The 57671-nt window shown below is 62.5% G+C and carries 45 protein-coding genes and 1 tRNA gene (1 of these 46 cut by a window edge); 20 read left to right on the top strand and 26 right to left on the bottom strand.

The annotated features are described in order from the left end of the window. Positions 1–295: 295 nt before the first annotated feature. The 3 genes from D0Y96_RS05180 to alaC all read left to right on the top strand — a co-directional run bounded on the left by D0Y96_RS05180 (position 296) and on the right by alaC (position 3530). Complete coding sequence (locus D0Y96_RS05180) at positions 296–901, top strand: HD domain-containing protein (protein WP_117298289.1); 606 nt, start codon at positions 296–298, stop codon at positions 899–901. 71 nt (positions 902–972) lie between these two features. Next, a complete protein-coding gene (locus D0Y96_RS05175; protein WP_117298288.1) occupies positions 973–2319 on the top strand; it encodes a nucleotide sugar dehydrogenase in 1347 nt (448 codons plus the stop codon). Positions 2320–2330: 11 nt separating this feature from the next. Further along, entirely contained in the window at positions 2331–3530 is a 1200-nt protein-coding gene (gene alaC, locus D0Y96_RS05170) for an alanine transaminase (protein WP_117298287.1), read from the top strand. Positions 3531–3540: 10 nt separating this feature from the next. Here alaC and hldE read toward each other — a convergent pair whose 3' ends face one another. Both hldE and D0Y96_RS05160 read right to left on the bottom strand, forming a co-directional pair. Next, positions 3541–5010: a bifunctional D-glycero-beta-D-manno-heptose-7-phosphate kinase/D-glycero-beta-D-manno-heptose 1-phosphate adenylyltransferase HldE gene (hldE, locus tag D0Y96_RS05165; protein WP_117298286.1), complete on the bottom strand. Its 1470-nt coding sequence runs from the start codon at positions 5008–5010 to the stop codon at positions 3541–3543. Beyond that, complete coding sequence (locus tag D0Y96_RS05160) at positions 5010–5624, bottom strand: D-sedoheptulose-7-phosphate isomerase (protein WP_252263498.1); 615 nt, start codon at positions 5622–5624, stop codon at positions 5010–5012. The genes hldE and D0Y96_RS05160 overlap by 1 nt, the downstream gene beginning before the upstream one ends. Before the next feature lie 94 nt (positions 5625–5718). Between D0Y96_RS05160 and D0Y96_RS05155 the strand changes: the two genes are divergently transcribed. Beyond that, the gene (locus tag D0Y96_RS05155) at positions 5719–6288 is read left to right on the top strand and encodes a D-glycero-alpha-D-manno-heptose-1,7-bisphosphate 7-phosphatase (RefSeq protein WP_350448973.1); all 570 of its coding nucleotides are present in this window, start codon (positions 5719–5721) and stop codon (positions 6286–6288) included. 1 nt (position 6289) lies between these two features. On the opposite strand, the gene D0Y96_RS05150 is transcribed toward D0Y96_RS05155, so the two are convergent. Continuing rightward, on the bottom strand, positions 6290–7447 hold the full coding sequence (locus D0Y96_RS05150) for a glycosyltransferase family 9 protein (RefSeq protein WP_350448972.1): 1158 nt from the start codon (positions 7445–7447) through the stop codon (positions 6290–6292). 37 nt (positions 7448–7484) lie between these two features. Next, on the bottom strand, positions 7485–8900 hold the full coding sequence (locus D0Y96_RS05145; RefSeq protein WP_117298283.1) for a UDP-glucose dehydrogenase family protein: 1416 nt from the start codon (positions 8898–8900) through the stop codon (positions 7485–7487). Positions 8901–9301: 401 nt separating this feature from the next. Between D0Y96_RS05145 and D0Y96_RS05140 the strand changes: the two genes are divergently transcribed. Together D0Y96_RS05140 and D0Y96_RS05135 are read left to right on the top strand one after the other, a co-directional pair. Then, on the top strand, positions 9302–10564 hold the full coding sequence (locus D0Y96_RS05140; protein WP_117298697.1) for a glycosyltransferase family 4 protein: 1263 nt from the start codon (positions 9302–9304) through the stop codon (positions 10562–10564). Beyond that, positions 10561–11628, top strand: coding sequence for a CgeB family protein (locus D0Y96_RS05135; RefSeq protein WP_117298282.1), 1068 nt, complete (start codon positions 10561–10563; stop codon positions 11626–11628). Before D0Y96_RS05140 ends, D0Y96_RS05135 begins: the two co-directional genes overlap by 4 nt. A 9-nt stretch (positions 11629–11637) precedes the next feature. Here the strand turns inward: D0Y96_RS05135 and D0Y96_RS05130 are convergent, their stop codons facing one another. The 8 genes from D0Y96_RS05130 to D0Y96_RS05095 all read right to left on the bottom strand — a co-directional run bounded on the left by D0Y96_RS05130 (position 11638) and on the right by D0Y96_RS05095 (position 25416). After that, positions 11638–12837: a glycosyltransferase gene (locus D0Y96_RS05130; RefSeq protein ID WP_117298281.1), complete on the bottom strand. Its 1200-nt coding sequence runs from the start codon at positions 12835–12837 to the stop codon at positions 11638–11640. 61 nt (positions 12838–12898) lie between these two features. After that, a complete protein-coding gene (locus tag D0Y96_RS05125) occupies positions 12899–13849 on the bottom strand; it encodes a hypothetical protein (protein WP_147324916.1) in 951 nt (316 codons plus the stop codon). Between the two features lies 1 nt (position 13850). Then, complete coding sequence (locus D0Y96_RS05120) at positions 13851–15344, bottom strand: hypothetical protein (RefSeq protein ID WP_147324915.1); 1494 nt, start codon at positions 15342–15344, stop codon at positions 13851–13853. Between the two features lie 59 nt (positions 15345–15403). After that, a complete protein-coding gene (locus tag D0Y96_RS05115; protein ID WP_158562224.1) occupies positions 15404–16357 on the bottom strand; it encodes a polysaccharide biosynthesis/export family protein in 954 nt (317 codons plus the stop codon). Beyond that, on the bottom strand, positions 16344–18611 hold the full coding sequence (locus tag D0Y96_RS05110; protein WP_117298277.1) for a GumC family protein: 2268 nt from the start codon (positions 18609–18611) through the stop codon (positions 16344–16346). The genes D0Y96_RS05115 and D0Y96_RS05110 overlap by 14 nt, the downstream gene beginning before the upstream one ends. Positions 18612–19285: 674 nt before the next feature. Next, positions 19286–22576: an alpha-mannosidase gene (locus tag D0Y96_RS05105; protein ID WP_350448971.1), complete on the bottom strand. Its 3291-nt coding sequence runs from the start codon at positions 22574–22576 to the stop codon at positions 19286–19288. Between the two features lie 169 nt (positions 22577–22745). After that, a complete protein-coding gene (locus tag D0Y96_RS05100; RefSeq protein WP_117298276.1) occupies positions 22746–25199 on the bottom strand; it encodes a putative bifunctional diguanylate cyclase/phosphodiesterase in 2454 nt (817 codons plus the stop codon). Positions 25200–25339: 140 nt separating this feature from the next. Then, positions 25340–25416, bottom strand: a tRNA-Val gene (locus tag D0Y96_RS05095). Positions 25417–25708: 292 nt separating this feature from the next. Between D0Y96_RS05095 and D0Y96_RS05090 the strand changes: the two genes are divergently transcribed. Both D0Y96_RS05090 and bshA read left to right on the top strand, forming a co-directional pair. After that, entirely contained in the window at positions 25709–26692 is a 984-nt protein-coding gene (locus tag D0Y96_RS05090; RefSeq protein WP_117298275.1) for a ChbG/HpnK family deacetylase, read from the top strand. Positions 26693–26849: 157 nt separating this feature from the next. After that, positions 26850–28004, top strand: a complete 1155-nt coding sequence (gene bshA, locus D0Y96_RS05085; RefSeq protein WP_117298274.1) for an N-acetyl-alpha-D-glucosaminyl L-malate synthase BshA — start codon at positions 26850–26852, stop codon at positions 28002–28004. Here the strand turns inward: bshA and D0Y96_RS05080 are convergent. Further along, the gene (locus tag D0Y96_RS05080; RefSeq protein WP_117298273.1) at positions 27962–29308 is read right to left on the bottom strand and encodes a sensor histidine kinase; all 1347 of its coding nucleotides are present in this window, start codon (positions 29306–29308) and stop codon (positions 27962–27964) included. The genes bshA and D0Y96_RS05080 overlap by 43 nt on opposite strands. A 169-nt stretch (positions 29309–29477) precedes the next feature. Here D0Y96_RS05080 and D0Y96_RS05075 point away from each other — a divergent pair, with 169 nt between their 5' ends. The 3 genes from D0Y96_RS05075 to ribA all read left to right on the top strand — a co-directional run bounded on the left by D0Y96_RS05075 (position 29478) and on the right by ribA (position 31594). Further along, positions 29478–30047 (top strand): TetR/AcrR family transcriptional regulator, encoded by a 570-nt coding sequence (locus D0Y96_RS05075; RefSeq protein ID WP_158562222.1) that lies wholly within the window; start codon positions 29478–29480, stop codon positions 30045–30047. A gap of 88 nt (positions 30048–30135) precedes the next feature. Continuing rightward, positions 30136–30822, top strand: coding sequence for an O-methyltransferase (locus D0Y96_RS05070; protein WP_117298271.1), 687 nt, complete (start codon positions 30136–30138; stop codon positions 30820–30822). A 112-nt stretch (positions 30823–30934) separates the two neighbouring features. Next, the gene (gene ribA / locus D0Y96_RS05065) at positions 30935–31594 is read left to right on the top strand and encodes a GTP cyclohydrolase II (RefSeq protein ID WP_117298270.1); all 660 of its coding nucleotides are present in this window, start codon (positions 30935–30937) and stop codon (positions 31592–31594) included. 11 nt (positions 31595–31605) lie between these two features. Here ribA and D0Y96_RS05060 read toward each other — a convergent pair whose 3' ends face one another. Together D0Y96_RS05060 and D0Y96_RS05055 are read right to left on the bottom strand one after the other, a co-directional pair. Further along, positions 31606–32100 carry a hypothetical protein gene (locus tag D0Y96_RS05060; RefSeq protein WP_158562220.1) on the bottom strand — a complete coding sequence of 165 codons (495 nt, stop codon included), beginning with the start codon at positions 32098–32100 and terminating at the stop codon, positions 31606–31608. A gap of 231 nt (positions 32101–32331) precedes the next feature. Further along, entirely contained in the window at positions 32332–32511 is a 180-nt protein-coding gene (locus D0Y96_RS05055; protein ID WP_117298267.1) for an Rcat domain-containing protein, read from the bottom strand. A gap of 320 nt (positions 32512–32831) precedes the next feature. Between D0Y96_RS05055 and D0Y96_RS05050 the strand changes: the two genes are divergently transcribed. Continuing rightward, a complete protein-coding gene (locus tag D0Y96_RS05050; protein WP_117298266.1) occupies positions 32832–35000 on the top strand; it encodes a C1 family peptidase in 2169 nt (722 codons plus the stop codon). A gap of 15 nt (positions 35001–35015) precedes the next feature. Next, entirely contained in the window at positions 35016–35327 is a 312-nt protein-coding gene (locus tag D0Y96_RS05045; RefSeq protein ID WP_117298265.1) for a protease inhibitor I42 family protein, read from the top strand. On the opposite strand, the gene D0Y96_RS05040 is transcribed toward D0Y96_RS05045, so the two are convergent. The 5 genes from D0Y96_RS05040 to D0Y96_RS05020 all read right to left on the bottom strand — a co-directional run bounded on the left by D0Y96_RS05040 (position 35324) and on the right by D0Y96_RS05020 (position 43494). Further along, positions 35324–36634, bottom strand: coding sequence for a hypothetical protein (locus tag D0Y96_RS05040; protein WP_117298264.1), 1311 nt, complete (start codon positions 36632–36634; stop codon positions 35324–35326). The genes D0Y96_RS05045 and D0Y96_RS05040 overlap by 4 nt on opposite strands. A gap of 139 nt (positions 36635–36773) precedes the next feature. Then, the gene (locus tag D0Y96_RS05035) at positions 36774–37862 is read right to left on the bottom strand and encodes a CPBP family intramembrane glutamic endopeptidase (protein WP_117298263.1); all 1089 of its coding nucleotides are present in this window, start codon (positions 37860–37862) and stop codon (positions 36774–36776) included. A gap of 58 nt (positions 37863–37920) precedes the next feature. After that, positions 37921–38772, bottom strand: a complete 852-nt coding sequence (locus tag D0Y96_RS05030; protein ID WP_117298695.1) for an acetyl-CoA carboxylase carboxyltransferase subunit alpha — start codon at positions 38770–38772, stop codon at positions 37921–37923. A 201-nt stretch (positions 38773–38973) separates the two neighbouring features. Beyond that, on the bottom strand, positions 38974–42495 hold the full coding sequence (gene dnaE, locus D0Y96_RS05025; protein WP_117298262.1) for a DNA polymerase III subunit alpha: 3522 nt from the start codon (positions 42493–42495) through the stop codon (positions 38974–38976). Between the two features lie 147 nt (positions 42496–42642). Then, positions 42643–43494 (bottom strand): sugar phosphate isomerase/epimerase family protein, encoded by an 852-nt coding sequence (locus D0Y96_RS05020; protein ID WP_117298261.1) that lies wholly within the window; start codon positions 43492–43494, stop codon positions 42643–42645. Between the two features lie 215 nt (positions 43495–43709). Here D0Y96_RS05020 and D0Y96_RS05015 point away from each other — a divergent pair, with 215 nt between their 5' ends. Both D0Y96_RS05015 and D0Y96_RS05010 read left to right on the top strand, forming a co-directional pair. Then, the gene (locus D0Y96_RS05015; protein WP_117298694.1) at positions 43710–44561 is read left to right on the top strand and encodes a tryptophan 2,3-dioxygenase; all 852 of its coding nucleotides are present in this window, start codon (positions 43710–43712) and stop codon (positions 44559–44561) included. Beyond that, positions 44558–45823, top strand: a complete 1266-nt coding sequence (locus tag D0Y96_RS05010; protein ID WP_117298260.1) for an aminotransferase class V-fold PLP-dependent enzyme — start codon at positions 44558–44560, stop codon at positions 45821–45823. The genes D0Y96_RS05015 and D0Y96_RS05010 overlap by 4 nt, the downstream gene beginning before the upstream one ends. A gap of 63 nt (positions 45824–45886) precedes the next feature. Here the strand turns inward: D0Y96_RS05010 and D0Y96_RS05005 are convergent, their stop codons facing one another. The 5 genes from D0Y96_RS05005 to D0Y96_RS04985 form a co-directional block, all read right to left on the bottom strand. Further along, complete coding sequence (locus D0Y96_RS05005) at positions 45887–47317, bottom strand: glycoside hydrolase family 125 protein (protein ID WP_117298259.1); 1431 nt, start codon at positions 47315–47317, stop codon at positions 45887–45889. A gap of 267 nt (positions 47318–47584) precedes the next feature. After that, positions 47585–48562, bottom strand: coding sequence for a hypothetical protein (locus D0Y96_RS05000; RefSeq protein ID WP_147324911.1), 978 nt, complete (start codon positions 48560–48562; stop codon positions 47585–47587). Positions 48563–48806: 244 nt separating this feature from the next. Beyond that, positions 48807–49319: a hypothetical protein gene (locus tag D0Y96_RS04995; RefSeq protein ID WP_117298257.1), complete on the bottom strand. Its 513-nt coding sequence runs from the start codon at positions 49317–49319 to the stop codon at positions 48807–48809. 106 nt (positions 49320–49425) lie between these two features. Continuing rightward, positions 49426–50877: a sigma-54-dependent transcriptional regulator gene (locus D0Y96_RS04990; RefSeq protein ID WP_252263497.1), complete on the bottom strand. Its 1452-nt coding sequence runs from the start codon at positions 50875–50877 to the stop codon at positions 49426–49428. After that, positions 50874–51827 (bottom strand): sensor histidine kinase, encoded by a 954-nt coding sequence (locus D0Y96_RS04985; RefSeq protein ID WP_117298255.1) that lies wholly within the window; start codon positions 51825–51827, stop codon positions 50874–50876. The genes D0Y96_RS04990 and D0Y96_RS04985 overlap by 4 nt, the downstream gene beginning before the upstream one ends. Positions 51828–52178: 351 nt before the next feature. Between D0Y96_RS04985 and rph the strand changes: the two genes are divergently transcribed. From rph to D0Y96_RS04960, 5 genes are all read left to right on the top strand, one after another. After that, complete coding sequence (rph, locus tag D0Y96_RS04980; protein ID WP_117298254.1) at positions 52179–52952, top strand: ribonuclease PH; 774 nt, start codon at positions 52179–52181, stop codon at positions 52950–52952. 53 nt (positions 52953–53005) lie between these two features. Next, positions 53006–54022, top strand: a complete 1017-nt coding sequence (locus tag D0Y96_RS04975) for a tagatose 1,6-diphosphate aldolase (RefSeq protein WP_117298253.1) — start codon at positions 53006–53008, stop codon at positions 54020–54022. 112 nt (positions 54023–54134) lie between these two features. Then, a complete protein-coding gene (locus tag D0Y96_RS04970; RefSeq protein WP_350448970.1) occupies positions 54135–54872 on the top strand; it encodes an HAD family hydrolase in 738 nt (245 codons plus the stop codon). 24 nt (positions 54873–54896) lie between these two features. Then, entirely contained in the window at positions 54897–55763 is an 867-nt protein-coding gene (locus D0Y96_RS04965) for an ABC transporter substrate-binding protein (protein ID WP_117298252.1), read from the top strand. A gap of 114 nt (positions 55764–55877) precedes the next feature. After that, complete coding sequence (locus D0Y96_RS04960) at positions 55878–56318, top strand: (deoxy)nucleoside triphosphate pyrophosphohydrolase (protein ID WP_117298251.1); 441 nt, start codon at positions 55878–55880, stop codon at positions 56316–56318. Positions 56319–56512: 194 nt separating this feature from the next. On the opposite strand, the gene D0Y96_RS04955 is transcribed toward D0Y96_RS04960, so the two are convergent. After that, positions 56513–57671, bottom strand: the 3' portion of a protein-coding gene (locus tag D0Y96_RS04955; protein ID WP_117298250.1) for an Nramp family divalent metal transporter. The gene runs 86 nt beyond the window's last position; the window shows 1159 of its 1245 coding nt (coding positions 87–1245); its start codon lies off the right edge, out of view — the gene reads right to left on this strand; the stop codon is at positions 56513–56515.

Here is a 57671-nt window from a genome sequence, read left to right as displayed (position 1 = left end):
CCATTACTTTGGTTTTCTCTCTATCACAATCTTTATGCATCCTTCATGCATCGTGCAGCCGCTTCGCTTTATACACACAGTTTGCTGCCTTCACCTGAAGCTCAGGCGACAGTGAATCATCCTGGTATCGTCACAGTGACGGTGTCAAATGTACATGGTGATGGTGTCAAAATCATGACATTCGTTTCATCCATGATCTGTCAGCAGTTCTGCAGGTAAATCATTTCCGCCGGATACCGGCGTTGACGTTGAAGAGACAGGTGCAATTCTTTCCGCGCTCCTGTTAGATGAATCTATGACTGCTGACTTTCGCACTGCGCTCCCCGCATTCATCGCCCAGGAAGCCCGCCCTGTGGATAAGTTTGGCCATCAGCCGCGTCTTGAAGCATTGACCCGGGAAGTGGCCGCAGGTTGCGCGCATGATGCCGATATCGTCTTTGCCGCAGCGTGGCTTCACGATCTCGGCGTGTTCGTGGGACACCGGCCGGAAGATCCGGAGAAGCTGAGCCGCTGGGATCATGTGGCGTATGCCTGCCAGCATGCTCCGCGGATTCTGCGCGATGCCGGCTTCCCGGAAGAAAAGATTCCGGCTGTGCTCGACGTGATCCGGCAGCACCAGCCGAAGGATGAGCCGCTGACCATCGAAGCCGTGATTCTGCGCGATGCCGACATTCTTGAGCAGCTCGGAGCTGTGGGCATCTTCAGAACCGTTTCCAAGGTCGGCCGCGATACGCGATTCGCACACTTCAGCGATGCTGCCGCAGCGCTCCGGCGCGCTCTCGACGATCTGCCGAAGCATATCCGGCTCGATTCCACACGCCGTCTTGCCGAGCCGCGTATCCGGATTCTGCAGGCCTTTCTTGACGCCGCCGATGACGAGGCGGGTACCAGGCTGCTCTGACCCGGCCGCTGCTCTGGCAACGCGCCCTTCGGCCTTTTATAGTGGATAGAAGGACACTGTTGCGCATTTCCATGAGTAAAACCATCCTCCAGCCTGTTGCGGAAATCCGGTCCCGCATTGCCGGCCGCGCCGCCCGCGTGGGCATTATCGGTCTCGGCTATGTCGGCCTGCCGCTGGCGCTGCTCTTCAGCGAAGAGGGCTTCCCGGTCACCGGCTTCGATATCGACGCAGTAAAGGTCGCCGCGCTGAACAGCGGCGGATCGTACATCGTGCGCATTCCCGGCACGGAGATCCAGCTGGCGCAGAAGCGCGGCTTTAAAGCCACGGACGACTACTCGGCGATCCGCGAGATGGACGCCGTCATCATCTGCGTTCCGACTCCGCTGAACGAGTTTCACGAGCCCGATCTGAGCTACATCACCGGTACGGCAAGGTCCATTGCGCCGCACCTGCGCGAAGGCCAGCTGATCGTGCTCGAAAGCACGACGTACCCCGGCACCACGGAAGAGGTGCTGATCCCGCTGCTCGAAGCCGGCAATGCCGCCGGGCTTCGCGCTGCCCGCGAGGAGCAGGAGGCGGGCTTCCACGTCGCCTTCTCGCCGGAGCGCGAAGACCCAGGCAACGATACGGTCGCGCGCCGCAATATTCCCAAAGTGATCGGCGGCTTCGGAGCCGTCGCAGGCGATCTGGCCTCCGCGCTCTACGGCAGCATCTTCAACCGCACGGTTCCGGTCTCGTCGCCGGCCGCGGCGGAGATGACCAAGCTGCTCGAGAATATCTACCGCTGCGTCAATATCGCTCTGGTAAACGAGCTGAAGCAGCTCTCGCACCGCATGGGCATCGATATCTTCGAGGTCATCGACGCGGCAAAGACCAAGCCCTTCGGCTTCCAGGCCTTTTATCCCGGCCCCGGGCTGGGCGGGCACTGCATTCCGATCGATCCGTTCTATCTCTCGTGGAAGGCGAAGCAGTTCGACTTCCGCACACGCTTCATCGAGCTGGCCGGCGAGGTCAACATCGCCATGCCTTACTACGTGATCGAGAAGACGACCGAGGCGCTGAATGCGCAGCGCAAGCCGCTCAACGGGTCGAAGGTGCTGGTGCTGGGCCTGGCCTACAAGCGCGACATCGACGACCTGCGCGAGTCGCCCTCGCTGACCATCATCGAACTGTTGCGCCAGCGCGGCGCCGAGGTATCGTACAACGATCCGTACTTCCCTTCCGTGGGACGCGGCCGCCAGTACGACCTGAACATGACCTGCACGCCGCTCGACAACCTTGCGCAGTACGACTGCGTGCTCATCGTCACCGATCACTCCGCTTACCATTACCCGCAAATCGTCACTGAATCGCAACTGGTGGTCGACACGCGCAACGCAACGCGCGGCATCGACTCGCCCAAAATCGTCCGCTGCTAAGGAAAACGACCGTGGAAGACTTTTCGAGAATCAAACGCCTGCCCGCCTACGTATTCAACATCACCGGCGAGCTGAAGGCGGCGGCGCGGCGGCGTGGCGAAGACATCATCGACTTCGGGATGGGCAATCCCGATGGCGCAACGCCGCAGCACATCGTCGACAAGATGATCGAGGCTGCGCGCAAGCCGGAGACGCACCGCTACTCGCTCTCGAAGGGCATTCCGCGCCTGCGCAAGGCCATCTGCAACTGGTACGGCTCGCGCTATAACATCGATCTCGATCCGAACTCCGAAGCCATTGTCACCATCGGCTCGAAGGAAGGCATCGCGCACCTTTGCCTGGCCACGCTCGATCAGGGCGATGTGGTGATGGTGCCGAACCCCAGCTATCCGATCCACATTTATGGTCCGGTCATCGCCGGGGCGAATATCCGCAGCGTCGCCATTCACAGCACGGACGAATTCCTCGCCGAGCTGGAGCACACGATCCCGCTGATGTATCCGCGCCCGAAGATGCTGATCCTCAATTTTCCGGCGAATCCCACCACACAGTGCGTCGATCTCGCCTTCTTCGAGCGCGTCGTCGATCTCTGCCGCCAGCACGGCATCTGGCTGGTGCACGATCTGGCCTACGCCGACATCGTCTTCGACGGCTACCGTGCGCCGTCCATCCTTGAAGTTCCCGGCGCAAAAGAGATCGCCGTCGAGTTCTTTACCCTCTCGAAGAGCTACAACATGCCGGGCTGGCGCGTCGGCTTCATGGTCGGAAACAAGACGCTGGTCGCCGCGCTCGCCCGCCTCAAGAGCTACTTCGACTACGGCACCTTCACGCCCATTCAGGTTGCGTCCATTCTCGCGCTCGAAGGTCCGCAGGAGTGCGTCGGCGAGATTCGCGACAACTACCAGCGCCGCCGCGACTGCCTCGTCTCCGGCCTGAACAAGCTGGGATGGGAGGTCGCGCTGCCGAAGGCCTCGATGTTCGTCTGGGCGCCGATCCCCGAGCCTTACCGGCATCTCGGCTCGCTCGAGTTCTCGACGCGGCTGCTGCAGGAGGCGAAGGTCGCCGTCAGCCCCGGCATCGGCTTCGGCGAATACGGCGATGGCCACGTGCGCTTCTCTCTGATCGAGAACGAGGAGCGCACCCGTCAGGCGCTGCGCGGCGTTCGCCACATGCTGCAGAAAGATGGAGTGGAGCTGCTGGCGGCGCGCTGATCCGGCGCCGCTATGCCGGTGCTGTGGCTTTGGCGATGAGCTTCGTCGTGCTGAAGCCTTCCACGATGGGAATGATCTTCACACGTCCGCCCCACGAGCGCACCTCTTTCGCGCCGACGATCGTGCTCTCGTCGTAGTCTCCACCCTTCACGATCACATCCGGCTGCAGCGCCTCGATCAGCCGCAGCGGTGTCGGGTCGTCGAAGACGACCACCGCATCCACCGCCGCCAGAGCCGCCAGAATCCGTCCCCGCTCGCGCTCGCCGACGATTGGCCGCGTCGGTCCCTTCAATCCGCTGACGGAGGCATCGCTGTTGATCGCCACAACCAGCCTGTCGCCCTCGCGCCGCGCGTCTTCGAGCAGCGTCACATGTCCGATGTGCAGCAGGTCGAAGCAGCCGTTGGTAAACACTACCTGCTCTCCTGCCGACCGCCATGCTGAGACGCGTGTCTTCAGCCGCTCCAGCGGCAGGACCTTCTCTTCTGCATGCAATCCAATCTCGGGAGTCAGGCTGGTCAGCAGCTCATCGCGATCCACCGGCACCGTACCCACCTTGCTGACGACGATCCCGGCGGCCACATTGGCCAGCTGCGCCGCCGTCTCGACTTCGAGACCGCTGGCCAGCGCCAGTGCCAGTGTCGCAATCACCGTATCGCCCGCGCCTGAAACATCAAAGACCTGCCGCGCCTGCGCCGGAAAGACCTGCTGCTCATCGCTGCGCAGCACGGCAATCCCTTTTTCGCTCAGCGTTACCGTCAGGTATGCGAGATCGAGCTGCGATACCATGCCCTGCCCGGCTCGCAGAATCTCCTGAAGCTGCCTGGCCGCCACGCCGGTCGCAACAGAAAGCTCACTCAGATTGGGGCAGACCGTCGTTGCGCCGAGATACCGCGAAAAGTCCCTCTGCTTCGGATCGACCAGCACCGGAATGCCCTGACGCCGCGCCATGGCAATCACCCGCCGGCACACATCTTCCGTAAGCACGCCCTTCGCGTAATCCGAAAGCACCACCGCTCCGGCGCCGGGCAGCGCGCGCTCGATCCCGTCCAGCATCCTCTCATAGGCTTCCGCCGGATAGCCATCCGTCTTCTCCGTATCCAGACGCAGCATCTGCTGTTTGCCGCCCACTATGCGCAGCTTGGTCGTTGTCGGATGGCTGGCCACCGGCGTCAGCTCCGCATCGATTCCAGCGGTCTGCAGGCGGTTCATCAGCAGATCGCGATTCGAATCCTCTCCACAAAAGCCGAAGAGCGAAGCCCTGGCGCCCAGCCCGGTCAGGTTCATGGCGACATTCGCCGCGCCGCCCGGCTGCTCCGTGCGATGAATCGAGCGCACCACCGGTACCGGGGCTTCCGGTGAAACCCTCTCCACATCGCCCCAGATGTAGCAGTCGAGCATAATGTCGCCGACGATGAGCACGCGGACTTTGCTCCATTCGCCTTCGATCAGAGAAATAACACGATGCAGCTCCTGGATCATCAGCGGGCAGCCCCGCTCTCCGCCGTCTGCGAACGGCAGATGGCCAGCTCGATCCAGTCGCACAGCACATGGCCGCAGAGAATATGCCCTTCCTGAACCCGTGCCGTATTCTTCGACGGCACACACAGCGCCGCATCGGCAAGACCGGCCATCGCGCCGCCTTCCGCACCGGTAAAGGCCACGGTAAACGCACCCAGGCTACGCGCCTCTTCCAGAGCAGCCAGCACATTACGGCTGTTGCCGGAGGTCGAGATGCCCACGACCACATCTCCTGCCACGCAAAGCGCCTCTACCTGACGGCGAAAGACATGGTCGTACCCGTAGTCATTCGCCACCGCGGTCAGAATCGATGTGTCGGTGGTCAGCGCGATCGAAGGCATCCCGCGCCGCTCGCGACGGAAGCGTCCCACCAGCTCAGCGGCCAGATGCTGCGAATCGGCAGCGCTGCCGCCGTTGCCGCACCATAACACTTTTTTCCCGGCCAGCAGAGCCCGCGTCATCGCTTCGGCAATCGCTTCCAGCACTTCATGCTGTGACGACAGAGCGTCGATCACAGCGGCGTGCTCGGCAGCGGCCTCAGCAAAAAAATCCGGCATATTCAGGGGAGATGGCATAGAGTCAGTCAGAGTAACTGGAAATCCCAGGCATCATCGGGCGTTGACTTCTTCGTTATCATACTATCGAGTGACCCATCAAACGATGAACGCCGTGTCCGCAAAGAGTCCCTTTCACAACATTGATTACGTCTTTCTCGACCGCGATGGTGTCATCAATCAGAAGCCGCCGGAGGGTGAATACATTTCCTGCTGGGACCGTTTCCACTTCCTTCCTCTCGCGGAAGCGGCCATTGCCGGCCTGAACCGCTCCGGAAGACGAATCATCGTCGTCACCAACCAGCGTGGCGTGGCCCTGGGTCTCTACTCCGAAGCCGGCGTGCAGTCGGTGCACATCGCCATGCGCCATCACCTTGCTGCACACGGCGCTCGTATCGATGCTGTGTACTACTGCCCTCACGATAAAAATCAGTGCGACTGCCGCAAGCCCGGGACCGCCATGTTCGAGCAGGCCTTTCACGACTTTCCCGGCGCCTCTGCCGCCAACAGCGTGATGATCGGTGATTCCCTTTCAGACATCGAAGCGGCGCGCAGGCTGCACATGCCCAGCATCTTCATCGAGGGCGACCCGGAGAAACAAAAACCGGGAGCAGAGAAAGCCGCTCTCCTGGCCGATGCCACCGCATCTTCGCTCGCCGAGGCCGTTCGCCGGTATCTGATCTGAATCAGACGGCCCTTTCAGCCCGCCGCGTCTGCCCATACTCCCACGCCTTCACAGAGCCTTCCAGCATCTCTTCGACAGAGATCGAAGTAATGCACTGCTTTTTGTTCTCAATGCAGACTTCGAGATTGCACAACGAGCACGGCAGCGTATGGTAAGCCACCTCATGCCCGTCTCCAATGGGAAACCAGTGCCCCTTTCGGCTGCGCGAGGCATACACGATCGCGCATGGAATGCCCAGACCCGCGGCCATGTGCATCGGACCGCTGTCCGGTCCCAGAAACAGCTCCGCTCCTTCATCAAGCACCGCGCCGGTCTCGCGCGGCGTCAGCGCGCCGCAAAGGTTCAGCTTCGGACCGGCCCAGTCCGTCGCGGCATAGTCGCTCACCTGCGCATCTTCACGCGCGCCCACCATCACCATCGCATGCTCCGGCCAGATCGTGCTCAGCCTCGCAAGCAGAGCGCGCCAGTTCTCTCCGCCCCAGTCCTTGGCCTGCATCTTGGTGCCTGGGCCGCAGGCGATGAACCGGCGCCCGGCCAGCGGCGCGAGCCCTTCCTTCGCCTTTCGCCGCTCAGCCTCCGTCAGATGCAGATCCCAGTTCCGCAGATCGAGCGCATCGGCCTCTCCCAGCGGACGAATTGTCCGCAGAAGACGCGCAGATTCGTGTTCGAAGATTCCTGTCGCCGCGTCCTGCTTTGGGCGCGCCAGATCACCCGTGGGAATTCCGACCATGCGCGAAACGCCGCAGAGCCGGAAGAAGCGCCGGTCTCGCTCGAGCGCCTGCTCACCACGCGACGGTGCCAGGTATATAAGAATATCCGGGCGGAAGCGCCGGATCTTCCACCAGATACTGAACAGCTTCGCCGGACTCCTTGTTCCCACCGGATAGCCAATATATCCGTGCACCAGCCCCGACTCACCAATCACCGCCGAAGAGGCCGGAGCCTTCACATGCACGGGAAGGTTCGTCAGCATCAGCCGCTTCGCGTTTGGAAAGGTATGGGCCACCCGATGCAGCGCGGGCAGCGCGACGACCGTGTCGCCCAGGCTGCCCAGGCGATAGATCAGCACGCGCTTCACCCTCTCGGGATCAACGCCCGCCAGTTCATATCCGGCTTCTCTCTGCAGATCGGTTTTCAGCGTTCCTGCTCCGGGGTTCACGATTGGGTCGAACGATCAGAGAGCGGCACACAAACAACTACGGCAGCCGATGTCCGACGGCCGCATCCCGCGTCTGCTGTGCAGGCGGACGGCCCACGCTCAGATAGGTGAATCCGCGCTCGGCCATGGCAGAAGGCTCGAAGAGGTTCCTGCCGTCGATGATGATCGGATACCGCAGCGTGTAATGCAGCCGCGCCAGGTCCAGCTCCCTGAACTCCTGCCAGTCGGTCAGGATGAGCAGCGCATCCGCTTCGTTCGCGGCAGCGTAGGCGTCGCCGACATAACGCATCTGTGCGCTCTCCGGGATCACCTCTCTGGTGCGGTCCATGGCCGCGGGATCGAAGGCCGAGACCGTGCTGCCTTCGTGCAGAAGCTGCTTCACGATATCCAGCGCCGGCGATTCGCGAATGTCGTCCGTGCCGCCCTTGAAGGCCAGCCCCAGAACGCCGATCCGCTTGCCGCGGAAGGTCCAGAGCGCCGAGCGAACCTTGCGGAAGAATCGCGCCTTCTGCTCGGTGTTGATCTTTTCCACCTCGCTCAGCAGTTCAAACTCCATGCCAAGCTGCTCGCTGACATAGCGAAACGCCGCAACATCCTTGGGAAAGCAGGAGCCGCCGTAACCGATGCCGGCGCTGAGGAAGCGTGGGCCGATGCGCGTATCCGTGCCGATGCCCTTTGCCACCTCTTCGATATCCGCGCCGACCGCTTCGCAGATATTCGCCACCACGTTGATGAACGAAATCTTCATCGCGAGGAAGGCGTTCGACGCATGCTTGATGAGCTCCGCGGCTTTGGTCGAGGTCAGCAGCACCGGCGGAGGATCGCTCTCGCCGCGCATGCCCGGCACTGCAGTCGAAGAGCGATAGTAGCTGCCGGAGCTGAGCGGCGCATACACCTCCTGCAGCAGCGCGGCAGCCTTTTCGCTGTCCGTGCCCAGCACGATGCGGTCTGCATGCAGAAAGTCGATGACGGCCGTTCCCTCGCGCAGAAACTCTGGATTCGAGGCGACATCGAAGAGCTCCTTCGAAACCCCGTTGCGCTCGATGACGCGCCGCACCCACTCGTTCGTGTAGACCGGAACCGTGCTCTTTTCGACGATGACTTTATAGCTGTCGATCGAACGCGCGATCTCGCTCGCCACCGCGTCCACATAAGAGAGATCGGCGCTGCCGGTCTGGCTCTGCGGCGTTCCCACCGCGATAAAAATTACCTGCGCCTCTTTGGCGGCCGTGCTCAGGTCCGTGGTGAACTCCACGCCCTGATTTCTGTAACGGCCCAGCAGCTCCGGCAGGTAATCTTCATGGATCGGCACGCCGCCTTCGCGCAGCATCTTTACCTTCGATTCATCGTTGTCGACACAGACCACACGATGTCCCATTTCCGCAAAACATGCTGCGGCTACAAGTCCCACATACCCCGAACCGACCACTGCGATGGAAACCGGCTTGCTCATAGCTCCTCAAAAAAGGTGAGATGTGCCCATCTTCAGAAATTTTGACTCAGACCGCGATCTGCTCACGATGAACATATCTGAAAATTATCGATATTCCCTGTCTCCCAAAAGATATTCGGAGACACCAACCGCGGAGAGAATGAGGTGCGAAACTGCGGCTACGGATCTGAATCCTGAATCTGCAACCTGTACGCCGCCTCTGTTTCAAACAATCTTCACGCCCGTGGCGTGTGGGCAAACAATTCAGATCAAAGACACGTACAGAAGACTACATCCAGAATCTCCAAAGCGGAGCGCATTGTCAATACAGTTACGGGCCGGAAGTACCGGTCATAGTACCGTGTTATCATTCAGCTACGCACCGTCCGCTTCTTCCCTTGATGGGTGTGTACTTTGCAGGCATGGCTCAGATACCAGGCAGCGCTAAACTTCAGGCGCCGCGCGGCACTCAGGAGCCGCGCCGGACCGCACGGCTGGCTTATTTTGTCAGCCATCCCATTCAGTATCAGGTACCTCTGCTGCGGCGCATTGCCGCAGAGGCCGATATCGATCTGCAGGTTTTTTACTTCAGCGATCTGTCGGTGCGCGGCTACAACGATGCCGGCTTCGGCGGCGTGCGCGTCGAATGGGATATTCCGCTCCTCGATGGTTACAAATCCGAATTTCTGCCCGGCTTTCGCCACAGAGACTCATTCAGCTTTGCATCTCCTGTAAATCACGGTATCTTCAGCCGCCTGCGCCGCGGCCATTTCGATGCGGTCTGGCTGCACGGCTATCACACCATGAGCTGCCTTCAGGTACTGTTTGCGGCAAAGCTGCTTGGGCTGCCGCTGTTTCTGCGCACCGACTCGAGCCTGAACGATCGCGTGCGCTCGACGAAGACGCTACTGGCAAAGAAGCTCTTCTTCGGCATCATCGGCAGCGCGGTCTCCGGCATTCTGAGCGTGGGCAAAGCCAACGACGATTACTGGCAAGAGGCTCTGGGGGCGAATGTCCGCATCTTTCCCATGCCTTACGCAGTCGATAACGATTTCTTTCATTGCCAGGCAGTGAAGGCCTCTGCTGGCCGCGAAGCATTTCGCAGTGAGCTTGGCCTCGAGCCGGGCAGGCCGGTCCTTCTCTTCGCTTCGAAGCTGCAGGGCCGCAAGCGCTGCATCGATCTGGTGGAGGCTTATCTGCGCCTCTCCTCTGCTCCCGGCAGGCCGCGGCCGTATCTGCTGATCGTCGGCAACGGTGAAGAGCGCCAGGCAGTGGAAGCGCGCGCCGCAGCCGCGGCTGATGGCGATATCCGGTTCCTCGGCTTCCGCAATCAGACGGAGCTGCCGCGCTTCTTCGATCTCTGCGACATCTTCGTTCTTCCCTCGATCCATGAACCGTACGGACTGGTGATCAACGAAGTGATGAACGCATCGCGGACGGTCGTCGTCTCCGATCAGGTGGGCTGTCATCCCGATCTGGTTCACGATGGTCTGAACGGGCGCGTCTTTCCTGCAGAAAATATCGATGCTCTCGCGGAGTGCCTGCAGCAGTTACTCGATCAGCCGGATCTTCGCGAGTCGATGGGGAGAAACAGTCTGCGTCTGATTCAGCATTTTACCTTTGAGCAGGATGTCGCCGGCCTTCGCCAGGCGCTTGCCTTCGCGGTTCCAGGATTTCACGCATGATGGAAAAGACACTGGCTGCGCTGCCTCGCCGGCGGCGCGTTCTGTACGTGACCGGCATGGCGCCCTTCGGCACCACGACGTTTCGATACGCGGCCCTGCAGCGCCTTGGACAGGACGTGCAGCCCTTCGACTGGCGTCCCTATGCCTTCCGATTCTCCCTGCTGAACTCGATACGCAATCGCTACCCTCTCGGCCCGCTGGTCTCGCGCGTCAATCGCGATCTGCGCCGCGCGGTTCAGTCCTTTCGCCCGGATGTCGTCTGGTTCGATAAGCCGATCTACTTCACGCCCGCCACCATGCGCGCCATTCATCAGGCCGGCGCGCGCATTGTTTTCTATGTTCAGGACGGTCCCTTCGGCCCCCGAAAAGACGGCTACTGGAGACAGTTCTATCGCGTCTTCCGCATGGCCGATCTTCACTGCCTTGTGCGTGAGGCCGATGTTGCCCGCTATCGCGCATGGGATCTGCCCTGGATCAAAACTATGTTCAGCTTCGATCCGGTGATGCAGTTCCCTCCTCCTGCAGGATGGTCCGATGCCGACCGCGATCGCGAGCTCTCCTACATCGGCCATCCGCATGAAGAGCGTCCGAAGTTTCTGCTGGGGCTCGCGGAACAGCATGGCCTGCCGCTTTCGATTGACGGCAACGGCTGGCAGTCGGTCTTTAGTCCGGAACAGCTTGCCAGCTATGTCAGGCATGGGCATCTTCTCGGCGATGCGTACCGCGAGCATATCTGGAAGTCGAAGATCAACCTGAGCTTCGTGACTCACGATAACGAAGACGACATTGCGCACAAGAGCGTGGAGATCGCCGCATGCGGAAGCTTTCTGCTCGCGCTGCGCACCCCGGGACATCTGTCGATCTTTGAAGAGGATCGTGAAGCCGTCTTCTTCTCGTCCGTCGAAGAGTGCGCAGACAAGGCACGTTTCTATCTTGGCCGATCCGATCTGCGCGAGCAGATCGGACGGAAGGCACACGAACGCGCCCTGCGCTCGGGATACGACAACGACAGCCAGTTATCGCGGATTCTCAACCGGCTGGACGGAAAGCAGGAGAGCGGTTAAGACACGTCTTCAGCGTGCATCCGCGGCGCGCCACGAAGAAGGCTTGCCGGTAGTCTGCGCCTCGGCCTTTCCGGAAGAGAAAAGAGCGCGCAGCGCGATCGCCGTATTTTTTGTGGAATAGCGCCGATGAAAGGCCGGCATGGCGCGCCCGGCCATGGCCTCGCGCTCCTGCGGCGCAAGCGCAATCCACTTCTCCAGCAGGCGCAGCGTGCCTTCCGCGGTATCATCTTCGACAAAGCCGGTCTGATCGGCAACCACATCCTTCCAGATATTGACCTGGCTGGAGATCAGCACCGGGACGCCGCAGGCCAGCGCCTCTGCCACGGCGATGCCGAAGTTCTCCTGATGCGAGGGCAGAACAAAGGCTTCCGCTCCGCGAAACGCGCCCCACTTGGCATCGTTCTGCAACAGGCCGGGCCAGTGAACACGCTGCGTAATGCCGAGAGAGGTAGCCGTCTGCTGCAGCTTTGCCTGCAGCCCCACCTGATCGGGGCCGGCCATCACCAGATGCAGCTCCGAATCACGATCGGCGACGCGGGCAAATGCATCGATCAGCAGATCGCAGCCCTTTTTCTCGTGAATGCGCGCCATGAACAGCAGATATCTGCGGCCGCGCACCGCCGGACAGATTGCAAAGAATGCCTGCCGCTGGCTTTCCGGATCGCCCGAGGGCGGATTGGTGCCGTAGGGTACAACAACGCTGTTCCAGGTATGAGGCCAGAAGCTCTGCCGCGCCAGCTCCGCCTCGGTCCGGCTGGTAAACAGAACCGCCGAGGCCGAGCGCAGAGCCGCATACTGCATCGGCCAGTAAAGACACTTCTTCAGATGCTTGAGGGGATATTGCTTCTTAAACCAGGGATCGAGCGCGCCATGCGTAAAGACGGCATAGGGCAGACGGCCGCGCGCCGCGCGCATCACCGTAACATTCGACCATTGCCAGACTCCATGCACCACGACTCCGTCGAAGCGGCTGAGATGCTGCCGCAGCCACGGAAACAGCCGCGGAGAATACAGCAGGCCGTTGTTCACTGCGCCCAGCGGATGCACCGGGCAGGAGACGTGCCGCAGATATTCCGCATCGGCGTCATCGAGGCAAACTACTTCGGCGTCGACACCGATCTCAGGATAGGCGCGCAGAATCTGCTTCAGGCCCTCCGGAGGACCTCCAATAGCCGGTGAAAGCGAATGAATGACGTGCAGGATCTTCATGAAATGACGGGCCCGGCCTGCATGCTGAACGGCGGTCTGTCAGACGGCTTTTCCAGGGCGATCAATGCAGCTGCTCCTGCTCGGAGAGATGCTGCGCGATAGCTGCGCCGTAAATGCCGTAATTCTTACGGATATTCCGCTGCTGCTGAAACTGCTGCAGCGGACTCATCTGCACCAGCCCATTGCTGCTCAGCTTTGAACTTGCTCCGATTCCGAACTCATAGCGCTTCCATAATGCGGCAATCTTCTGATCCAGATCCGCACCGCGGGCCCCTCCTGAGATTCTGCGGGCATGCAGAGTGGGGTTCAGAAATGTGCTGTTGGCAAAATCAGTCATACCACCGGTGGCCACCCCTGGATCGAAGCCGAAGAGCGGCTGGCTTCCGGCAGAGAGAGAAGGACTCGCGGAGACAACCATGCGTGTGCTGTCGGGAAATCCCAGCAGAGCCTCAGAAGATCCGCTGGCGCCTGCACCCGATGACGGCAGGCTTTCCCCCGCTGAAGTCGCGCCGGATATTCCACTCGTATCAGGAATGTCCAAAGCAGCTCCACTGAATTCCCGCATGCCGGCAATCCCGCTCTGCCGCCCACCGGCCGCGAAGGCCGTGGTGGAAAATCCGGAGATCTCTTCTCCGGCCGCTCCCTGCATCTTCGAGGGCTGCCATCCATGCTCCGCGCCATGAGAGCCTCTTCTACCGTGACCGGAGGAAACCGTGCCCGCATCCACAGCTTCCGAGACCGCTCCGCCTACCGATACCGAAATATGACCCGATATGGAAGAATCTGCCTGCGCGGAAATGCCGGACGATACAGGCGAACCGCCGCCTGCAGCAGCTCCGGAGGAAGCCGCCATCGATGTCGTCGCTACGGCAGATCCGGCCGGAGCGAGGGAGGCTACCTGGCTTTGCGCTGCCGGGGAGAATGATATGGCTGCAAACAGCAAAACCCCCAGGCACATCGAATGAACGGAAGCGGCGATTCGCTTTTCGGGAAGACGCGGCAGTGTAGCCATCTCAGGCGCGGCTCCGAAAACGCGAAGCGAACAACGAGCTGAAGAGAATCAGCACAACCGTCAGGATGATACTGTCACGCATCATGATAACCAGGGAGAGCGGTCCGTCTTCTGTCTGCAGAGACAGAAACAGCGCGTTCAGCGCGATAAAGAGAACCGCCAGCCGGTTCGGGATAAAGCGCCCTGCGATCTCCACAAAGCGGCGCAGCAGATAGATAAGCAGCAAAGGATAAAAGACCGCTCCCAAAAGCCCGAAATCAAGCGCACCTGCAGTGATAAGAGAGTTCGGCTGATCGTTATTGTTCATGCCAAACTGCTGATTGGCAAGAAGCTCTTCCACAAGGAATGTTTTCTCAGGAAATAATGCGTGGGGCAGTGCCTCTTCAAACTGGCTGATGAGATCGGCTCCATGAGCCGGTGTGTTGTGCGTGCTGGCTTCGAGAAGATCGGCATAGAACGTCAGCACAAAGGTTCTCTTCGTGACGTTACGGCGAGTCATATCGAGAGCTGTGCTGAGTGCCGTACCTTCCTCGATCATCTTTCCCGCCTCGGAGAGGCGCTCTCCGATAGAGGCTTCCTGCACCAGACCATATCCGCCGATCGATCGCAGCAGCTCGAAGCTCAGTGTTCCCATCACCACAATGAACATCAGCATAAACAGCAGCACGGTCTTTTTCAGAAGGCTGCCGCGTACTCTGTAGCCGCTGAGGCGCACGGCAAAGACAATCAGAAACCCTGTATAAATCTGGTCGCGCCGTGTCTGCGTGGTAAGCAGCAGAAGCAGCAGTATCGAAATGGCTCCGAGGACTATTTTTTTTAATCCCCGGGGCGTTGCCAGGAATGCTGAGACTGCGAAGGCAACAAGCGGGAAAAAAAGCCAGAGCAGCAGTTCACTGATGGGAGAAACCCGGCCGGAAACCGACGCGCTGATGCCGCCGATCGTGAGCCTTTTAGTGAGAAAGCCGGCGAAGATAAGCATCGTCGCCACAAGGATGAAGCAGTACACTTCGCCGTCTATGGTGATCCGAAAATCCTCACCGAAGACAGGATGCTCATACAGTTCGCCGACGGCAAGGAGAATCCCCGCGGCCAGCAGTACGGAGGATACTCCCCGGCTCAGAACAGCCGGATCACGGTTATAGAGCTCGGCGAGCGTGAAGCTGCCACGAGGCACCGTGAGCCACGTGTTCATCGTTCCCAGGCAATAGCCGAAAAGCAGAGCCAAGGTATAAGCCATCGAGAGGCGAAGCGGCCCGCGCCGAAGCAGCCAGTCAGCGGCGATATAGATGCTGATGGCTGAGCCTACCACGCAGGCAAAGACCATCATCGGCTCGACCGGCATGATCCAGGACAGAATCGCAGCCAGGAAAAGACAGAGCGGGAGGTGCAGAATATACCGCTGGCGCCGCGGCGGAAAGACTTCTCCGAGTGCGCGCGGAGGCTGAAGCCGTGCCTCCATCGAATACGCCGGACGTGCGATCTGCATACTGCTCATCGAATGGTCATCCGTAAATCAGTGTCCGCTCTGTCCGGAGAACAGCGGAATACTCATATCTACTGTGCCGCTTTATAGGCGCTTATCTGCTGCGCGGCTGTTACTGTCGCCTCGATGCCGCGATAAGCCAGAGTCTTGCCGAAACTGGACGGAACAAACAATATGTCTCCGTCGTCTACCTTCAGATCGGCCTGTGTCCCGAAATAGACATGTTTCAGGTCGAGCTTGATCTCTTCCCGTCCCGAAGGAACCTTCCGGATGAGCATGGTCCGGCTCAGAGCGGACGTATTGGTTGTACCACCGGCAAGAGAAAGTACCTGCATCAGCGTCAGATGCTCATTGTTGTCGACCAGAAATCCGCCCGGATGTTCCACATCGCCGAGGATATAAATGATCCCGGCCTTGTTCACCACAACCGTATCGCCGGGAAGAATGATCGGGTTTTTCTGCGAGGAGAGACCGGACGCCTTCTCCGCCAGATCTACATCCTCAGGATGCTGGGGATCGTTGCGATGGATGATCGTGACCAGCTTTCCCGCGGTAGGACTCAGACCGCCGGCCAGCGAAATCATATCCAGCAGCCGGCGCGAGCCGAGTGTCGGATAGATGCCGGGCGAATGAATCTCACCGGTCATCGTGGCTCCCTGCGAGGCATATTCCGCAATCGACACCGTGACGTGTGGATCGAGCACCAGGCCATGCTGCTTCAGCTGTGTCTCGATCTCCAGCGCGGCCTCGCTCGTATTCAGTCCCGAAATATTCACCAGCCCCAGCACCGGCAGATTGATCACGCCGTTCTGGCTCACCCGGGAGGTTCCGGATAATTCGGGGATATCGAAGACCATGACGTTCAGCAGGTCGCCCGGACCGATCGAAATCGCCGGCGCGGTCTGTTCGGAAGCCGCCGGTGCGGGGGCTGCCTGTTGATCCTGCGCAACGGCTGATACGGCAAGCCCGGTAATCAGAAGGGCCAGTGCGGCCAGCGTCAGAGGATGCCGCTTATTCCTCACCATCTTTTCCTCCTGCGTATCCTGCTCCATATGCCGAGCCGTACCCTTTGTATCCCTTGTAGCCGTAGTCATATCTCCTGGAGTACGTATAGTAATTTTCGAGCCGCAGATCCACGTCGTTGATGATGGTGCCCAGTACGCGCGCGCCACTGCGCCGCAACTGCTCGCGCACGCGGGAGAGCGCCTTCTTTCTGGTGATGCCCGAGCGCAGCACGATCAGCACAGCGTCGGCCTGCGGCGCGAGGCTCAGGGTGTCGGATACGGCCAGGATCGGAGACGAGTCGAGAATGACATGATCGAACTCCTGCCTCCAGCGCGCCAGCGTATCTTCCATCATGCGCGAGGCCAGCATCTCGCCCGGGTTGGGAGCGATCGGCCCGCGCGTCATCACCGCCAGATTCGGCAGCCCCGGAATCGGATATTCGAAGGACTCCTCTTTCGACTCACGAGAGAGATAGGTGGATAGGCCGGTCCGGTTCGAAAGCCGGAACTTCATATGCAGCGTTCCCTTGCGCAGATCGGTATCGACCAGCAGCACACGCGCATTGCGCTGCGCGAAGGAGACGGCGAGGTTGGAAGAACAGGTCGACTTGCCTTCTGCAGCAAAGCCGCTGGTCAGCAGTAGCAGCTTCGGCTCGCGATCCACCGCAGAGAGAAGAATGGAAGAGCGCAGCGAGCGGAAGCCTTCCGCCACGATCGACTGCGGCTCGTTATAGGCCAGCAGGTCGGGTGAGACCTTTGCCAGCGAGCCGTTCCTGTCTGCGGCCTCATCCTTCGCGTTGATCGCCTTCTTGGAAAAGGGCTGGAAGTGCGGAATGACAGCCAGCGCAGGCAGCAGCGAGACCGCTTCGGCATCGTCCGAAGTCCGCAGCGTATCGTCCATCGACTCAAGGAAGACCGCCAGAATCAGACCCACGATCAGTCCGCCCAGAAAGCCGAAAGTGGCATCCTGACGCTTCTGCGGCAGGACCGGGTAAGGCGGAATCATGGCCGTATCGATCACGTCGATATTGTTCGAATTCAGCCCGGCCGTAATGCCGGCCTCTTTCAGCTTCATCTGTAGAGCGTCATACAGCTCTGAGGCCGACTCCGCGCCGTGCTGCAGGATCTCGAACTGCGCCGCCGACTCATTCTCATGGAAGGCCTGCTGCTTGGTGTCGTCGAGACGCTGCTGGAGCAGCCCTTCTGTCTTGACCGCTGCGTCGTACTCGGTCTGGAAGCGCTGCGTAAGATTTGTGATCTCGGTCTGAATGTCGCTGCGGACCGAGCCGAGCTGCCGGTCGATCTCGCGCAGCTTCGGATATTCCGGCCCGAACTTCGACTGCAGCTGCGCCTTCTGTACCATCAGGTCTGCTTCCTGGCTGCGCAGCGATCCGAGCACGCCGCCGGAGACGGAGACCAGCAGATCCGGATTGCGCGTCTGCGCCATGCGGTAGCGAGCCTCCTTGACGATGCGGTCGGCGCGCGCTTCGGCGAGCTGATCATTGATTGTCCGCAGATCATCCGTTACCAGGCTGGTTCCGGTCGGCCCCAGTCCGACCAGGTTGTTCTTTTTCTGGTAATCGCTCAGCTCCTGCTGCGAGCTCTGCACCTGCGACTTCAGCGTACTCAGCTGCTGCGAAAGCCAGTTCGATACCCGGGTCGTGCCCTCAAAGCGCGAGCGCAGATCGCGTTCCATGTACGCCTGCACGATGGCGTTGACGACCTTGGCCGCGACTTCAGGGTCCGGATTCTGAAAGTGAATCTCAACGATCTGCGTTCCGGTCTCGACGATCACCTTCTCCGAGCTCTGAAATGCGCGGATGAGCTGGTAGCGCTGCAGCGGCGTCAGATGACCGGTATACGGCTGCTTCGCGAACATGTCCGAGAACGGCTTCCTGTGGTAGAGGTCGAGGGAGTTGATGACATCCATCACCACCGAGTCGCTCTGCATGATGCGCAGTTCCGTCTGCAGCTTCTGATCCGACTCTTCTCCGCCGGAGAGCTTCGACTCGATAATGTCCTCAATGCCGATGTTGGTCGAGCGGCTGAAGTCGATGCTCATGCGCGAGATCGCTTCGTATTGCGGAATCGTCGTGAAAATATGATAAAAAGCGATCCCGACCCCTACAAGAACGCAGAACAGGATAACCCACTTCCGCTTGATGATGATCTTGCGGAAGTCGGCTGGCGTGAATGCCGGACTCTCGTGGGGCGGAACTCCGCCCGGCGGATGTAGCTCTTGCTGTCCCTGTGGCGCGATCGCCGACCCTTGCATCCTCTGCGCTCCTTATTTAGCCCGTGTGCTTACTGCTCTCTTGCCGAATCTGCAGCCGCCGGCAATCTCTGCCCGAACCCGTCCCGGACCCTCCGGCATTCTCGGTCGGGATCGGGCAAACACTCTCCGGCATGGATGGAAAGAGTATGTCTCCCGATTATACGAAATCATCACAAGCACAAATTCTCATTTCCGCCGTTTGAATCATGACTTTACGGCTCATCAGAGCCACCGCGGCAGAACAGGGATCGCCATGCCGCTGCCCGAAAACCATATCCATAACCTGACACTCAGCCCTGAGCGCCGGCCTGGGGAAAAACACATCTCATTCCTGAATGGAATCTGTCAGTCTGGTAAACCTTCATCCTTGTCAGATGAACCGCACAGAAGATTTGAGAATAACGGGAACTGCGGAGTTGCACTGCGGGCACAATCAGGCCGGTGTACGCCAGTGACTCGGTCTTCCCTGGCGCCTGAGATGGGGCTGGTTGACGTCTGGTTACCAATCGTAACTAAAGTCTACCTGGGGATGAGTCGCCGGTCAAACTCTTTTCCCACAGTTATTCAGACTGTAACTTACCGTCCTTTAATGATTTCCGGCACTTATCGCTCATTACCCCGCAAAGAAAAGACCGGCGCATAGCTGCGCCGGCCTCTCTGTTACGTCACCACCTTCAGTCGTGAGCCGCTTTGGAAGGGTAGTCCACCCGTACCGCCAGAATCTCGTACGGATGAATGGGAAGGGTCACCACATTTCCGGTTACCGGCAGTGCCGATCCCTCCGGGTTCTCCATCAGGTTCGTCTCCGTCGCCGAAGTCGCACCCGGCGGCACATGCAGCGCTACGTTCCCTGCCCTGCCTGCCCACTCGTACATGTGGAACTCCAGACCATCGCTGTCCTCGGCCTTCTTCATCGCCGTCAGCACCACATCATCCGGCGTCACCGAGACAAAGGAGTGTTCGGTTCCCATCTCTCCGGTGTGCGCTTCGACCTGTATGGCCTTCAGGCGATAGTTGAATTCGTAACCGTGACGGACCGTAAGCGCCTGCTTCCAGTCCCCGGCATGCGGATAGAGCGCGTAGTTGAAGTGCTGATGGCCGCGGTCGGCATTCGGGTCAGGCCAGATGGGCGAGCGCAGCAGCGTCAGACGAAGCTGATTGCCCACACCGTCGTAACCGAACTTCGATTCGTTGATCAGGCTGAAGCCGTGCTGGCCGTCGCCCAGATCGGCCCAGCGCTGCGCCGGAACCTCGAACCGTGCCTTCTCGAAGCTGTTGTTGCGCGTCGTCGGCCGTTCGATGCTGCCGTACGGAATCTCGTACGTCGCAAACGGACTGGTCGCCGCCAGCGGGAAGGACGCCTTCAGCAGCACGTGCGTCTCGTGCCAGTCGATGTCGTTCACCACTTCCACTTCATCGCTCCCGGCATCGAGAATGATGTCCTGCACGAACTTCGAGTTCTGCCAGTGCCGCGTGACGCGAATCTCACCGCGCATCGGCCCCTTTTTGATCACCTCCACCGATTCCGCTTCGGTCAGAAGCGTCGGCGCCTGATCGAGCGTTCCCGGATCGATGTTCCACGCGTCGTAATCCTTCGGCGTGTCCTTAAACGCCTGCAGCTCGTTGCCGCATGCGCCGGCGGCCAGCGTCTCAAAGCCGGCCTTCCTGTCGTAGAGGCTCGTGATGCATCCGGTCTTCGGATCGACGGTCACCCTCAGCAGCGCATTCTCGAGCGTGGTGCCCGAGACATGCAGATCGCTGGTAAAGGGCCGCTTCTCCGGAACCGCATGCACGACTTCATAACCGAGCGACGGCACATCCTTCGCATCGACCAGCAGATGGAAGATATGCGTCGCCGCGTCGCTCGAGAGCACTTCAGAGGGCAGCACGCGTCCCTTCGCATCGAGGATCGAGACATTCTCCGCCGCCGCCGGCATCTGCACGTCGACCTTCACTACGCCGGAGCGCTCCCAGCCCACCGGATTGAAGATCATCACCGGCACCTCGCCCGCAGCGCGCGTATTCACGTGCGCTGCCAGCGTCTTGAGCGACTTTGCAGAGATCTCGTCCGTTGCCCAGCGAACCTGGTCGTAATCCTTCTGTGCTTCCTTGTAGATAATGCCGATGCCCGATCCCGCCGCCAGATCGTGGAAGTCATTGAACGTGATCTTCTTCCACGCCTCGGTCAGCTCATCACCCGGATACGGATTGCCGTCGAGCCACGCCAGCGACGCATATTTCTCCGCATTCAGAGCCCACTCCGAGCTCTCGCGCAGGTTCTGCTTCATCTTTGCCTGGGTGGTGAAGACGCCGCGGTGATATTCGAGATACAGCTCATCCTTCCACGTCGGAATGGAGACCTTTCCCTCTACCGCCTGCGGATACTGGTATCCATCGGCGATCGTGCGGTAATCCCATGTCCGCGACTCCGGAGCGATCTCCTTGTCCACAGTGTTGAAGTAGGTCTGCGCAATGCCGAACTGCATCTTCGGCGCGATCTTTCCCGGCTGCATCCAGTGCACGCCCTCGTCGAGCACCGTACGCGTCGGGCCACCGCCGTGATCGCCGATGCCGTAGAGGTCCATCATCTGGTCCATGCCCGGCGAATCTTTGCGCGCCGCGGCCAGATCGGCCGACAGACGCACGGGGCTGAGGTCGTTGTTGCCGTATCCGTGCGGGAAGTAGGTCAGCACTTTGCTGCCGTCCGGCGACTCCCACCAGAAGAGCTTGAACGGAAGCTGGTTGGTGTCGTTCCACGACATCTTCTGCGTCACGAAGTAGTCGACGCCCGACTTTTTGTAGATCTGCGGAAGCTGCCAGTTGTATCCGAACGAATCCGGGTTCCAGCCAATCTTCACATCCACGCCGTAATGCTGCAGATACCAGCGCTTGCCGATCAGCAGCGAGCGCGCCGTCGATTCCCCGTCCGGCATATTCAGATCGGGCTCGACCCACATGCCGCCGACCACCTCCCAGCGGCCTTCCTTGATCCGCTGTTTGATCTCGTCGTTCATGGCCGGATACTTGTCCGCCATCCACTCGTTGTACTGCGCCGCCGACTGCGTGTAGGTGTAGTCGGGATACTCGTTCATCAGCTGCAGCGCGGTGGAGAAGGTCCGCTTCACGGTGTCCACCGTCTCCGTCCACGGCCACAGCCACGCCGCGTCGATGTGCGAGTTGCCGGTCAGGTGCGCCGTCACCGACTGCAGCTCCGGCCGCAGCGTGTCGAGCGTGGCCTGCGCCTGGCGCAGCGACGCATCGAACCCGCTCTGGTCGCCGGCGTCGAGCGCCTTCAGATCGACCGACTCGATGGCCTTGTCGAGCGTGGCCTCATCGGCCGAGACGTTCTTCGAAACGCTCGGCAGCAGCGCCGTCGCGGAGAGAAACTCCTCACGCGCATCGTTCGGGCTGGGACGGTTCTCGGGAAAATCGATCTTCATCACTGCGCCGTCGAAGTGCTTCTCCTCGACCGTCGCCAGCAGCTTCACCGCGACAAGAATGCGGTCGCCCGGCTTCGCTCTGTCGAAGAGCACGATGGGGCCGAGGTCTTCGCCGAGCGCCACGCGCCGGCCGTCGAAGTAGATGATCTGCGGCATCGGTCCGTGCGCCCGTCCGCCGAAGTGGAACCAGATGCGCGCGCCGGTCAGGTCGTAGCCGCGATACGTCTTCGGCACCTCGATCCAGCGGCGGTACCAGACCGATCCGGCGGGCGCGTCGCTCTTTGCCTGCACCTGCTGCCAGCTCGAATCGTCAAGGTCGGTATTTTCTCCGTGCGGCACGTCGCCGGCGTGCATGCGCCATGCTCCGTCGGGCAGATAGTTCAGCTGCCCCAGGCGCTCAACGACGTTCTGCGCGGCCTCCGGCAGAGTCTTCGTAATCGCCGCCGCCTCTCGCGCCGATTGTGCCCAGGCAATACTTCCGGCAGAAACTGCTGCCGCAAGACAGACCAGCAACGCTTTTTTCACTGCATCTCACCTCAGATTCGTAAAAGTGATTCGCCGCGGATTATAGCTGAGATGAGCACAAAAGTGGAAACGTTCCCACTTTTACCCCGAATCGGGCTGCCGCCATAGCATTGAGAATGAAGAGGATTGGCGCGGGAGCGTCACGCGCCAGGAAAGAGGGGCAGGCCGGTTACGACGCGTTGCCGCACAGATTGCGGCTGGCCGCCAGGTCGCTGACCAGCAGCTCCGGGATCGACGCGGCGCGCTGCGGACGCGCGTAGAGATACCCCTGATAGATATCGCATTCGAGGCTGCGCAGAGCCTCCTGCTGCTCGACCGTCTCGACCCCTTCAGCCACTACCTGCATCTCGAGGCTGTGCGCCAGCGAGATCACGCCCTGCACAATCGACCAGGTTCCACTGGGCACGCACATGCGCTCGATGAATGAACGGTCGATCTTCAGCCGGTTGATGGGAAGCTGGTGCAGATGCCGCAGCGAGGAGTAGCCGGTGCCGAAGTCATCGACCGACAGCAGCACGCCCATCTTCGACAGCGTCTGCATCTGGCGAGCCGCATCTTCGAGGTTCCGCATCACGGTCGTCTCCGTCATCTCGAGCTCGATAAAGCGCGGATCGATCGAGTATCCGTTGAGCAGGTCCTGCATGTTGGAGGAGAAATCCGTCCGCATGAACTGCAGCGGCGAGACGTTCACGGCGATGCGCACCGGAGGCAGCCCCTTCGCCTTCCAGGAAGCGCTCTGGCGGCAGACCTCCTGCAGTACCCAGCTGCCTATGGGAACGATCAGGCCGCTCTCTTCCGCAATGGGAATGAAGCGGTCGGGCGCGAGCAGGCCCAGGCGCGGATGCGGCAGGCGCAGCAGCGCCTCGAGGCCGGCCAGCTCGCCATGCCGCGTGAACTGCGGCTGATAATAAATCTCGAATGCGCCGTCCTTCAGCGCGCGGCGCAGTAACGCCTCAATCTCGCTGGCCTCCGTGGCCGCGCTGCTGATCTCGTTCGACACCAGCAGGAACTGATTTCCTCCCGAGCGCTTGGCCCGGTACATTGCCGCGTCGGCGCTCTTCCACAGCTCCGACGAATCCGTGCCGTGATCGGGAAAGAGCGCGATGCCCACACTGGCCGAAAGCTCGATCTGATATCCATCCGTGGCAAAGGCACGGCTCACCACGGCCACAATGTCCTGCCCTACCTTTTCGGCGTCGCGCTGGGTGCGCAGATCGCCGAGCAGAATCAGAAACTCCTCGCCGCCGGAGCGCGCGATCGTATCCACGCTGCGCAGACGGCCCTTCAGCTGCTCCGCCACATGCCGCAGGCAGCTGTCCCCGACCGCATGCCCGTAGGTGTCGTTGATCTGCTTGAAGCGGTCGAGATCGATGCACACGATGGCGGCCTTGCTGCCGTGACGCATGGCCGCGGCCATGGTCTGCGCCATGCGGTCGCGCAGCAGCACGCGATTGGGCAGACCGGTCAGCATGTCATGGTGCGCATGGTGAACGAGCTGCTGATGCAGCTCCTGCCGCTCCGTAATGTCCTGGGCCATTACAAAGCGCGCCTGCCTGCCCTGGAAAGGAATGGTGTGCGCGGCAATCTCCACCTGGATCAGGCTTCCGTCGCTGCACACGTGCGTCCACGGCCCGGAGAACTGTTCCGGCGAGCCTGCCGTATTGATCTCCCAGCGCAGATCGAGCGCATCGCCTGTGGGTCGCAGATCGCGGATCGTCATCTTCAGAAACTCGGCTTCACCGTAGCCGTACTGCTGCACCGCGGCTTCGTTCACCTTCAGAAAGCGCAGCGTGTCGGGGTCGAAGATCCACATCGGGTGCGGATTGCTCTCGAACAGAAGGCGGTATCCCTCACTCTGCCTGCCCGTCGCCACCAGCTCATCTTCGAGCAGCGTGAGAATCATGCCGAACTCGACGAAGTACTTCGGAATATTCCACAGCTCGCTGTACACGTGAATGTGCGGCAGCAGCGCATAGACCGCCAGGGCGCAGGGAAAGACCGCCGACCACGCCAGCAGTCCCAGAACCGAAGTCACCACTCCCGTCGACAATCTTTGGAAGTCGCTCCAGTAGATGACGGCGTTCATGAAGAAGATCTGCGAAAGGATCGCGTAAATGCCGATCGCCGGCTGGTTATGCCACAGGCCGTAACCGGTCCACAGCGTTGCCGCGATAGCCGCGCCGAAGTGCGGCCAGATGATCAGCGGGTTCCTGCGGTAGAAGCGATAGCCGATCGCCAGCGCAAAGAGCTCGCCCGCCGGAAAATCAACGGCCAGCAGAGGCCGGCTGGTGACGCCGAAGACCACGAGATTGGTGTAAAGCAGAATCGGCACCGCGATCAGCGATACCCAGACAAAGAGCTGCTTCGGCCCGCGGGTCACCAGAGAGCTCGACAGCAGGAAACACATGCCGGAGAGGCACAGCGCGCTGAGGCTTACGCTTGTGACCAGGGCCGCGCCGAGCTGTCCTGCAGGATGCAGCAGCTCCACGCCGAAGTGGGTCAGCACGAACAGCCATCCGAGTACCCAGTAGCGCAGACGATCGGAGGAGCGTTTGCGGTAGATCGACCCGAATACCAGAACGAGCAGCCCGAGAATCAGTATGTCAGGCAGAGTCTCCTGCATGAAAACACACGCTCCAATTCACTTTTTGGATGTTCTGGAAACCACACTGCCAGGAAGACATGGCTGGGCCAAATCACAAGGACAGAAAAAAAACCGGCAAACCAGCACCCAAACGGATGCCGATTCAATTATTAAGTACCTGGTGGGCAGTGCAGGATTCGAACCTGCGACCCCCTGCTTGTAAGGCAGGTGCTCTAACCAGCTGAGCTAACCGCCCCGGGACTTTGCGGCCTCATCTTACCGGTGGCCGCTGCGACAGAATCGCCATTTCTATGATTGGTTCGATTCTATCAGTCCCGTGCAATACACACGACTCTGGATTTCCGCACTTCCGCTCTTTGCAGCTGTCGCCGCCCCCGCATCGTGCTTCGCGCCTCACCGGCCACGAAAAGCAGTGTGAAGAGGACAATGGCCATCCCATTGACCAGAAGCCATGCAGCTCCCGCTGCCAGTGCGATTTCGCTTGAGCTCCATCCCATCGGTTGATCCAGCCTGTTTCTAAAATATGAATGAGTGTAGGAAAGCAGCACGCCCACTGCCCATACCACCTCGGTGCTATCGCATCGCACAAAGGCATCACCCGGCGCTTCGCCGTCCACTCTTTCGCCCGCTCCCGGACTCGATCTAGACTCGATCTGGTGACGCGGCTCATTCTCAACGCAGACGACTTCGGCCTCACAACCGGCGTCAATCGCTCCATCGTCGAGCTCCACCGCGCCGGCGCGCTTACCTCCGCCACGCTCATGGCCACCGCGGCCTCCTTTACCGAGGCCGCCGCGCAGTCCGCAGCGCTGAAGACTCTCGGCACCGGCTGCCACGTCGTCCTCGTCGACGGATTCCCTGCCCTGCCCGCTTCAGAGATTCCCACGCTCGCTCCCGGCGGCTCGCTGCGCCCCACTCTTGGCGGCTTCGTCCGCGATCTCTTCCTCGGCCGCATCCGCGAAGCGGAGATCGAGCACGAAGCCGTTGCGCAGATCCGGCGGCTCCAGCAGTCCGGCGTGCAGGTTACACACCTCGACACCCACAAGCACACCCACATGTTCCCCCGCGTGCTGCGCCCCCTGCTGCGCGCCGCTCTGCAGTGCGGCGTCCATGCGGTGCGCAACCCCTTCGAGCCGGAATGGGCGCTCGCCGCAACACCGGGAGCCCCGTTCGTGCGCCGCATGGAAGTCCGCGCGCTGCGCACGCAGCAAAAGACCTTCCGTCGGCTGGTTCGTGAGGCAGGGCTCGCCACACCCGACGGCGCCATCGGCGTGCTCGCTACCGGAACCCTCGACGCGACGACGCTGCGCAGCCTGCTCCGCGCGCTGCCCTCCGGCGATCAGGTCTGGGAGCTGGTCTGCCATCCCGGCTATACCGACGCCGAGCTCGACCGCGTCCGCACCCGCCTGCGCGCCTCTCGCAACACGGAGCATGCCGCGCTGCTCGAAGTGATTCCCGGCGCTGCGAAGATCGAGCTCATCCACTTCGGTCATCTGCATCCGGCTCTCTGAAAATAGGCTCGTTGAAATCTGCTTTAATTGAGGGGCCGGAACATCCCCCGTCTGAATCCTTCCCTGCGTGCGGGCATCCCAGTGTATGTCCGTCTTCACCTCAGCGTGTCCGGCGAAGCAGCCCGGCCCATCGATTCTGTCTTCAGCGAGTTGGCGAATGAAAATTGGTATCACCTGCTATCCCACCTACGGCGGCAGCGGCGTTGTGGCGACGGAGCTCGGCATCGAGCTTGCCGCCTCCGGACACGAGGTCCACTTCATCACCTACTCGCAGCCCTTCCGTCTCGACGGCCGCGATCAGAACATCCACTTCCATGAGGTCTCGGTCTCGAACTATCCGCTCTTCGAGTACCCGCCCTACGACCTGGCGCTGGCCACGCGCATGTCCGACGTGGCGACGTACTATCAGCTCGATCTGCTGCACGTGCACTACGCCATCCCGCACTCTATCTCGGCGTATCTGGCCCGGCAGATGCTGCTGCCGCATCACCGCCACCTGCCCTTCGTCACCACGCTGCACGGAACCGATATCACGCTGGTCGGCATCGATCACTCCTACCTGCCCATCACCCGCTTCGGTATCGATCAGAGCGACGGCGTCACGGCGATCTCCAGCTACCTGCGCGAAAAGACGATCGAGGAGTTCCACACCTCGCGCGAGATCGAAGTCATCCCCAACTTCGTCAACTGCGACGTCTACACCCCGCTCAGCGAAGCCGCCCGCGCCGAAGGCCGCGCACGCTACGCCGCGCCCGGCGAAAAGATTCTGGTGCACCTGTCGAACTTCCGCCCGGTCAAGCGGGCCGTCGATGTCGTACGTACCTTCTCGCGCATTGCGAAGGAGGTGCCCGCGCAGCTGCTGCTGATCGGCGACGGCCCGGACCGCTCCGCCGCCGAATGGCTCGCGCAGCGCCGCCACATCCGCGACCGCGTCCACTTCCTCGGCAAGCAGAGCAGCGTCTCGGAGATTCTGCCCCTTGCCGACCTGATGCTCATGCCCAGCGAGATGGAGTCCTTCGGCCTGGCCGCGCTCGAAGCGATGGCCTGCCGCGTGCCGACCATCGCCACCCGCGTCGGCGGCGTGCCGGAGCTGGTCGAGGACGGCGTCAACGGACGCCTCTTACCAGTCGGCGATGTCGACGGCATGGCGCGCGCCGCCATCGAGATCCTCAGCGATCCCGCACAGCATGAAGCACTGGCCGCAGCCGCCCGCCATACCGCACAGCAGCGCTTCTGCGCCTCGAAGATCATTCCGCAGTACGAGAAGTTCTACGAGCGGATACTTGAGCGCGCCGCTGCGCCGCTGCCCTGAGCTTCGTCCGAGTCGATGCCCATCGGCATCGCCATCACCACCTTGGTGCCCCGGCCCGGACGGCTCGTGATGTCGAACTCCGCCGCATCGCCGTACAGCACCTCCAGCCGCTCGCGCACGTTCTTCATGCCGATGCCCGAGCCGCGCAGCACGCCGCTGGTGTGCTCGCGTCCGGGCGCGATGCCGACGCCGTCGTCCTCCACCTCGATCATCAGCCGTCCATCCTTCAGCCGGCTGCGCAGCGTGATCGTTCCGCCGCTGATGCGCGGCTCCAGCCCATGCTTGATGCTGTTCTCGACCAGCGGCTGCAGCAGCATGCTCGGCACCGGCAGCTCCAGCGTCTCCGGATCGATCTCCTTCACCACTTTCAGCTTGCCCGCGCCGAAGCGCACCACTTCGATGCCCAGATAATCGTCGGTAAAGCCCAGCTCCTCGCGGAACGGCACCCACGCGTCGCGCTCCTTCAGCAGCGCCCGCAGAATATTCGCGAGCTTCACGATCAGCTCTCTTGCCTGCTCCGGGCGAAAGCGCACCAGCGATGCGATGGAGTTGAGCGTATTGAAAAGAAAATGCGGATTGATCTGCCGCTGCAGCGCCTCGAGACGCGCCTCCAGCAGCAGCCGCTTCTGCTCTTCGAGCGTCTGCTCGATGCGGATCGCGTTCCAGATCTTCAGCGGAATGCCGACCACCATCGCCGCGCAGGCCCACACCGCGACACGGATCAGCCAGCTCTCGCTGCGCAGAGCGAAGAGCCGGTGCGGATAGATCTTCGCCATCCACTCCCGCGCAATCTCCATCGAGACGATCAGCACCAGCAGCAGAATCTGCCGGTCGAAACGCGGCTTGCGCAGATTGCGCCGCACCCAGCGATAGATGCTGAGATCGACGAAGGGCGAAAACGACCAGACCTCTTCCTTTTCGACGAAGCGTCCGAAGATGCCCGCCGTCAGCGCTACTGCAACATCGAAGGGCAGCGCCAGGTATTCGTGATGCAGCACCGCGGGCAGCGACAGCAGCAGCGCGCCGACCAGCGCCGACAGCGGCCCGACCAGAATGCCGAGAATGATCGTGGCCTCGAAGGAGATATCGGCCGCCAGAAAGTTCGGCACCGTCGTGCGCACCCACACACCCAGACCCAGCGGAATGCAGATGAACAGCAGCAGCCCCAGCGCCTGCCGCGGTGTGCGCTTCTCGGTAAACAGCAGCCGCTGAAAGACCCGCGACCGCGCCAGCGCGCTCGATACCGCCGCCGCCACGCCCAGCTTCACCAGCAGCGTAATCAGAATCAGCTTCTGCTCGTACACGTCTCTATTTAACGGCAGAAAGGCACACCGCGAAAGCCTTCCTCTCTCGCGGCCGTCCCGCTCATCGAAGAAAATGAGCGCCGGAAGCGGCTGTTAGAATGTTCGTTTTGCACGCCCCGCAATGGTCCGTCAGGGGCCGCGTAGAGAATCAAGGAGACGAAACCCGGCGATGCCCCCCGGAAGCGACAAGAAGGAAGCCATTCTCGAAACCATGCTCGATCTGATCGCCGAGCGCGGCTTTCACAATGCGCCCATGTCCGTTCTGGCAAAGCGCTCCGGAGCCAGCCCCGGCGTCATCTATCACTACTTCCCCAGCAAGGACGATCTGATTCACGCGCTCTATCAGCGGGTGAAGTCCTTCAAGCTCGAGGTGGTCCTCAGCGGCTACTCCGAAAGCATGACGCTGCGCGAGGCCTACCTGCACTTCTGGCTCAACGCCTACTCCTTCTACCGCACGCACCTCCGCGAAACGCGCTTTCTCGATCAGTATCTGAGTTCGCCGTACTGCGAAGAGGTCTCCGCAGACGAAGTGGACGAGACCGATCCCGGCATCGCCCGTCTGATCCGGATCTTTCGCCCCCGCAGCAAAGGCGGCCGGCTCAGCGACCTGCCGCAGGAGGCGATCGACAGCCTCTCCTTCGGCCTCGCGGCAAATCTCGCAAAGTCTGCGAAGGAATTCTCCCCGGCCACGCTGAAGAAGATCGCCGAAGCCTCCTGGACGGCCATCGCCGGCGACTGATCCTCATCGAGCCGCAGCCGCCTTGCGCATCACCGCCCGCCTGTCGCACGATGGAAGGGCGCAATTCCATCCTCACTGAAGAGTTCCCATGGCCACCGAAGAGAAAACTCCGCTGCAGCTCTGGACCGCCGTCGACGCCTACATCTCCGAACAGCTCATCCCCGCCGATCCCGTTCTCGATGCCGCGCTTGCCGCCAGCGCCGAGGCCGGACTGCCGCAGATTGCCGTCTCCGCTCCGCAGGGCAAGCAGCTCCACCTGCTCGCGCGGCTCATGGGCGCGCGCCGCATCCTCGAGATCGGCACCCTCGGCGGCTACAGCACCATCTGGCTGGCCCGCGCCCTGCCTGAGAGCGGCCGCCTCATCACCCTCGAAGCCGACCCGAAGCATGCCGCCGTCGCCGGAGCCAATATCGCTCGTGCCGGACTGAGCGGCGTCGTCGATCTGCGCCTCGGCCGCGCCCTCGATACCCTGCCCCAGGTCGCCGCCGGCTCCTCCGAGCCCTTCGACCTGATCTTCATCGACGCCGACAAGGAGAACATCCCGCACTACTTCGACTGGTCCCTGCGGCTGGCGCGCCGCGGCACGCTCATCCTCGTCGACAACGTGATCCGCGATGGTGAGGTCACCAACCCGGCCAGCACCGATCCGCGCATTCAGGGCGTCCGCCGCTTCAACGAGCAGCTCTTCGCCGAGCCCCGCGTCACGGCCACGACTATCCAGACCGTCGGCAACAAGGGCTACGACGGCTTCACCATGGCCCTCGTCACCGGCTGAGCCCGGCGCGTTCTTCGTCCGCGTGCCTCTGCTTTGTCACTTTTTTGCCATTTGACTGCAGGCGACTGCCGCGGCGGAAGCGCCCGTTTTATCAGCGCCCTATAATGAAGGCATGCCGTTCGAATCAGTCTGCAAGGTTGCTGACGCGGATTTTCCCACGCGCTGGGGTCACTTTCGCATCCTCGGGTTTGAAGGCGTCATCGCCAATCCCGAGCCCTGCCGTGACGGCGTGCCGGTTCCGGCCCACAAGATCGAGAGCGCCGTGGCGCTGGTGATGGGCGACATTCACGCCGCGCCGCCGCTGGTGCGTATCCACTCGCAGTGCCTTACCGGAGACGTCTTCCATTCCCTGCGCTGCGACTGCCGTCTGCAGCTCGAGCTTGCGCTCGCGAAGATCACCGCCGCAGGCACCGGCATCCTGCTCTACGAGCAGCAGGAGGGCCGCGGCATCGGCCTGATGGCCAAGCTGCGGGCCTACGAGCTGCAGGACCAGGGCTACGACACCATCGAAGCCAACGAAAAGCTGGGCTACAAGGCCGACTGCCGGCAGTTCGAGCTGCCCGCCGCGATCCTGCGCGAGCTGGGCGTGCCCGCCGTGCGGCTCGTCACCAACAATCCCGAAAAGATACAGGCGCTCACCGATGCCGGCATCGCCGTGGTGGAGCGCGTCTCCGCCGAAGTACCGGCTGAGGATACCTTCGAGCGCTATCTGAAGGTCAAGCAGGAGAAGATGGGCCACCTCTTCGACGGCCTCGAAGCCGCGTCGCGCTGAGCCTTCCCGGCTCAGCCCATCGGAGGCGGTCCCGCAGGCATCGGCCGCGACCGGGTGCCCGCCCACGCCAGCCAGAGATTCCACAGGCCCGCGCCGCCCATCAGCAGCACCGCGGCCACAAAGGCCCAGTCCCAGGCGATGGTGATCATGCCGATGCCTCGCTGCATCACCTCGTCGTCCAGGTGCGAGCGCATCACCAGCAGCAGTACGCCTCCGGCCACGCCCGCAACCCCGCTGCCCAGCGGAAAGCCTTTGCGGAAGAGACTCAGCAGCAGCCCCGCGACCCCGCACGCCAGCGCGATGCTGGCAAATGGATTAGGCGCGATATGCCGCGTCTTCGCCGGCCCGAAGACGGTCACCGGCTGGTCGATGCTGGTGCCGAAGGCGAGCTGCGTTCCATTGAACTGCATGAACTTCTGCCCGGCGCACGAGACCGTAAAAAACGGCATGAGGAAGCAGAGGATCGACGCCAGAAAGCCCACCGCCGACATTTTTGAATGACCCATCGGGATCGCTCCGCGGAAGAGATTTTATGAGGACCCCAGGGCAGAAGCTGAGCACCGTCGTTCAGCCCTCAGAAGACGCACGGAGGGAGGTAATTCGGTGAAACCTAACAGGGCGGCGGCCGCAGTGTCAACCGGACCGGCGTGCCGGCTCCCCGAAAGTCCGGCTCCAGAGAAAAGGCCCGGCGCTGGCCGGGCCTTCGATCGGCGTACCCCGATCCTGATCTCCGCAGACTACAGCTTTTCGTGAAACTCGCAGGCGGAGCAGGAGATGTAAACGCCGCCCGGCGTGCCGCGCTCGCGGTCCTTGACGCGCTTCACAATGCGGGTCGGCTTCGAGCACTTCGGACAATCGGTGCTCTTGGAGGTATCCATCACTTTCTTACGGTCGGCTGTCTTGGCAATCTTGGCCATCGGAACAATAACTCCTCAAACTTCTCCGGCTCATATATGGCGGGAGGCGCAGTTGCGCTCCGGTCTTCCGGGCGATTCACCTGATCACGTCGGGAAACAGTGCAGGGGACAATGCAGAAGGGTACCGGACTCGCTCCCAGTAGTTTACATCAGATTGCAGCGGTAGATTTTCCATCAATTTTCGCCCCGGACTGAAACGTTCGCCCCGCCCGGCTCACTTTCCTGTCAGCAACAACCCGTTCTACGATGCCCGCGCGCCGCCCCTCCGCTCTCCTCCCGTGCCGGCAGCCACTGCACGGAATCACTCAGGAGAAAATCCAATGGCAAACGCTCTTACTGCCGGAGAGCTTCGCAAAGCTCTGCAGGCATCCAACGCGAAGTGGACCGTCGACGAAAGACTGAAGGACAGCGATGTCGTTAAAACCTACCCTACGGGCGGCGATCTCACCCAGGCCGTCAAAGTCACCAGCGTCGAGCGCATCGACATCACGCCGTTTATCAGCACCGTCTCCTCGAATCCCTTCCTCCGGCAGCTTCGCGTCGACCGCGGTCTGCTGCAGCTGAAGAATCTGCCCGTCGAGCTGCAGAGCCCCATCAACCTCAAGGCTCCGGTTCTCGAAAAGCCCATCCTCGGTCCTGAAGCTCTTCCTGTCGGCAAGCTGCCCGTTGAGCCGGTTAAGCCTCCGGTCCCGGAGCCTGCGCCCGCTCCCGCCGCCGGAGCCGGCGCCAGCGCCGCGGTCGACTGGCGCAACCGCTTCGGCTGGCCCTGGCTTACGAAGATCAAGGATCAGGGCCCCTGCGAATCCTGCTGGGTCTTCAGCGCCGTCGGCGTGGTCGAGGCCATGACGCGCATCGAGCACTCCATCTGGAGCCTCCGCTCTGAAGGCGACGTGCACGACGGGCTTGGAGCCAGCTGCGGCACCACTGGCTGGCCTACCACCGCCTTCAACTGGATGAAGACGAATGGCGTCGCCGATCCCGGCTCCTGGCCGTACGAGACGAGCAACGAGGCCTACAAGCCCACCTCCGACCGCGACGGACGCACGGTAAAACTTGCCGACTACGTCACCCTCAGCAATATTCAGGACCAGAAGTCGTGGATCGACAACGTCGGCCCGCTCTCGGCCTGCTTCACCGTGTATAACGACTTCTTCGGGTACGGCCCCAACTCCGGCGTCTACACCGCCAATACCTCGACCGGCGTTGCCGGAGGCCACTGCATCGTCATCGTCGGATACGACGACAGCAAACAGGCCTGGCTCATCCGCAACTCGTGGAATACCGGCTGGGGCATGGAAGGCTACGGCTGGTTCGGCTACGGACAGGCCGACATCGACAACAACGCCAAGTTCGGCGTGCCCGGCGCCAACGTCAATCCCGATCCCTGGACCAAGCGCCGCTCCCACAACGGCAGCCTTTACGAGAGTGGAGACGGCAGCCTGAACCGGAACTTCGAGCTCTGGACCCAGGCCCCCGGCAACGCCATCCGCCACTACTGGCGCGACGGCGTCTCGCTCAACTGGAGCCTCGCCGAGACCGTCGGCAACGACTGCGCCGCCAGCCCCTGCGCCCGCGGAACGACATACAACCGCAACTTCGAGTACATCTACCGCACCACAGGCAGCCAGCTCCACCATCGCTACTACGACCAGAGCGCCGGGCAGTGGGACGACGGCGGCGTCTTCGGCCCCAACGATGTCACAGGCGCTCCGGGCTTCATTCAGAGCAATTACGGCGCTCCCGGCAATTTTGAAGTGGTCTTCCGCGTCACGAGGAGCACCATCGTCGTCGATCCGAACCCGGTTGCCGCCGCAGCCGCGCATGAGGAGAAGGAGCCGAAGGCCGTCGAGATCGGCAAGCTGCCGGTGGAACCCACTCCGGTCAGCACGGCGCCGGTCAGCACCATCCCCATCAAGTCTCCCATCGTCAACCCGTTCCTGATCTCCGAGCTGCAGCATTACTGGCGGAACAACTCCGGCGGTAATGTCTGGAATGCAGGCCCGCTCTTCGGTTCCGGCATCGAAGCCAGTGGAGCATCCCTGATCCAGCGCTTCGACAACGGACTCGATGTGATCGCCGTTGACGGCTCCGGAGTCATGCAGCGTTACTGGCGCAACGATCCGGCCGGTGCGGCCTGGCAGGCCTGCGAAACCTTCGGCTCCGGCGTCAGCACGGCGCCGGTCATGATCCAGGGCATGTACAACGCCACCGATGAGACCGTCCCCGGCAACTACGAGCTGTGCGTTGCCGTCAACGGCGCCATCCAGCACTGGTACACCGCCGCGCCGAAGACCGCCACAACCACATGGGCCATGAGCGCATCCTTCGGTTCCGGCATCAAACAGGTGCTTGGACTGATTCAGTCGAGCTTCGGCTTTAACCTCGAGCTCATCGCCCTGCTGAACGATGGCTCACTGCAGCACTTCTGGCGCGATTCCTCGAATCTCGTCTGGCAGGCCGGGCCGATCGTCGGCTCGACCGTGTCGTAAATACGCAGGAGGAACATGGAAACACTCACACTCCGGAAGGGCGAGCAGCAGATGCTCGCTCTTCCCGGTCACGGATCGGCGGGTTACCAGTGGAGTATGGTCTCTGCCGATGCCGGGATCGTCTCTGTCGAAGAGATTCTCAATGACGCCAGCGAAGCAAGCGGCGCGCTTCAGGGCAGCCTCGACCAGCGCTTCCAGCTCACCGCACTGGCTCCCGGCGAAACCTGTATCCGCTTCGTGCTGATCCGGCGCTTTGCGCCCGGAGAGCCGCAGTCGACGCACGAGATCGCACTGACCGTTATAGCGGACGGTCAGAGCGCCGCTTAATTTACAGGTCTGTTGATCGCCACGTAGTTCTGCGGCGGCGCGGGGCTTCCCTGCGCCGGCGGTGGCGTCTTCAGAGAGGGCGGAGTCTTCAGCGAAGGTGGCGGATTCTGCGAAGATGCAGACGACGCGGCCGGCTGTGCCGGAGCCGAAGGCGGCTGCTGCTGCGCAGACGCGGGCACCGCTGCCGGTTTGTCGTTCGGCTGCGACTTCGGGAAGTTGACCGGACCCATCACCGGATGATTCGCGTCGTTGTCGTTCGGCAGCTTTTCGCCGCCCTGGCGCAGCGTCGGCACATTCTTCCGGGCATCCTCTTCGGCCGCCGAGGCCGGCCCCTGATCGCCGAGCTTCACCTCGCGGATATTCGGATTCGGCTGCGTGTTCCAGTAGTCGCCCATCTCATCCGCCGTGCGCACCACCACCGGCTTGCCCACGCTGGCATCTTCCACGCGAATCACGCGGTTGCCGTTGATGCGGACGAACTCCACGTCCTGGGGCGCTTCGCCGTAAATCCATACCTCGAAGGGCATCTGGCCCTCCTGCTCGCGCATTTTGCCGATGGGCTGACCCTTCGCGCTGAGCACCATATCGGTGTTCATGCCCACCAGAACGTGGTGCGCCAGGATCGCGGCGCGCAGAAACGGCGGCAGCGTATCCGTATAGGCTTCGAGCGGCGTCTTCACCGAAAAGTCGATGATCGGCTTCATCAGCTCCTCGACCTGCATCCCGGTAACCTCCGGAAGGCTGTGGTCGAAGAGCAGCGTCAGGCGCGAGCCGGTCGGCGCCTGCGGATCATCCTGCACCACCGGTGCGGTGTAGTTCGGATCGGCTCCGACCGAAATATGACGCAGGAAGCGGTGTTTGCGGTACGGCCCGCCGTTGAAGTCGAGCACGATCCGGTCGCCGCGAATCACCACATTCGTGATCGTGACCCGTCCGGCAGGCTTGACCGAGATGCCCTTCGACTGCAGCTCGGTGATGTAATCCGAGCCCGAGGGGTGCATGTCGCCGTTGGCGCGCAGCGTCAGCTCGCCGATGGGCAGCGGACGCATGGCAAAGCCCTGCTCGGCGGTAAGAAAGCGCAGCAGATCGCGCCGCGTGCGCTCCGTCATCGGCTGCGTCGGCAGCGCTACATGAGTGGGCTTGAATTCGAGGTAGTGTCCGTCGATGTGCTCCGACTGCACGACAAAGACCTGGGCATGGGCCGATGCGCCGCAGAACACAGGGATAAGAAGCGCTGTAAGCGTGATCGATGCCGCCGGAAACAGCAGCCTGGAGCGGATTGGGCCGGCTGATATGGACCTTCGCATGAGGCCCCCACAACGAACTGGTAACAGAATGGGCCTGCTGCCGCCAATTTGCAAGCATGCCGAGGGGTCTGCGCCGGTTTCTCTTTGACAGGAGCGAAAACCGCCGTGCTCTTCAGCGCGAAGTATTCGATACGGCTGGCTATGCGTCGCCGCCGGGAAGATTCTCCGGTGACTCTTCTGCCGGGCGCTCTGCCGCCGCTGCCTCGGGCGAAGAAGATACCGTATCCGAAGCAGGAGATGAGGCAAGCGGAAACGATCCGCCCGATGCCGGAAGAATCTGCACCAGCTTCGGCTCCGCAACGACTGCCGGAGAGGCCATCGCGGTTTCATGCTGCCGCCGCGCCGCCGCGTCGATATCCACCGGAATGCCTCCGGGGATGATCACCGGCTGCGCATACAGATGCTTCAGGTCGCGCGTCGCCTTCACCATCACCACCAGCAGTGCCAGCAGCACCAGAACCGCCAGCAGGCTTCCCTCCGGACCGTATCCGTCGCCGGTAAGCCAGGCCGGCCCGCGCGCGTTGGTCAGAATGACCGGCGAAAAATCGGTGATGCCGCTCATCGGCAGCCCGAAGAGCACAGCCATGCTGGCATTCCATGCAAAGTGAAAGCCCCAGCCCACCCACAGCGCCCGCGTTCTGAGATACGCGAGCGACAGCAGCCATCCCGCCAGGATCGTCACCAGCGTGCTGGCTCCCGTGGCGGCAGGATTGCGCAGATGCGCCGCGCCGAAGATCAGGCACATCACCAGAGTCGCAAGATTCGGACCGATGGCATCGATCAGCCGCTGGAAGGGATAGCCGCGGAACGCGACCTCCTCCAGCAGCGCCGCGATCGCCAGCACCAGCAGGTCCAGCAGAATCATGCGGAACTGGTGCCAGGTGGTAAAGAAGGTCACCACCAGGCCGCCGATCAGCGCCACGGGCAGCACGCAGGCCACGACGCCGCCCCATCCGATCGCGGAGCCGAGGGCAAATTCCTTCCGCCATCCGGGACGCAGCACCAGCCCCATCGCCTTCAGCGGCTCCTGCTGCCGCTGCCCGACGTAGCCCATGGCGGCAAAGCCGGCCAGCAGGAGAAACAGCAGCATGCTGCGATGCACCAGCTCAAACCAGTCGCCCGAGCTCAGTCCGTTTGCCGAGTGAAAGGCCACCTGCTGCGCCACAATGTAGTAAACGGCTGCAACCAGAAACCAGGCGAGAGAGCGCAGACGGTTCGGGAAACTCATGCGCACTCACCGGGAGGTGCCGGAACCGGACGCGGCGAGGCTGAGGAACGGCTGATCATCATCCGGCGGTATAGAACTGTGCCATATTGCGAAATTTTTCGTAGCGGCGCTTCAGCATCTCGTCGCCCTGCAGAGCCTGCAGTTCATTGAGATGCCAGTGCAGCTTCTCCGCCAGCAGCGAAGCTGCGCCAGGCCCATCCTCATGCGCGCCGTTCTCCGGCTCGGGCACGATATCGTCCACGCATTCCAGCGCCCGCACATCCTCTGCAGTCGCCTTCAGCGCCGCCGCAGCCAGTGCCCGCTTTGAGGCGTCGCGCCACATGATCGACGCGCAGGCTTCCGGCGAGATGACCGAATAGATCGCCCGCTCCAGCATCAGCACGCGGTCGGCCACGGCCAGCGCCAGCGCGCCGCCCGATCCGCCTTCGCCGGTGATGGTGGCAATGGTCGGAACCCGCAGCCGCGACATCTCCAGCAGATTGCGCGCAATCGCCTCGGCCTGTCCGCGCTCTTCCGCGCCGAGGCCGGGGTTGGCGCCCATCAGATCGATAAAGGTCAGCACCGGACGGCCGAACTTCTCCGCCAGCTTCATCGCCCGCAGCGCCTTCCGGTATCCCTCAGGATCGGGCATGCCGAATTTGCGATGCACCTTCTCTTTGGTGGTGCGGCCCTTGAGGTTGGCAATGACCATCACCTCCTGCCCATCGAAACGGGCCATGCCGCAGATCATCGCAGGATCGTCGCCAAAGGCGCGGTCGCCGTGAATCTCGCTGAAATCGGTGAAGATCCGCTCGATAAAGGCCAGTGGATCGGGCCGCTGCGGATGACGCGCCTGTTCTGTCCTGAGCCACGCGGGGGAAACCGGCTCCTGCTGCGACGGGGGATTGCTGGTGCCTGGCTGATCACTCATAAGCTTCAGCATTTGATTGTAATGGACGAGAGACAAAGAACAGGGCTCAGATCACAGGGCGCAGAGCGCAGGGAGTCGTTGTAACGAGAAACAGCCGGATAAAGCAGGAGGGTGCGCCGATCCTTCCTGCCCGGCTTTTTCAGAACAAAGATCCGCTGTTTTCAGTTTCTGTGCCCTGCGCCCTGTGATCTGTGCCCTGCTCTAATCCAGCGCCTGCACCATGCCGCGTCCCAGCAGCAGCTCCACCTTGTCGATGAACGCGCGATCGGCGGCGATGGTCGTGTCTTTCGGCTCCAGCACCACGCAGTACTCGCCGGCCCGCTCCAGGTTCAGCATCAGGCGTCCCGGCCCCGGCGTGGCCACGACCAGATCGCGCAGCTCCACCAGCGTCGTTTCGCTCACGCGCTCGAGCGGCACGCGAATACGTACATGGTTCGGCAGCCTCACCTTCACATCTTCCAGAGCCTGGATCGACGACACCGCCAGCTTCGGCGCGGCGTCTTCCTCGGCGCGAAGCTGCCCGCGCAGCAGCACCGGCACCTCGATCCTCAGACTCTCGGCCAGCCGCTCGTAATCCTTCGGAAAGCAGATCAGATCGATTCTGCCCGTCGCATCCTCCAGACCGGCCTGCGCATACAGATCGCCCGAGCGCTTCGACTTCGCCACCTTCAGCCCGACGATCACGCCGGCAATGGCGATCTCGTTCTCCGGAGCCGCCTGGCCGCGCCGTCCCGTCGAAGGCGCCGGCTTCATCTCCAGTGCCGTCGCCGTATCCACCACGCCCGGCAGATTGCGCAGCTTCTCCGCATACTTGTCCAGCGGATGCCCGGAGACGAAGAAGCCCAGCACCTCTTTCTCCGACGCCAGCCGCAGATGCTCGTCCCAGTCGGCGACCTTCGGCAGCTCATCGGCCTTCGCCGTCGTGGCAGGATGATCGTCGAAGATGCCGAAGAGCCCGTGCTGCCCCGACGCTTCGTCGCGCTGCGCCTTCTGCGCCCGCTCGATGGCCCTGTCGGTAGCCGACATGAGCTGCGCGCGGCGGCCGAACGAGTCGAGCGCCCCCGCCTTGATCAGCGACTCCAGCACGCGCTTGTTCATCAGCCGCAGATCGACCTTCTCGCAGAACTCGAAGAACGACGCGAAGCTCTTGCCCTGCTCCGCCAGCTCTTTGCGCGCCGCCAGAATCGAGTCGATCGCGTTGCGCCCGACGTTCTTGATCGCCGTCAGCCCGAAGCGGATCGCCGTGCCGTGCGGCGTAAAATCCGCATCGCTGTAGAGCACATCCGGCGGCTCGACCGGAATCTCCATCTCGCGGCATTCCTTGATGTACTTGACCACGTTCTCCGGCTTCGAGATCTCCGACGTCAACAGCGCCGACATAAACTCCACCGGATAGTGCGTCTTCAGATACGCCGTCTGATAGGCCAGCAGCGCATACGCCGCCGAGTGCGACTTGTTGAAGCCGTAACCGGCGAACTGCTCCATCAGATCGAAGATGTGAACGATCTTGTCCTTCGGAAAAGCCTTTTCAATCGCTCCCGAGACGAAGCGGTCGCGCTGCTTCGCCATCTCCGCAGGGTCTTTCTTGCCCATCGCGCGGCGCAGCAGGTCGGCTTCGCCGAGCGAGTAGCCGGCAAGCACGTTCGCGATCTGCATCACCTGCTCCTGATAGACGATGACGCCCAGCGTCTCCTTCAGAATGGTCTCGAGCGGCGGCAGCTCGTACTCCACCTTGCGGCGGCCCCACTTGCGCTCGATGAAGTCGTCGATCATGCCACCCTGGATCGGCCCGGGACGATAAAGCGCGTTGAGAGCGGTCAGGTCTTCGACGGTCGTCGGCTTGTAGCGGCGCAGCACATCGCGCATGCCGCCCGATTCGAACTGGAAGACGCCCGAGGTCAGCGCGCGGTGAAAGACCTTCTCGTACGTCACCTGATCGTCGAGCGGAATCTTCTCGAGATCGAGCTCCGTTCCCTGGTTGCGCCGGATCAGCTTCAGGCAGTCGTCGATCACCGTCAGCGTCGTCAGCCCGAGGAAGTCCATCTTCAGCAGGCCCAGCTTCTCGACCGCCTTCATGTCGTAGGCGGTGACGATTTCATCGTTCTTGCTGCGGCTCACCGGCACCAGATCGGTCAGCGGACGCGGCGCAATCACCACTCCGGCCGCATGCACGCCCGCGCCGCGCACCAGCCCTTCGAGCTTCTTCGCCGTATCGATCAGCTCGCGTGTCTGCGGATTGGTGTCGTATGCCTCCTGCAGCTGCGGCGAATCCTTCAGCGCCTCTTCGATGGTCACGCCGATCGTTGCCGGCACCATCTTCGCGATGCGGTCGACGTCGCCGTACGGCATATCGAGCGCGCGGCCCACGTCCTTGATCGCCGCCTTCGCCGCCATGGTGTTGAAGGTGATGATCTGCGCCACCTGCTCGCGGCCATACTTGCGCGTGACGTATTCGATCACCTCGCCGCGCCGGTTCATGTCGAAGTCGATATCGATATCGGGCATCGACACGCGCTCCGGATTCAGAAAGCGCTCGAAGAGCAGCACATTCTGCAGCGGATCGATATTCGTGATCTCCATCACGTAGCCGACCAGCGATCCCGCCGCCGATCCGCGCCCCGGCCCTACCGGAATGTTGTGCTCGCGCGCATAACGGATGAAGTCCCAGACGATCAGAAAGTAGCCGGGAAACTTCATCTGCTTGATGATCGCGATCTCCCGCTCCAGCCGCGCCTCGTAGTCCACAATCGGACTCCGCAGCAGACCACGGTCCTGCAGATGGCGAATCGACGTATCCAGACGCTTTCTGAAGCCTTCGCGGCACACCTGCTCGAAGTAGCTGTCGATGGTGTGGCCCGGCGGCACCGCGAATTCCGGAAAGGGATTGTCGACCTTGCTCAGCTTGAACGAGCAGCGCTCGGCAAACTGCATGGTGCGGCTCACCACCTCCGGCGCGTGCGAAAAGAGCCGGTCCATCTCCTCGGCCGTCTTCACATAAAACTGATCGGAGTCGAACTTGAAGCGCTTCGGATCGTGGATCGATCCCGCTGTCTGCACGCACAGCAGCACCTCGTGCGCGTGCGAGTCGTCTTCGCAGAGATAGTGGCTGTCGTTGGTCGCCACCAGCGGAATGTCCAGCTCTTTTTCCAGCCGGAAGAGGTCCGCGTGAATCTTCTTTTCAAGCTCCAGCCCCTGATCCTGAATCTCAAGAAAGAAGTTGCCGCGCCCGAAGATCTCCTGATACTGACCGGCCGTCGTGCGCGCCGCTTCGTACTTTCCCGCCATCAGGTTCTCGCACAGCTCGCCCGCCAGACACCCTGAAAAGCCGATCAGCCCCTTCGCATGCTCGGCCAGATACTTCTTGCTCACGCGCGGCTTGCGATAAAAGCCGTGCAGCGACGCCTCGGAGGTGATCCGCACCAGATTGCGGTATCCCTCTTCGTTCTCGGCCAGCACCAGCAGATGGTTGTAGTCGTCTCCCTGCGGATCGGCGCGATGATCGTCTTTCTTGCAGATGTAGAGCTCGCAGCCGAGGATCGGCTTGACGCCGAACTTCTTCGCCGCCTCAAAAAAATGCACCGCGCCGTAGATATTGCCGTGATCGGTGATGGCGACGGCTTTTTGTCCGATTTTGGAGACGCGCTCGGCGAGCTTCTCCACGTCGCAGGCGCCGTCCAGCAGCGAGTAATCCGTATGCAGATGAAGATGAGTAAATTCGGCCATGGGGACAGGTCAATTTTAGTCCCCGTGTAAAGACACACGGCCGCGCCGGCTGAGGCAAAGCTCTGGAAGAGCTGAGGAAAAGCGGGTACGAAATGCAGGCTGCGTCCGCAGGCCGAAGATTTTTTCTCCGGCCTGCAGCGCGAAGCGCTACGGCAGCAGAGGCCGCAGATACTGGTAGCTGGAGCGGATGCTCTCGATCGGATGACCGTAGGTGTTGTCCTGCTCCACAAAATAGTGTTCGACATGCAGCCGCTGCCCCAGCGCGAGGATCGGCTTCCAGTCGATGTTTCCCTGCCCGACCGGAGCGAAGTGCGCCGACGATGCGCTCATATCGTTCGAGGGCGGAAAGCCCGGCTTGCGGTCCTTGAGATGCAGCAGCCGCGCGCGATGGCCGAGGCGGTCGAGCAGCTTCAGAGGATCGTGCCCGGCCTGCGCCACCCAGTAGCAGTCGATCTCGAAGAAGACCAGTTCCGGATCGGTCTCATCGATCAGCACGTCGTAGCCGGTCTTGCCGCCGAACTCTTTGAACTCGTAATCGTGATTATGGAAGGCAAAGCGCTGGCCCTGCGCCTTCGCCTGTTTGCCCCACGCGTTAAACTGCTTCGCCGCGGCCTTAAAGCCCTCCGCCGAATCCCACAGCTTCCGCGTGATGATCGGACAGACGATCCACTTCAGTCCAAGCTGCTTCGCGTAATCGAACTTGTCCGACAGCCCGTCGTAGTTGAAGTGTCCGCTCGGCATCCGCAGCCCAGCGGCCTGCACCATGCCCAGAAGCTCCGCCGCAGAGCGCGAGTACAGCCCGCTGAATGCCTCGACTTCGTCATAACCGATGGCCCGAATCTGCTTCAGAACGTCCGGCAGCTGATCTGTCAGGTTGCGGACGGTATAAAGTTGGACTCCGATCGGAATGTGCGTGGCCGCCAGCGCGCGCCTGCCGCTGAATGCCATCACCGGCAACATCGCCGCCGAAGATTTGAGAAAATTTCTGCGTGTGAGCATAACCGCAACATCATACGTGATCCTGCAACCGGTTACAGGTGCTGTTGACCGCTGCCTCAAAAAAATCAGAAATTCATAACCAATAGATTGACAACCCTTTCCTCGCAGGAGCAGCCTTACATGTTTTGCTGAGGGCAGTATGCCTCCCTGACCTGGCGGATGGAGATCCACCGCCAGGCTTTTTTCTTTTCACCCGCTTTGTCATCCTGATAGCGATGAGCGAAAACCAGCGCCCCCTCGAACCCGGCATCGTCACCGACTTCTCCAGCCGCCTCAGTTATGCCGGTTATCTCTGCCTCGACGAGCTGCTCCACCAGCAGAAGCCGCTCTCCAGCCCACCCCGCCACGACGAGATGCTCTTCATCGTTCAGCATCAGGTGGCCGAGCTCTGGATCAAACAGCTCCTGCACGAGCTCTCCGCGGCCATCCGCTTCGTGCAGCGCGATCAGCTCGATCCCTGCTTCAAAATTCTGTCGCGCGTCAAGCTCATCCAGATCCAGCTCTTCGAGATGTGGGCCGTGCTCGAAACGCTGACGCCCTCGGAGTACATGGAATTCCGCGGCGTCCTCGGCCACGCCTCCGGCTTTCAGTCGTATCAGTACCGCCGCCTCGAATTCCTTCTCGGCAACAAGAACCGCGACGCCCTTCGCGTCTTCGAGCACGACGCGGCGATCCACTCTGAGCTGACGCAGACGCTTGAAGCGCCGTCGCTCTACGATGAATTCCTGCGCCATCTCGCCCGCCGCGGCCTCGCCGTGCCCGCAGAGTGCATCGAACGCGACTGGAGCCTGCCGCACCAGCGCAGCTCTGCTCTCGTCGAAGTCTTTCGCACGATCTACGAAGCTCCGCGTGAGCACTGGGACGCCTATGAGATGTGCGAAAAACTCGTCGATGTCGAGGAGCACTTCCAGCTCTGGCGCTTCCGCCACATGAAGACCGTCGAGCGCATCATCGGCTTTCGCCGCGGCACCGGCGGCTCATCGGGAGTGGGCTTCCTTCGCCAGGCGCTGGAGCTGACCTTCTTCCCCGAGCTGCTCGACGTGCGCACAGGGCTGCAGCAGAAATGACCGCGACCCTTCGCACTGCCATCCATCCACGCATCGCGCAGGCCGTCGCCGCGCTCGGCCAGGGCGCGCTCACAGAAGCCGCCGTCGCCCGGCACATCGCTCCGCTCTTCTCTCGCGTTCTCGCGAACGATCGCATCTACCTCGCCAATCACTCGCTCGGCCGCCCGCTCGATCTCATGGCCGACGATCTCGCAGAGGCCACGCGCCTCTGGTACGAACAGCTCGGCAGCGCCTGGGACGCCTGGCTCGACGAGCGCGAGGCCTTTCGCGCCCGCATCGCACAGCTCATCGGGGCGCCCCGCGCCGACTGCATCGTGCCGAAGACCGCTGCCGGACAGGGCCTGCGCGCCGTGCTGAACATGCTGCCCGGCCGGCCGCGCGTGCTCACCACATGCGGAGAGTTCGACTCCGTCGACGTGATCCTCAAACAGTACGCCGCGCTCGGACGCATCACACTGCGCTCGGTTGAGCCCGATGCTGATGGAGACTTTCGCATCGAGGATCTGATCGATGCGGTGCGGCAGGGCATCGCGCTGCGGGAAGGCATCGATCTTGTCGTTGTCTCGCAGGTCATGTTCATGACCGGACAGCTTCTTTCGCCGCTCGACCGCCTCGCCGCAGCCTGCCACGCGCACGGCGCTCGCCTGCTCGTCGACGCTTATCACGCCATCGGCGTCGTTCCCGTCGACACGGCCGCCATGCAGACCGACTTTCTGATCGGTGGCAGTTACAAATATCTGCGCGGCGGCCCCGGAACCTGCTTTCTCTACATTTCTCCGCAGATGCTCGAAAGCGGTCTGCGCCCGCTCGACACCGGCTGGTTCGCCAATGAAGAGTCCTTCGCCTGGCAGCGGCCTGACCCTCCCATCCTGCGCCCCGGTGGAGACGCCTTTCTCGAAGGCACGCCACCCGTTCTTACCTGGTACCAGGCGCGCAGCGGCCAGCAGTTCACGCTCGCCGTCAGCGTGGAGCGGCTGCGTCAGTGGTCGCTCGATCAGCTTCGTCGCCTGCGCCAGTACCTTGAACAGGCCGGCATCACGCAGGCTGGCGTCACGGCGATCAAAGGAGGCGACAGCGGCCACGGCGCATTTCTCGCTCTGCGCCATCCGCAGGCCGCACAGCTCTCCGCCAGGCTCTCCGAACAGGGCGTGATCGCCGACGCGCGCGGCGCATGGCTGCGCCTCTGCCCCGACTGCCTCACCCGCGACGAGGAGCTGCGCTATGCCGCGGCGGCACTCGGCACGATTTTGCGTAGCTTCTGAGAGGTTTCGCAGAAGGCCGGGCCTGGCTACAGCAGCTCCAGCCAGGCATGCAGCAGATCGAGACTATGCCTGCAGCAGCCTGGACCGCTTCGCCGCCAGGGTCGCGATCAGCTCGCCGAAGAGCGTGTTCGCCCACGCGAACCACGCGCGGGTAAAGCGCTTCGGATCGTCTTTGAAGTAGCTCTCGTGCATGAACCCGCTGCCTGCCGAAGAAGCCTTCAGCATCGCGAGCGCATGGCGAATCTCCGCATCGTCCGCGCTGGTGAGCGCATACACCATCTGCGACATCGGCCAGATCATGTCTTTGCCCTCATGCGGACCGCCGATGCCCTCGCCCGCCGTTCCGCGAAAGAACCACGGGTTGCGCTCGCTCCACACAAAACGGCGCGTGCGCGCATAGAGCGCAGCATCGGGCGAGCTCTCCAGATACGGGAGACCGAGCAGGCTGGGAACATTGGCGTCATCCATCAGCACGCGGCTGCCGTAGCCGTCCACCTCATAGGCCCAGATCGTCCCTTCCGGCGTCTCGGCGGTGGCATACTGCCGCAGCGCGGACTCAACCTCCGCCGCCAGAGCGTGCGCCTCATTCGCCAGCACATCGTCGGCGAGCACCGCATGCGCCATCTCCGCAAGCTGGCGGAGCGAGGTCACCGCAAAGAGATTCGACGGCACCAGGAACGGAAAGAGGCACGCGTCATCCGACGGCCGGAAGCCCGAAGCGATCAGCCCCACCGGCCTGACCGGATTCCCATAGCCCGACGCCGGCAGCGTCTCCGTCGCGATCTCGGAGCTGCGCTGAAAGTGATACGGCCCATCGCCCTGCTTCCTCTGCTGCACCCGCATCGTGCTCACCACAAGCCGCATCGCCTGCTGCCACGCGGCGTCGAAGGGGCGCGTATCGCCGGTCCGCTTCCAGTAGCCGTGCGCCAGCCGGATCGGATAGCAGAGCGAATCGAGCTCCCACTTGCGCTCACCCACGCCCTGCTTCATCCCGGTCTTGTCGCTCCTGCTCCATTCGAGTGGAGGCGCATGCAGGTCGGCCATAAACGCATTCGCATACGGGTCGATGAGGATGCACCGCGTCTGCCGGCGGATCACCCCTTCGAGCAGCTCGCGCAGCGCCGCGTCGTTGCCTGCCAGCGGCAGATAGGGCCACACCTGCGCCGAAGAATCACGCAGCCACATCGCCGGAATATCTCCGGTAATCACCACCGTGTCCGGTTTGCCCTCGAAGCTGCCGGGCTCGACCGTGGTGTCGAGCGTATTCGGGAAGCAGTTGCCGAAGAGCCATGCCAGCTCCGGATCGCCGACGCGCTGCTGCGTCTCCGCGATAAAGGCATCGACGGCTTGGCTGCGGAACTTCCGGTCGGCCGGCTTCGGGCGGCGTGAGGCGAAGCGCGTGCCTTCGCTCTGTTCCGCAGCCAGGCCTCGATCCTCATTCCGATCTTCGATCGGAGAAGAAATCGGCGCGAACGGCTGCGAAAATGCCGTCATCGGCAGCGCAGCGGCGGCGGCGGCGAGCCTTCCGGCTGCAGCAAGAACAACTCTTCTCGTCGGTTTTCTGTCCAGCGTCTTATCCAGCGTCGGGGCCCTCTGCTTTCCGAGGCCATTTTAGAGCAGTTCTCCTGATACGACAGAGTGGCAGGAACCATGCAGGGTGGCCGTTCTTTGGCGGAACGGCCACTCCAAAGCCTTCCTTCCCTCTACACCTTCAGGAGAACGGCTCTATCGTTCCGCAAAGGGCCTGACGCTGCGTCTCGTCTAGAAGCTGTAGGCAAAGCCGACCGACATGACGGGGTAAAAGCGCGCATCGTTGGCGTCGCTCTGATACTTCTGCTGCTGCGCCTTCAGGTTCGCCTGTACGCCCGGATCATCTGCCACGTTCTCGCAGCCCCGGCCCTGTGCGTCACACGCTGTGCCGTGCAGGTTCAGCACCAGATTCGCATCGCCGACATAGGCAAAGCCGATCTCGAAGGGCACGCTGAAGTGCCGTCCGCTGCGCGGAATATGGTTGCCGAATCCGACGGTCAGCTTCGGCGCGGCGCGGTTGAACTTCAGGCTTGCGCCGCCCGTCACCGGGTCCGTCGCGCTGCTCAGATAATCCACGTCGTTCAGCGTAAAGACCGTGCCCGCCGGAGCCTGAAAGCTGGCGGCGGCATCGTTTCCGTTATAGAGCAGAACGCCGGGGCTGATGTGAAAGCCTTTGGCCCAGGGATACCAGTCGACGCTCGCATCCGCCGAGCGCAGGTGCAGCGTGGCCTGATAGGTAAAGCCGCTGGTCGTGAAGTTGTCGCTGAAGCTGAAGAAGTTTGCGCCGGCGCGCAGGTTGAAGTGCTGCGCGAGCGGCGTCGCGCCCTCAAAGCCGATTCCGAGCGTCCCCATTCTCACTCCGAGAGCGAAGCCTGAAAAGGGAGCGATGTGCTGCGACGGCAGCACTGTTGCCGCACGCATGGCCGTCAAAGGACGATCGGGCGAGGCGGTGCGGACCAGGGTCTCCGGCTCCGGCAGCAGAGAAGACGAGTATGCCGTCTCGTAGGCTGGCTCCGGCCGAGCCACCGGAAGGGACGCCGATGAGGTCGAAGTCGAAACCGGTGTAAAGGCTGCTCCACCGGCAGGCAAAGTGATGAGCGGCCGAATGGTCTGCGCACGGGCAGCGGGCCGGACCGGTTGAGCAGCAAGGGTGAGGGCGAAAAGACAGACTCCAGGGAACAGCAGGTACCGCATAGTGTGGGGGAGCATTGGGTTCTCCTGTACGGGAACTGCAACAATTTGTTGATCTGAATTACAGTACCTTTCTAACGCTTATCGGCTCTCCTGCAAATACGATGACGCGGATTCTTCCGGCCCGTGACGCCGGCCGGATGGCTCAGGTGTAGTCTGCGCTTCGGAAGCAGGCAGTCAGCACCTTACTCGTCAGATTAGGATGCCTTGCACGTCTCCGGCCGCAGCATCCTGTTTTGCACGGAAGTACCCTGTTTTGCCGTCATGCACGGCCCGTTCCGTCCGGCGCCTCCAGCCGCTGCCGCAGCGCTCCGGCCAGCTCCGCCATCTGCTTCAGCTTCGCCTCGAGGCCGGGAGGAATGTCCTTCTCCGCCAGCGCCAGCTGTGACTGCAGCAGAAAGCCGGTGACCGCATCCTTCAGCTCGCTGTCCACCGCGGCCACCGCGGCCTGCGTGGCGAGCAGCTGTTCCTGCTCGCGCCGCGCCAGCGCCGCCCGCACCTCGCGCACCAGCCGCGCCGCGCCGGAGATGGCAAAGTTCACCTCCAGCGGCACCGCCAGCCCGGCATGCTTCCACAGCAGCTCGGCGCCGTCCGGGTCCGACTCCGTCACCGCGCGGTCGACGATCACGACCGCATACTCCCGCCGCCCCAGCAGGGTCAGCGCCGCCTTCCGTCCGGCGGCCACGTCGATCATCAGATGCAGCTGGCGGGCCAGCTCGGCCGCGCACTCCTCGACCCCCTCGATGGTAGTCACCAGCAGCGCCGTGTTTCCCATAACCCCTCCGTCTCTTCCCTCTCCGCACTCTGCCGCCGCGCCGTCTCTCCGGAAGCTGTCTCCGGATTTCCGGGTTCCGTCGTCCGCCTCCGGGATCGGCGCTTCGTTATGCCGGACCCAGCCCGTATTCCTTCAGCTTGCGGTAGAGGGTCGTCTTGCCGATGCCGAGCAGCCGCGCCGCCAGCAGCTTGTCGCCTCTCACCTGATTCAGCGTCGTCAGAATCGCCTGCCGCTCCATCTCCGCCAGCGGCATCACCGCCAGCTCCTGTACCGGAGCATCCGCGCGGGGCCGCAGGGTCTGTAACCGGTGCAGATACGAATCGCGGATCGAGGTCGTCATCTCGCCGATCTCGATCACCTCGTCCGATGCGGTATTGCAGGCGCGGTCGATGGCATTCGCCAGCTCGCGCACATTCCCCGGCCAGTGGTACTCGCTGATGAAGCTCAGCGTGTCGGCGCTCAGGCGGAAGTCGCGCCGGTACTCGCGGCTGTTGCGCTCCAGAAAGTACGCGGCCAGCAGTGGAATATCCTCTTTCCGGTCGCGCAGCGCGGGAAGCTGCAGCTTGACGACGTTCAGCCGGTAGTACAGATCGCGCCGGAAGCGGCCCTGCTCCACCATGCCCGCCAGGTCGCGGTGGGTCGCCGTCAGAATGCGCGCGCGGATGGGAATCCTCTGGCTGCCGCCTACCGGCCGCACCTCTTTTTCCTGCAGCGCCCGCAGCAGCTTCGCCTGCAGGTCGAGCGGCAGCTCGCCGATCTCGTCCAGAAAGACCGTCCCGCCCTCGGCCGAGACCAGCAGCCCGTCCTTCGTCCTCTCGGCCCCGGTGAATGCGCCCTTCACGTGGCCGAAGAGCTCGCTCTCGATCAGCGACGGCACCAGCGATCCGCAGTCGACCGGCACAAAGGGGCGCCCCGCGCCCGGCCCGTGCGCATGAATGGCATGCGCCACCAGCTCTTTGCCCGTTCCGCTCTCGCCCAGGATCAGCACCGGGTGCGTGCTCTGCGCCACCTTGGAGAGAATCCGGTAGAGCTTCTCCATCTCCGGGCTCTGTCCGATGATGTTTCCCATGCCCTGCTGCGTGCGCAGCTTCTCGCGCAGAGTGCGGCTGGCCCGGTCCATATGGCGGTGCTTCGCCAGCCGCTCCAGAATCGCCGTCACTTCCTCCACGGCAAAGGGCTTGATCAGGTAATCGCTCGCCCCTGAGCGAATCGCCTCTACCGCCGCGCTTACCGTCGATGCCGCTGTCATCAGCACCACCGCCATCACCGGCTGCAGCGCCTTCATCTCGTCCAGCACCTCGAAGCCGGCGCTCATCGCCGCCTTCTGGTCGATCAGCACGATATCGGCGCCGCGTCCCGTCAGCAGCGCCCGCGCCGCCGTCAGGCTGTCGCTGCCGTGCGGCACGCAGCCGCAGGCGGCCGCAATCTCGCAGCAGGCGTTCCGGATCGCCGGGTCGCGATCGATCACAAGCACGTGCAGCCTGCCGGCCGCCGCAGAGGGTGTCGGTTGCACTGGATTCAGCATGGTGGAAGATGTTGTTTCCCATCCTCGCATCATTGGAGGCTTCCTTCCGGCAGAAGCCGTGTCGCAGAATGGGAAGCCACCGTTACGTTCGTAAGGGGCAGCTCCAGCTCGAAGCGCGTTCCGCGCTCCGCGGAGGAGACGACCCGCACGCTGCCGCCCGCGGCCTCCGCCAGGCTGCGCACAATGCTCAGCCCAAAGCCGCGATGCGGCGGCTTCGGCCAGCAGGTGTCGAGCTGCCGCGTCGTAAAGCCGGTCTCGAAGATGTGCTCGAGAATGCCGGGAGCGATCCCCGGTCCGTTGTCCTGAATGCAGAGCAGCGCCGTCTGCGGCGCGGGCAGGGAGCCGGCCGCGGCGTCGAGAAAGTTCCCTCCCCCGGCCTGCTGCACCGTGATCCTCACCCGTCCGCCGCGCGGCATGGCATCAGCCGCATTGCGCACCAGGTTCACCAGAATCCGCGTCAGGCTCTCCGAAGAGATCCTTGTCTGTCCCGGGCAGGGCAGGCTCTTCACTTCGAGCGCGATCGCCGGACCGGCCACCGCCGCCAGCAGCGGAACCATCTGCTCCACGGCCTCCGGCAGATTCCGCACCCACGGCTCAGGAATCCCCGCAATATCTCTCGCTTCATGCAGCCGCGCCGGCCGGGGCAGCGAAAGGCTGCGTTCCTGCGCCTCCTCGCTGGCCAGCGACGAAATCTGCTGCAGAAGCTGCCGCCCCGCCGTGCAGATGGCGCGGACCTCGTCGGCATAGTGCCGGTACTTCGGCGTCAGCACATCCTGCTCCGCCACCAGCTCGCTGTAGAGCTGCAGCGCGCCCATCACATTGCGCGCGTCGTGGGCCAGCGCGGCCAGCGGAGACAGCTCCGACCGCGAAATGCCCCGCAGCTTCGGGGACTGCGGTCTTTGCGCCGCCGAAGCCGCGGCCGGCGCGGCTCCCGCGGCCCTGTTCCTGACTCTGCTCTTTCCGTACTGCACCAGATTCTGCATGCGGCTTCCTCTCCCTGACCCGTAGCAATCAGGAGCGGGAAACCGCCATCGCCCTGGATAGTCCCGGCGGTTCCCGTTCCGGGGTCGGAACTTGCGACCCGCCCTCTTTGGTGCAAGCCACGTTCCAAACCGGCACAGTCCTGGATCTGCATAAAAAGAAAGCACTTATACGAGTCGGAGCAAATCCGGGCCAAGCTGTGCCCGCCTTTTTCGCGTTCCAAAACGGAACCGGCACCGACCACTATGTCTGCAAGGCCAGCTATTTCAGCCGCTTACCGCGGCAGTTCCCTTTTGAAACGCAAAACGCCCGTTCCCGAAACGGAATCGTCCCGTCCCCGTACAATGGTCCGGATGACTGAAAGTCCAGCATTTTTCCGCAGCGGGGGCCGCGGCGTTGCCGAGCTGCGTCCCGTCCGCCTCACTCCCGACTACGTCCAGGTCTCCGAGGGCTCCATCCTCATCGAGACCGGCAACACCCGCGTTCTGTGCAATGCCACCGTCGAGCAGGGCGTGCCCTCCTGGCTGCGCAACAGCGGACGCGGCTGGGTCACCGCCGAATACGGCATGCTGCCCCGCGCCACGCTCACCCGCACGCCCCGCGAGTCGGAGCGCGGCAAAATCGGCGGACGCACCCACGAGATCCAGCGCCTCATCGGCCGCTCGCTGCGCGCCGTCGTCGACATGCACGCCCTCGGCGAGCGCACCGTGATCCTCGACTGCGATGTGCTCCAGGCCGACGGAGGAACCCGCACCGCCGCCATCACCGGGGCCTGCGCCGCGCTGGCCATCGCCTTCAGCCGCATGGTCGCGACCGGAGCGCTGAAGAGCTCGCCGCTGCGCCAGATGGTGGCCGCCACCAGCGTCGGCATCGTCGAAGGCGTCACGCTGCTCGACCTCGCCTATGAAGAGGATTCGCAGGCCGAGGTCGACATGAATCTCGTGATGACCGAGGACGGCGGCATCGTCGAAACCCAGGCCACCGCCGAGCGCCGCGCCTTTCCCCGCGCGCGCCTGCTCGAGATGATGGATTATGCGGAGCGCGGCATTCACGAATTGTTTACGCACCAGCGGGCCGCCCTCGCGCAGGCAGCCGCAGGAGCGGTTAAAATCGGTGGTGGAGACTGACTCCCTCACGAAAAGAAAGAAAAAGTAAGGAAGAAAGAGGCAGGAGGAACACAATGTCCAAAGAAACACTTACGCCTGGCAAACTGGCCGGCCTGAAATCGGTATCCGATGAGCGTGGCGTGATCGCCGCAGCAGCCATGGATCAGCGCGGCTCGCTGAAGAAGTCGCTTGCAAAAGAAAAGGGTGTGGCGGATCTCCCCGATGCTGCCCTCATCGAGTTCAAGGAGCTGGTCACCGAGGTGCTCACGAAGCATGCTTCGGCCATCCTTCTCGATCCTGAGTTTGGTCTGCCCGCGGCAAAGCGCCGCAACGGCAAGGGCCTGCTGCTGGCCTATGAGAAGACCGGTTACGACGCCGCCCTGCCGGGCCGTCTGCCCGATCTGCTCGACGTGTGGAGCGTTCGCCGCCTGAAGGAAGCCGGCGCCGACTGCATCAAGATCCTGCTCTACTACACCCCCTTCGAGAAGTCGCACATCAACGACCACAAGCACGCCTGGGTGGAGCGCATCGGCGACGAGTGCATCGCGCACGACATCCCGTTCTTCCTCGAGACCGTCGGCTACGACGTGCATGGCGAGGACGAAAAGGGTCTGGGCTACGCGAAGCGCAAGCCGGAGATCGTCACCGGCTCGATGGAAGAGTTCGGCAAGGCCCGCTACGGCGTGGACGTGCTGAAGGTCGAAGTTCCCATTCAGATGGAGTTCGTCGCCGGCACCAAAGCCTTCAAAGGCGAGCAGGCCTACACCCGCACTCAGGCGCTGGAGCACTTCCGCATCGCCGCTTCCTCGACGCACAAGCCGTTCATCTATCTGTCGGCGGGCGTGTCGAACCCGGTCTTCATCGAGACCCTCGAGCTGGCCGTCGAGTCCGGCACCACCTTCAACGGCGTGCTCTGCGGCCGCGCCACCTGGAAGGACGGCATCGCCATCTACGCGAAGCAGGGCGCGAAGGCCTTCGAGGAGTGGCTCAACACCACCGGTGTCGAGAACATCAACAACGTCAACAATGCGCTGAAGTCGGCGAAGTCCTGGCACGACAAGGTCAACGTACCGGCCGAGGCTCTGGCCTGATCTTTCAGGCTTTTCGTTCGATTCACCCGAAAGCGCCGTGTTGTTTCGCGGCGCTTTTGCCTTATCTCATGCTGAACCGCACGGCCACACCCGGCCGGACAGGAGCTCCGCTGTGACCGATCTTTCCACCGTGCACGTCGCGCGTTACAGCCGCGCCGAGTTTACGGAGACCGTTCTTTCCGCCCGGCCCCGCACCGCGATCTTCGACTGCGACGGAACGCTGTGGAGCGGCGACGCCGGCATGGGGTTCATGACTTGGTCGATGGACGTGGGGCTGCTCTCGCGCAATTCCAGCGACTGGATCGACTCCCGCCACCGCCTCTACCGGCAGGGCGAGGTCTCCGAGCTCGAGATCTGCGGCGAGATGGTGCAGGTCTACGCCGGCCTTCGCGAAGAGGAGCTGCGCCGCGCCGCCGCCGAGTTCTTCCGCACCCACATCGAGTCTCATATCTTCCCCGAGATGCAGGACCTGGTCGCCAGGCTGAAGGCGGAGGGCGCCGACGTCTGGGCCGTCAGCTCCACCAATAACTGGGTGATCGAAGAGGGCATGCGCCGCTTCTCCATCCACGCCGACCATATCCTCTCGGCGCGCGTCAAAGTCTCCGGCGGCCTCGTCACCAGCGAGCTGATCGACGTGCCCACCGACGAGTACAAGGCCGAGGCGCTGAAGCGCAGCGGCATCCCCGCGCCCGACGCCGTCTTCGGCAACTCCATCCACGACGCCGCGATGCTGGAGCTTGCCGGTCAGCCCTTCCCCGTCAATCCCACGCCCGGATTGCTTGATATCTCCGCCCGGCTCGGCTGGACCGTCTATTACCCGCAGGCCGTTCTCACCGATCACATCAAGTAGCGCATTTGTAAAAAGAAAACCATCGTGAAGATCATCTCTCTGCAGCCCAGCATCACCCTCACGCTGGAACGGCTGGGCCGCCTCGATCTCCTGGCAGCCTGCACCCGCTATTGCCTCGACGCCGTACCCGCGCTGCGCGGCCGCGGACTGCCCGTCGTGCACGACTCCTGGTCCACCCGTGTCGAGGAGCTGCTGCCCATCCGGCCCGATCTCGTTCTCGCCTCCGTTCCCTATCGGCAGGAATCGCTCACTGCAATCCTCAAAGCCGGCTGCCCGGTCCTGCTGCTCGCTCCGCATACCCTCGCCGACATCTTCCAGGACATTCGCCTGCTCGCCTCCGTGGTGCACGCCGCCGAAGCCGGAGAAACGCTGATCGCCGAGATGCAGGCCGCGCTGGCGGAAGCTCGCGCTCAGGCCGCCTCCGTCACGCAGCCTCCGGTGGTCTGCTGCGAGGAGTGGGGCAAGCCGCTCATCCACTCCCAGACCTGGGTGAAGGAGCTGGTCGAAGCCGCCGGAGGCGTCTTCCTTGGCGAGCCCGGCTCGACCACCACCGCCGAAGCCATCGCCGACGCCGATCCCGATGTTGTACTGATGTCCTGGTGCGGCGCCGGAGACCGTGTGCCGCTCGAACGCGTCGTCGTCCAGCGCGGATGGCAGCAGCTTCGCGCCGTCACCAGCGGCCAGGTCTACTGCGTGACCGACGAGCTGCTGAACACCCCCGCACACACGCTGCTCGGCGGCCTCCGCGCCATCGCCCAAGCGCTTCGTCCCCGCACCGCGGAGCCTGATCATGGTTCAGCGCAGCCTGATCATGGTTCAGCGGAATCCGCTCCCGGCCTGCGCCGCATCGATCTCGCCTCTCTCCCCGCGCTGCCGCCGGAATCCGACTGACCGCCACAGGGCTTAGTTACTGGAGCCCGGCACACGGCCGCCTCGGCGCCATGTATCCCTCTGTTCGGCCGATTGCACCGCTTTTGCAGCGTCTGCGTCTAAACTAGTGGTTGCATGGAGAGCATCGGCACAGAGAACGGTTCGACCGGAGAGGCTAAGTCCATCCGCTTTGTGGTGGCTGCGCTCATCCTGCGCGGCGGCCAGGTTCTGGCCTGCCAGCGCCGCCCCGATCAGGCCATGGCCCTGAAATGGGAGTTTCCCGGCGGCAAGATCGAGCCCGGCGAAGGCCCTGAAGAGGCCCTCGTCCGCGAGCTGAATGAGGAGCTGGGCATTCACGCCACCATCGGCACCCTCGTCGCCCGCACCCGCCACACCTACCGCAACGGCGGAGCCGTCGATCTGCAATTCTTCGCCGTGCACCAGTTTGAAGACGAGATCGTCAACCGCATCTTTCAGGAAATCCGCTGGGTCGACCTTCGCGATCTGCCCACCTACGACTTCCTCGCCGCCGACCGCGACCTGGTACGGGATCTGGCCGCAGGCAAGCTGCTGTGAAACAGGACGCAGGGCTCAGCGCGCAGGGCGCAGAAAAGCCAGCACCCCGGTCATGGCCAAATACATCCAGACGCATCCCGCGCCCGGGTATCCAGCGCAGACATTCCTGGATCGCCGGTAACGATTGAAAGTGGACTGTGTAATTTCAGAAGGCGGCCCGGTTTTTCTGTGCCCTGCGACCTGTACTCTGTTCCCTATCCTCTGAACTGCTGCACCATCAGCATCACCGACAGGCCGATCACGATCACCGCCGTGGCCCAGGCGATCGCATTGAACCAGCGTGAGTTCACGTGCTCGCCCATCAGGTCCTTGCGGTTGATCAGCAGCAGCATGTAAATGATGACTACCGGCAGCAGAATCCCGTTGAGCGCCTGCGACTCGATCGCCCACTTCACCAGCGGGAAGTTCGGAATCAGCACCACCGCCGCGCCGCCCGCGATCAGCAGCGTATAGAGCCAGTAAAAGAACGGAGCCTCGTTCCAGCGCTTGTCGACGCCTGACTCCAGCCCCAGGCCCTCGCAGACCACGTAAGCGGTCGACAGCGGCAGCACCGAGGCGGAAAAGAAGCCCGCATTGAAGAGGCCGAAGGCGAAGAGCAGAAACGACCACGAGCCCGCCAGCGGCTTCATCGCCTCCGCGGCATCGGCCGGGTCCTGAATCGCTCCCATTCCATGCGCCCACAGCGTCGCCGCGCAGGCCACGATGATGAACCACGCCACCACATCGGTGAAGATCGATCCCACGATCACATCGAGCCGCGAGGCAGCGTAGGTCTTTGCCGTAACGCCCTTCTCCACGATCGACGACTGCAGATAGAACTGCATCCACGGCGCAATCGTCGTCCCGATCACGCTCACCACCATCAGGATGTATCCGCTCTCGCGCCATACCGTGTGCGAGGGCAGCCGCACCGTCGCCACCCACGCCGTATGCCAGCTCGGCCCGGAGAGCACTCCGGCGATGATGTAGGCGAAGTAGAAGACCGACGCCGCCAGAAAGACCTTTTCGACGCTCTTGTAGTCGCCGCGCACGGCCAGCAGCCACACCAGGACCGCGCAGACCGGCACCGCAATGTATTTGCTGACGTGAAACAGCTCCAGGCTGCCCGCAATGCCGGAGAACTCGCCGATCACATTGCCGAAGTTCACCAGCACCAGCAGGAACATCACGATCGTCGTCGCCCGCAACCCGAATTCTTCGCGGATCAGGTCGCTCAGACCCTTGCCCGTCACCGCGCCCATGCGCGCGCACATCTCCTGAATCACGATCAGCGCCAGCGTGATCGGAATCATCGTCCACAGCAGCGTGTAGCCGTACTGCGCTCCCGACTGCGAATAGGTCAGGATGCCGTTG

Source organism: Paracidobacterium acidisoli (assembly GCF_003428625.2).
Taxonomy (GTDB): domain Bacteria; phylum Acidobacteriota; class Terriglobia; order Terriglobales; family Acidobacteriaceae; genus Paracidobacterium; species Paracidobacterium acidisoli.
The sequence above is the reverse complement of the archived record's forward strand: the minus strand, read 5'-3'. Positions and strand labels throughout refer to the sequence as shown.

Bases quoted from the DNA above. Each gene is read 5' to 3' on its own strand.
- D0Y96_RS05180 (WP_117298289.1), top strand. From the start codon at position 296: ATGACTGCTGACTTTCGCACTGCGCTCCCCGCATTCATCGCCCAGGAA.
- D0Y96_RS05175 (WP_117298288.1), top strand. From the start codon at position 973: ATGAGTAAAACCATCCTCCAGCCTGTTGCGGAAATCCGGTCCCGCATT.
- hldE (WP_117298286.1), bottom strand. From the start codon at position 5,010: ATGATCCAGGAGCTGCATCGTGTTATTTCTCTGATCGAAGGCGAATGG.
- D0Y96_RS05160 (WP_252263498.1), bottom strand. From the start codon at position 5,624: ATGCCATCTCCCCTGAATATGCCGGATTTTTTTGCTGAGGCCGCTGCC.
- D0Y96_RS05145 (WP_117298283.1), bottom strand. From the start codon at position 8,900: ATGAGCAAGCCGGTTTCCATCGCAGTGGTCGGTTCGGGGTATGTGGGA.
- D0Y96_RS05140 (WP_117298697.1), top strand. From the start codon at position 9,302: ATGGCTCAGATACCAGGCAGCGCTAAACTTCAGGCGCCGCGCGGCACT.
- D0Y96_RS05135 (WP_117298282.1), top strand. From the start codon at position 10,561: ATGATGGAAAAGACACTGGCTGCGCTGCCTCGCCGGCGGCGCGTTCTG.
- D0Y96_RS05130 (WP_117298281.1), bottom strand. From the start codon at position 12,837: ATGAAGATCCTGCACGTCATTCATTCGCTTTCACCGGCTATTGGAGGT.
- D0Y96_RS05125 (WP_147324916.1), bottom strand. From the start codon at position 13,849: ATGGCTACACTGCCGCGTCTTCCCGAAAAGCGAATCGCCGCTTCCGTT.
- D0Y96_RS05120 (WP_147324915.1), bottom strand. From the start codon at position 15,344: ATGAGCAGTATGCAGATCGCACGTCCGGCGTATTCGATGGAGGCACGG.
- D0Y96_RS05115 (WP_158562224.1), bottom strand. From the start codon at position 16,357: ATGGTGAGGAATAAGCGGCATCCTCTGACGCTGGCCGCACTGGCCCTT.
- D0Y96_RS05110 (WP_117298277.1), bottom strand. From the start codon at position 18,611: ATGCAAGGGTCGGCGATCGCGCCACAGGGACAGCAAGAGCTACATCCG.
- D0Y96_RS05100 (WP_117298276.1), bottom strand. From the start codon at position 25,199: ATGCAGGAGACTCTGCCTGACATACTGATTCTCGGGCTGCTCGTTCTG.
- D0Y96_RS05090 (WP_117298275.1), top strand. From the start codon at position 25,709: ATGAGTGTAGGAAAGCAGCACGCCCACTGCCCATACCACCTCGGTGCT.
- bshA (WP_117298274.1), top strand. From the start codon at position 26,850: ATGAAAATTGGTATCACCTGCTATCCCACCTACGGCGGCAGCGGCGTT.
- D0Y96_RS05075 (WP_158562222.1), top strand. From the start codon at position 29,478: ATGCCCCCCGGAAGCGACAAGAAGGAAGCCATTCTCGAAACCATGCTC.
- D0Y96_RS05070 (WP_117298271.1), top strand. From the start codon at position 30,136: ATGGCCACCGAAGAGAAAACTCCGCTGCAGCTCTGGACCGCCGTCGAC.
- ribA (WP_117298270.1), top strand. From the start codon at position 30,935: ATGCCGTTCGAATCAGTCTGCAAGGTTGCTGACGCGGATTTTCCCACG.
- D0Y96_RS05060 (WP_158562220.1), bottom strand. From the start codon at position 32,100: ATGGGTCATTCAAAAATGTCGGCGGTGGGCTTTCTGGCGTCGATCCTC.
- D0Y96_RS05055 (WP_117298267.1), bottom strand. From the start codon at position 32,511: ATGGCCAAGATTGCCAAGACAGCCGACCGTAAGAAAGTGATGGATACC.
- D0Y96_RS05050 (WP_117298266.1), top strand. From the start codon at position 32,832: ATGGCAAACGCTCTTACTGCCGGAGAGCTTCGCAAAGCTCTGCAGGCA.
- D0Y96_RS05045 (WP_117298265.1), top strand. From the start codon at position 35,016: ATGGAAACACTCACACTCCGGAAGGGCGAGCAGCAGATGCTCGCTCTT.
- D0Y96_RS05040 (WP_117298264.1), bottom strand. From the start codon at position 36,634: ATGCGAAGGTCCATATCAGCCGGCCCAATCCGCTCCAGGCTGCTGTTT.
- D0Y96_RS05035 (WP_117298263.1), bottom strand. From the start codon at position 37,862: ATGAGTTTCCCGAACCGTCTGCGCTCTCTCGCCTGGTTTCTGGTTGCA.
- D0Y96_RS05030 (WP_117298695.1), bottom strand. From the start codon at position 38,772: ATGAGTGATCAGCCAGGCACCAGCAATCCCCCGTCGCAGCAGGAGCCG.
- dnaE (WP_117298262.1), bottom strand. From the start codon at position 42,495: ATGGCCGAATTTACTCATCTTCATCTGCATACGGATTACTCGCTGCTG.
- D0Y96_RS05020 (WP_117298261.1), bottom strand. From the start codon at position 43,494: ATGCTCACACGCAGAAATTTTCTCAAATCTTCGGCGGCGATGTTGCCG.
- D0Y96_RS05015 (WP_117298694.1), top strand. From the start codon at position 43,710: ATGAGCGAAAACCAGCGCCCCCTCGAACCCGGCATCGTCACCGACTTC.
- D0Y96_RS05010 (WP_117298260.1), top strand. From the start codon at position 44,558: ATGACCGCGACCCTTCGCACTGCCATCCATCCACGCATCGCGCAGGCC.
- D0Y96_RS05005 (WP_117298259.1), bottom strand. From the start codon at position 47,317: ATGACGGCATTTTCGCAGCCGTTCGCGCCGATTTCTTCTCCGATCGAA.
- D0Y96_RS05000 (WP_147324911.1), bottom strand. From the start codon at position 48,562: ATGCTCCCCCACACTATGCGGTACCTGCTGTTCCCTGGAGTCTGTCTT.
- D0Y96_RS04995 (WP_117298257.1), bottom strand. From the start codon at position 49,319: ATGGGAAACACGGCGCTGCTGGTGACTACCATCGAGGGGGTCGAGGAG.
- D0Y96_RS04990 (WP_252263497.1), bottom strand. From the start codon at position 50,877: ATGATGCGAGGATGGGAAACAACATCTTCCACCATGCTGAATCCAGTG.
- D0Y96_RS04985 (WP_117298255.1), bottom strand. From the start codon at position 51,827: ATGCAGAATCTGGTGCAGTACGGAAAGAGCAGAGTCAGGAACAGGGCC.
- rph (WP_117298254.1), top strand. From the start codon at position 52,179: ATGACTGAAAGTCCAGCATTTTTCCGCAGCGGGGGCCGCGGCGTTGCC.
- D0Y96_RS04975 (WP_117298253.1), top strand. From the start codon at position 53,006: ATGTCCAAAGAAACACTTACGCCTGGCAAACTGGCCGGCCTGAAATCG.
- D0Y96_RS04960 (WP_117298251.1), top strand. From the start codon at position 55,878: ATGGAGAGCATCGGCACAGAGAACGGTTCGACCGGAGAGGCTAAGTCC.